Here is a 55,225-nt window from a genome sequence, read left to right as displayed (position 1 = left end):
AATCAGCGGAATGATAATCCAGGCAGCCCAAAACAAGAAAGAATTCAAAAAATTATTTATCACTGTCATACTGGAAACTCCCCACCTTCTGTTTGATGATCTGCGGTTTCGTAAAGACATAGAAATATATCATCACAGACAGCCCATAGAATACAAACCGGCCAATAAAAGTGTGTGCAATATGATACATATCAATTCCGCCGAAATAAATAATCATGGAAATTACTGTGATTCGCAAGGCGTTTGCCAGCACCATTGCTATGATGCCCAGAACTCCCACATATATCCGCTCATATACCGTATAGACCCGATAAAACATAAGAAGGGAAAGATATGCGATAATTTCAATAATACCGGAACACTCGAAATCTATTTTCAGTGAAATTGCTCCTGCCGCCGATTCTATAAAAATAACGCCATATTTGTAATGAGCGCTGTACATAGCCCCGATTTTCCCCGGAAGGCTTGCCAGAAGCGCTACAATCCGTGCCAGAGGCTGAGTCAGCACAGGCTGTAAATATGCCAGCATCAGGAGAAAGGCGCCTGTGCTTCCCACAAGAAAATACCAGAAATTCAGCTTACTCTTATTCAAAACGCGGAGAATAAACAGCCATATCATTAATCCCGCCAAACCTATCAGATACTTTATCATATGATTCCCCCGCTTCCTTTTCTTACTGATACAAACAGCTTCCTGTTTTTATAAATATATATCATTACTCTGCCTCTTTTTCAGCCTTCTGCAGCCGCTTTCTCCTATGCAGGGTAAATGCCGACAGCAGCGCAAGCCCTGCCAGGCTGACAAGGATTCCTTTCTTTTGATAGGGACGGGTAAATGTGATCACAGTCTTGCCTGATTTGATATAAGTCAGGTGATTTTTCTCATAAATCTCCCGGTTTGCCGCAAAGCTGTCATGATAAGCAAGCCCTGTATTGACATCATCCTTTTCGGCTGTAAGGATGATCTGATTCTTGGTATACTGAATGTGATAAGGCTCTATCTCACGTTCTGGCAGCTCATCCGGGCTTAAATCCATGGCGCGGCTCAAAAGCTTCCCCACCCCTTCGTCCTGTGTGAGGCTGTAATAGTAGGTCAGGTTCAGTCCAATCATCACAATGTTGTCATTTTTTATCGTCCCATAGAAAGGCAGTTCCTGTTTGGCATCTTTTACCTTACCCCAGACATCATCCAGACCGTTGAGATATACGGTACTCCATTCCCGATGTCCATTGGGGAACAAGTCAGTATCCAGAACTCCGTCAATCGTATCCAAATCCGGATACCCCTGGGAAAAAGTAACGGTATTGCAGACTGCGCCCAGAAAACTCTGATTTCGGCTGCCCATGTCATCCGGAATGCCGTCCGCCGCAATCACAATCCGAACGCCTGCTTCACTTAAATCTGTAATCAGTTGTTCTGCATCTGATTTATCTTCATAGGTAAATCCTGCCAGATAAATCAAATCATAGTCTTGTAAATCCTCAAAAGTAAAATCATTCAGATTGATGGTTTCGGTTTCCTCAACCATTGGAAACTGACGGGAAATGCCCGGCGCTGCAGATCCAATGCCTATGGCTCGGTATCTGGCTTTTGTTCCCCAATTTCCTTCTGCATACAGCTTATAAAAACGATAATTTTCATTAAAATCCATCAGTTCATATCCAACTCTCTGAGCTGCCTGATCCAGCTTAAGAATCGGATTTTCTATTGGATTGCTGATGTAATCCAGCTGAATCACAACCGTATCATTTCCCAATTCCATACACCGATCAAATAGATAGAGAAAATTACCCTCTTCCAAAGCTCGGTCAATCTGTTTAAAATTCGCTGTTGTTACTGCCGCTTTTTCGGCAGCCCCATAGGAGGTAGCTACAGGCTTTCCGTAACCTGTCACCAGATATGCGCTCATAGAACCAAGGCTGCTTTCATCCAGCAGCGCCAGCCGCTGCTCTGTCATCTCCTTAGCTTCGCCAATCAACGTAGCATCCGAATAATATGCCATCCGATTCTCCGGCGCCGCCCCGGAACGGTTTCCCAGAATCAACGGCAGAGAGGGCAGAACATCCAGAATCAGCAGCCCTGCAAAAAGCACAATCCACGTTCGTTTTAATGTATCCCAAATCAGAAAGCTGAATAATATCATACATAATCCAATGGATATAAAACGGAGCATCTGAAGATATTCTTTGCCTGGCAAAAGTTCCAACAACAGGTAGGATGTCTCCGAACTGAATATCAGAACCAGCAGGCCTGTCCAAAATCCAGCCATAGATTTCTTTTTGCTGAGAAAAACTCCAAAAACAGTCAGCAAAATGGCCGCCAGTCCGAAATAAGAATTCACACAGCCCAGGTGCATACGGGCGGCAGGATTAATTGACAAAAATATATTCTGAAAATAATCTGCCATGCTCTCAAGGCTGTTTACGGAGTTCATACCGCCGGCTGCAGCGGGGATCAGCCATGCTCCTGCCAGAAGATATCCCAAGATAAGAGCAGATATTATATGTGTCTGCTGCTGCCATTGATGATAAATCACCATAGTTACAATCAGATATACTGCAAAGCTTATCAGAATCATTCCGGCATAGTCAATGTGGCACAGCACAATCACCGCAAAGCAAAAAGAAATGTTCGGCAAAAGACGCCAGCGCCGGCTTTGCAGGTAGTCATATACCCAATACATCAAAAGAGGAAGGATTGCATTGCAGACAGATTTTGCCAAATCCCCTTCATAAAACAGGGTGCTCAGATTATTGGGCATAAAAAACCATAACATGCCTAAAAAAGCACCAAAATAAGGACGTCCTGCTTTACATCCTGCATAGAGCCATGATACTGATCCAAGAAAGCAAAGAATCGTAATAAAAATGAGGTAACCGTTCATGGAACTGCCGCCCAAGAACTGGCAGACAGCCAGCAGACAGACTGGAATCGGCGCACAATAACGCATCATTTCTATTCCATTGTACCAAAGTGAATGGTATGCAGGCCAGAGATTTCCGCTCCTGACTGCCTGATATAATACCTCTCCCTGGTAGAGGTGTCCCAGGGTATCCTTCCCGCTGGGATAGACGCCGCTGTTTCCTACAAGCTCCGCCGTTCCATATGCTATTAATGCATAAAGAATGGGCATTAATACAATCAGATAATATGACTTCTTTCTGTCTCTCAATGCCCATTCCTCCTAGTACCGATTTTGCATTTTCTATGATTTATTGCCAGAATTTTATTGTTTCCGGCAAGGAAGCTGCATAATCCATTGTCAGAATTTTATTGTTTCCAGCAAGGGAGCCGCTATGCAGCAGATGGTATTAATTCATTTTTTTTCCTTTTTCTGTACCAGAATACGATGCCGACGGAAGCGATGCAGATTGCCACTCCTGCAAGAGGGCCTGTGGAAGTGCCTGCAGTAAAAATCCATTCCTGCCCAATTCTTCCATACTGTGCGGCAATTTCTTTCAAATTTGCTGCATCCACGCCAAGCTTTTCTGCGATCATCGGCAGTTCCAGATAATATTCCATTTCATCCTTTCCGTCTTTTCCAATGGTCATAATCATTTTCCCGTAGATTTGATCCATATCATTCAGATCACTGATATTTTGAGACTGCCCCCAGGCGTCCAGGGAAACGATATGGTATTCATAGGTACCTTCCGGCAGCCCCGCACGTTTGGGATTCCAGTCGATAGTTCCGTTGGCGTCCACAGTTACGAATCTTGGATAAAATACCATACTTTGATCTACAGAACCGTTTCTCAGGCTCTCAGCGCTCTGATTAAATGCAATGGTAATTGCTTCTGTAAATTCCTGCCCTGCTTCCTGCAAATGCTGCGGCATATTAGTCACAACATGCCCATATAATTTTCCGTCACTGGAATACAGTGCGCCTTTGGCGTCAATCTGCGATTCCTGGGAACCTGCAGTGGCATACTGGATGGTACTGTGTCCGTAATCCTCCCAGTCTTTATACTGGCCGTCAAAGTGAATGCCATCAAAAAGGTTTTCCAGATTATTCCCACTGTCCGGCTGCAGGTTTACAATGCCGCTGAGAAAGGGTTCTCCCTGATAAAGTCCGAAAGAAAGGCTTTCTCTATATTTCGGAAGCTGATCTTTGGGAATTGCCACCTCCCATTCACTTCCCTTATAAGCAACCGCAGCTCCGTTTACTCCGCTGACTGTCGGCGCTGTAGATAACTGAATGTCTGTCTCGTATCCTAAATCAGAGGTAATGGCAAATTTACCATTGGAATGGGTTCCTGCGCCGGATGCATTGCTGCCCTTGCCGTCCTTGATATAAAGATAGAGCCAGTGGCCGTCAAACACTGCTGCAACCTGTGACAAACATTCGGTGTGGGCGCTGTTGGGACAGGAAGCGTCCGTTTTAGCCACTGCCTTCCAGTCAGAATAATTTCCGTCAATACTGATTCCAGCATAAACAGCTGGAAGATCTTCTGTGATAGAATCACCGTTTACCTGCTCAATATCGCTGGAAGCAATTGCAGTGCCTCCGAAGGTAAGCGTAAAGTCCATGCTGTGGAAAAAGCTGACGGGAACTGCAAGTTCTACAACGTAAAGTCCCGGGTTATTTCCGTGGGCTTCGTTGGTTACTGCAGCCTCTGCCCCCGCAACATTGCCGAAATAGGCATTCTTCACTTCTGCTTTACCCTGCCCTGCATGGACAGTAATTTGATTACTGATATCTGATATGCCGTCGGGATAAGCAAACTGAAATTTATTTTTTGTAAAATTATAATCCCACTCAGTGGTGGCATTTCCCGTAAAGCTGAAATACAATGTATTGCCGTCTGGAGAAAACGCAGCTTTCCAATAATCCACGTCGGAGCCGGAACGTTCCGTTACCCCTGCCCAGTCAGAAAGATTGCCGTCAATAGCAATGCTGCCGCTTACACTGGGATGGATTGCTGCCGCAATAGAATCTTCCCCCAAAGTCTCTTTCTCATCCTCTGCTTTGCCGTCGGTTTTATCAGACATGGAATCTTTAACTTCATTATCCTCGTTCTTCTCATCGTCTGTGTCAGAGTCTTCATTGTCATTGGAGTTTTGACGATCCTCTGTTTCCTCTGCCTGGTTCTGGGAACCTTCTGTTCCTGCTGACTGGCTGTCATCCGGATTGTTCTGTTCTCCTGTCTGGTTCTGGGAATCCTCTGATCCTTCCGACTGGCTGCCGGCTGGATTTGACTGTTCTCCGCCGGAATTCTGCTCTGATGTCTGAGTGCCGTCTGCTTCGGCGTCTTTCCCATCTTGAAGCGGTTCAGAGTCTTTTGGGGCAGATTCATTTCCATTTGCCGGATTCTGATCTGATGCCGCAACAGATTCTGTACTGTTTTCTGATCCGCCTGTTGTTTCCGCCTGCTGGTTCAAAGCGTCTGGATTTAGTTCTGCCGCTGTGACGGGCAACCCTGATAATAACAGAGATACGGACAGCAGCCCTGCCGCAGCGCTCCGGAAAATCTTATTGGCCTTCATTGAAATCCTCCCTTATAAGTTAATTCCGTATTAAAATGTTTCTTCTGTGATGGCGTAAATGCGCAAAGGCGTTTCACTTATTTCAAAACGGGCAAATTTCCAGTGCTGCTTCTCCAATGCATCCTTCACCTTTAAATAAAACACTTCGCCCAAATGCTCAATGCTGGTATTTCCCTCAAATTCAGGAAAATCATTGAGATATTGGTATTGGTAAGGACCAAACACCTGCTCTAAAACAGAATCCATACTGGCAAATTCCAAGAATTCTTCTGCCATATGTCTTGCCACAATCTCAATTTCAATTAAATGATGATGTCTGTGCTCCGCCTTTTTGTCAAAGCTGTGCTGCATGCATAAACGATACTTTAAACGATGGTATTTCATTTGCGCGAACCTGCCTATACTCATGACCATACCTGCTGTCATGTTTTGTGAAATTATTATAGCACACTCTTTTTTTCGCTTTCAATGCCAATACTCCGCATTTTTACTAAGATTTACCACATTTCACAGGTAATTTCCGGCATTTTGTCCAAATTATATAAATAGACCAACCATCCGAAGATGATTGGTCTTACCTGAAATCTTATAAAATTGTATTATATTGGAGAACTTCCCAGGGCTTAATCTGTTACATACGGCATCAGGGAAATATGTCTTGCCCTCTTGATTGCAACAGTAAGAGCTCTCTGGTGCTTTGCGCAGTTTCCGGTAATTCTTCTGGGAAGGATCTTTCCTCTCTCAGAGATATATCTCTTTAACTTATTGGAGTCTTTATAATCAATTACATTATCTTTGCCGCAGAAAACACAAACTTTTTTTCTTCTGCGCATTCCGCCTCTTCTCTTCATGGGAGAATCGCCTCTGTCTGTTTTATTATAAGCCATTTTATTTACCTCCTGTTCTAATTAAAGGGTAATTCCTCATCAATCCCATCTGGAATGTTCATAAAACCATCCCCGACTGCAGCGCTGGGCGCCGGTCTGCCAGCAGGCTGAAATCCTCCTGTCTGGCTGTCGCTTACCGCTTTACTCTCAGCAAATTCCTGTTCTTCCACAACAACATCCGTCGTGTAGACTTTCTGCCCTTCCTGATTGGTGTAGCTTCCGGTCTGGATTCTTCCGGTTATGGCAATCTTGATTCCTTTGTGAAAATACTTTTCCGCAAATTCTCCAGCTTTTCCAAAAGCAACGCAATTGATAAAATCTGCTGTCTGCTGGTCATTATCACGGCGGAATCTTCTGTCTACTGCCAATGTATATCTTGCAACCGCTGTTGCGGATTCTCCCTGTGAGTAACGCACTTCAGGATCTCTGGTTAATCTGCCCATCAGTATAACCTTATTCATCTAATCTCCTCTTTCTATTACGCCTCATCTTGTCTAACGCATAAGAACCGAAGCACATTGTCCATAATACGCACGCGCTTCTCTAATTCTGCCGGACAATCTGCCGGGGCATCGAACTGGATAAAGTAATAGAAACCTTCACGCATCTTTTGAATCTCATAAGCAAGTCTCTTCTTGCCCCATTCATCTACGTTGGTTATTGCGCCGCCGAAACGAGTGATATACTCTTTCGCTTTCTCTACCACTGCGGCTCTTTCTTCATCCTCGATTTTTGCATTAACAACAAGAGCTAATTCATATTTGTTCATGCTCATCGTACCTCCTTCTGGTCTCCGGCCCTCAATCGCTGTTGAGAGCAAGGATAAAATATTATATCACGAGTTATTATCTTAGCACAACCCGTCTGTATTTTCAAGGGTTTTATCCAAAAAATGTTATTCCACATGCAATTTTAAGAATTCAGCTATCCTGCGGTAATATGTATCTGGATCTTTCTCTTGTGCCTGTCCATGCCCGGCTCCTTCTACAATCAGAAGCTCCTTTTCACAAGATGCGGCTTCGTACAGGTCCCTGGACATCTGAACAGATATCATGGCATCTGAATCTCCGTGAATGAAAAGGGTAGGCGTACTGCTTTTTTTCACTGCTTCCAGGGCGGAAGCGTCTTTCAGGTTATATCCGCCTCTCAGCCGGAGCATCAGGCATGCCGAATCTATCAGGGGAAAGGCAGGAAGTCCAAACCATTCTTTGATTTTTTCTCCAAACATCGAATAGGCGTCGGTATAAGAGCAGTCAGAAATAACTGCCTGCACCTGCCTGGGAATTTCGTCGCCTGTCATCATCAGCGCCGTTGCCGCGCCCATGGATTGTCCGTGAATTACAATCTGGGCTTCTTCGTCCTGGGAAAGAATATAATCAATCCAGAGCATACAGTCAAAATGATCTGTCCAGCCCATTCCGATGAAATCGCCTTCGCTTTCCCCCTGACAGCGCAAATCCGGCACAAGGGCATGATAGCCCTGGTTGTGATACCAGTAGGCGAAGGGGTACATTTCCTCCTTCCAGCCAGTATAGCCATGCAGCAGAAGCACCCACTTATGATTGTTCCCGCTGACGCCTTCCTTATTGTCTGACGCTGTTTCGGCTTCCTCAGTGTCAGCTTCCTCTGTTTTGGTCTCTTCTGCATCAGCTTCCTTCGCCGGAAATTCTTCTGCAATCAGTGTATATCCGTCTTCTGTTTCTGCAGAAAGCTTTTTGTGTTCTGCGGTTTTCAGCCATTCTCTGGTTTCGTTCAAAGCCATCTGCCGATTACCCTTAATATCCGAGGTCTGCACCTGGGCCGCATAGCTTTCCTCTGTAATTCGTTCAAAAGCCTCTAATTTTTCCATAAAAGAGGGCACTAATGCCGCGCTTATCAGAAAATTCACCAGAATGATATAAAAAGCCAGCAGCAGGCACAAAAAGATACCTGCCGCTTTTATTATTTTTTTCTTATGTCTCTTTTCCTGCGCAATTTTCATATTTTTCGTCCTGTATGTCTTCTTTTTTCCGAATGCCCTTGGTATTCTTTTCCACCTGCTTTCTCGGAATCATAATCTGGCGTCCGCATCCTAAGCATTTCAGGCGGAAATCTGCCCCTACCCGAAGCACCTCCCACTCGTTACTGCCGCAGGGATGCTGCTTTTTCAGCCGTACAATATCTCCTATTTCAAATGGTATTGGCATACGCTTCCTCCTTTTATTTCACTATTGTATCTCAGCATACGCATCTATGCAGCCTGTATGCATTCCGAACATTTATAGAACCTCAGACTGCAATTTTCCCAAATAATTCGCCAATGCTTTCCTGCAGAACAAGATCTGCCATGCTGTCTCTGGGGGTTGGCGTTTTGTTAATCAATACCAGTTTCTTTCCCTGATAGTAGTCTACCAGCCCTGCAGCCGGATAAACGGCAAGGGAGGTTCCTCCGATAATCAGCATATCTGCCTGACTGATATACACAACCGCTTCCTGAATGATCTGGTTGTCCAGCCCTTCCTCATACAGCACCACATCCGGCTTCAAATCTCCGCCGCATGCTTCGCAATGGGGCACTCCTTTACTGTTCAGTACATATTCCGCATCATAGAACTGATGGCAGGATTCACAGTAGTTCCGGTGAACGCTTCCGTGAAGCTCCAGGACTTTTTTGCTTCCTGCAAGCTGATGAAGGCCGTCAATATTCTGAGTGATTACCGCTTTCACTTTTCCCGCAGCTTCCAGCTGCGCCAGCTTCTTGTGGGCCATATTGGGCTCTGCGTTAAGACATAGCATTTTATTCCGGTAGAACCGATAGAATTCTTCTGTGTTCCGTCTGTAAAAGGTATGGCTTAGTATGGTTTCCGGCGGATAATCATATTGCTGATTATAGAGCCCGTCTACGCTGCGAAAATCCGGAATTCCGCTTTCTGTGGACACTCCTGCGCCGCCGAAAAAAACAATATTGTCTGACCCTGCTACCATATCCAGAAATTTTGCAATTTTTGCTTCCCTGTCCTGACTTGCCATGCTGATTCCTCCCTGATTGATACGATTGAATATTTACCTGTTTGTCTTCTGTTTATGTTAACATATTCTCTTTGAAAAAGAAAGTTTTCCTGCATGACAAATTTACCCAAACCGCAAGGTATCGCCGTGACGCCGGATGAATCGCAGGATAGATTGGGCCATTTGACAAGAGCCTTTAATTTCTCCGCAGCGCCTCTATCGGGCTTAGCTTTGCCGCTTTTCTGGCAGGATAAATTCCAAAGAACACGCCGATGCCGCAGGAAAACAGCGTTGCCCCCAGAATGGTGCTGACTTTAATGCCTGGATGAATGGTGCTGCCCATGGAAGCGCTCATCAGGCCGCAGGCTCCTACCGCTCCCAGCAGCCCCAGAAGAATGCCGATAATTCCGCCTACAATCGTAAGAATTGCCGCCTCCGCCAGAAACTGCATCAGAATGGATGAAGTTTTAGCGCCCAGGGATTTGCGGATTCCAATTTCTCTGGTGCGCTCTGTCACAGACACCAGCATAATATTCATAACGCCGATCCCTCCTACAATCAGGGAAATGGCGGCCACACAGGAAATAAATGTGGTTACAATGGCAAGCATCGTATTCAATTCCGCCACCATATCCTGAAAGCTCTGAATCTGATAATAATCCTCTCCGGCGCACCGGTGCCTGGTTTCCAACAAATGAATGATGTCCTTTGCCACTTCTTCCCCGCTGGCCTTGTCATTTGCAAACACCGTGGCAGAGTAAAAGGAATCGCTTTCCCAGCCAAAATGCTCAAAGGAAGTATAAGGCACATCCAGCGTTACCGGCATCCCTTCGTAAGTATAACTGACAAAGCCGCCGTTCTCCTTCTGTTGGGTTACCCCCACAATCCGATAGCTGCCGGTAATCTCATTAATGGTTACTTCAATGTCCATGCCCACCACATCATCAGACCCAAAGAGACGTTTTGCATCATTGTCTGTAATGACGCAGACACGGTTTCCTTCTTCCGTATCTGCGGATGTAAAATAAGAGCCCCTTTTCATATTATAATTCATGGATTTCTGCATATCTTCCGTTCCGCCGTTTAGCTGCACCACAAATTCTCCTTTGCCGGTTAAGGTGCTTCCTGAACTGCTGTCATTGGGCGTTACTCCGTCCACTCCCTCTAACTGTTCCTTGATTGCGGTCAAATCCTCCGATGTAATCCATGCCTCTTCTGTCATTGCATCATCGCTGCAATACACGCTGATCTGGCCGGTGCCAAGGTCTGCCACTTCCGAATTCATGGCGTTGGCAGTTCCTTCACCTACTGACATTACCATGATAACAGAAGAAATTCCGATAATAATGCCCAGCATAGTGAGGAAGGATCGGCCCTTATTTGCAGTTATATTCTTAAATGCCATTTTGACATATTCTGCCATATTTCCCATTTCAATACCTCATATTTGATGTGAATTTTCTGCTGCATTACTTGATAGATTCCTATGGTTTCGTTGTGTCATTCCTGTTCTTTCAGCTGTTCCTGTTCCGTCACCGTAATCATATCGCCTTCTTCATGGTTTCCAGGATCTGCAATCACCTGCTCGCCTTCCTCAATTCCTTCCGTAATTTCCGCACATTCATCGGAGGTTACGCCTGTTGTAATGGCGCGCTTTGCCAAAATTCCATCTTCATTGATCCAACAGAAGGTTCCGTCTTTTCCGATATTAACTGCTTCAATGGGAAGAATTACCACATCCTTTGCCTCTGCCGCCAGAATCTTTACTTTCGCATCCACTCCCAGGAAAATATTATCATCGGGATGATCCAAATGCACCGTAGCCTGAATTCCAGCTGCAGCCACAGCCGCCTGATTGGTTCCTGCCATCCCGTTTTCTGCAATCCTGCTGATCCTGCTGACGGTTCCTTCATAGGTATTCCCTGCAAAGGTAATTTCTGCTTTCTGTCCTTCCTTTACTTTATCATAAACATTTTTGGACAGCGTAATTTCTACATTCACATTGTCAATGCTCTGCAGTGTAAATAGCTGCATTCCCTGTGAAACAGTAGCGCCTTCCACCACCTGTTTATCTGAAATAACGCCGTTGAATTCTGCAGAGATTCCCTGCTGTCCCTGCAAAATCAGCTCCTCCAAAGATTTGCTTTCCAGCTCTGCCAGGTTATTATTGGTCTGCATCTGGGCCCTTGCCGCGCTGCTTAAGGTTCCTGCATCTGCTTCGGCAAGGGATTTCTGCCCCTCCAGCTTTGCCTGCAGCTCTGCCAGTTCTGCCTGGGCTGCTTCCAGCTTTTGCTGCAGTTCTGTTGTGCCAGCTACGGCTCCCAGGGTCAAATCCGCCGATTGCGGCTGTAATGCGGCTGCCTGGGTATTGAGATTATTTACAAGCTCCTGGGCTGCCTCATAAGCTGCTTTTGTCTCTGCCAGCTTTTCATTTGCTCCGTTCAATGCTTCCCGTGCCGCCTCTAATCCTTCCTCATTTCCAGAAGCCGCTGCCGCATCAAAATTCACCTGTGCAGTCTGCTGTTCCATTACTGCTTTGTCATAGGCAGCTTTGGATTTCTCTAAAGCCTTCTCTGCTTTTTTTAATTCTTTCTGAAGTTCCTTCTGTTGAGCTTTCAGCTCTTCCTGCTCTTGCTTTGTTGCTTCTTCCTGGGCTTTTGCTTCACCGGAAATAGCTGCGGTCAAATCCGCAATTTCCTGATTTTTTGCATCCACCTGACCCTGAAGGGAATTCACCTGAGCCTGAGCCTGGGCCTGTCTTACTGCCGCTTCATTGGACTTGTTTACGGTATCCTGATATCCAAGCTGATTTGCTTTTACGGTAAGTTCCGCTTTTTGATTTTGATCTTCCAGATCCTTTAAGTCAAAGGTTACCAGCTTCTGGCCTTCCTTCACCAGATCCCCTGTCTGAAAATCGGCTGTCTCCACTTCTGCATTGACTGGGGAAAATATCGTCTTCTGTTCGCCGCTGACAACGGTTCCATTGGTTTCCACTGTTTCTGATACATTTCCTTTTTCTACGGTTATGCTTTCTACCTTCATGGCGTTTGTTATGACTTCCTGAGCGTTTCTGGCAGTGTTAATTCCCATAATGCAGATAATGACTGCTACGACGGCCACTGGTATCACGATTTTCCAGATTTTTTTCCTTTTCTTCATGCTTTTTCCCTCCTGTGTTTTTCTCAGCTTAAAACCATTAATTTTCATTATAATAATCCTCCACAATTCTGCCGTCCAAAATCCGGACCACCCGCTTGGCTTGTTTGGCAATATCGTTGTCATGGGTAATCAGAATGACGCTTCTGCCTGCCTGGTGCAGTTCTTTTAAAATCTCCATAATTTCCCGGGTGGAAGCAGAGTCCAGATTGCCGGTGGGTTCGTCTGCCAGAATCACCGGCGGTTCTGCAGCAATGGCTCTTGCAATGGCCACTCTCTGCTGCTGCCCTCCCGACATCTCAGAGGGTCTGTGATCCATACGTTTTTCCAGCCCTACCTTCAGAAGCGCTTCCTTTGCCATTCTGTGCCGCTCTCCTTTTCCAATTCCACGGTAAATCAGAGGCAGTTCTACATTTTCCATGGCGTTCAGGTTTGCAATCAGATTAAATCCCTGAAAAATAAATCCAATTTCCTGATTTCTGATTTCGGATAATTGATTGTCCTTCATGGCTGACACATCTTTTCCATTGAGATAATAAGTTCCTGAGGTGGGCACGTCCAGACATCCCAGCATATTCATCAACGTAGATTTTCCGGAGCCGGAATGTCCGATAATCGCCACAAATTCCCCTCTGTTAATTTCCAGATCCACGTGATCCAGCGCGCGGACTTCATTTTCACCGGGATTGTAGACTTTACACATATCCTGAACTCTGATTAACTTTTCCAACCTGCTTCCTCCCTTTCCTGAATTGCTTTTTTGTTATTTTATCAGTTATTTCTTAAAATAAATATAATTTTATCTTACACTTATCTTACTTTTAGTTTATAAAATCTCTGTCTTGTATGTCTCTTGAAGGCTTTCGGCGGCACCTGCATATAAATTCGTATCCATGTCTTTCTATTATTATGAAACGAATGCAGGACAAAAAAAGATTCAAATCTCGCTCAAGGAAATCCAATAATTTCCAATATCGACAAATTATTACTTTCCGCTCAGGGTTGCGCATGTTATAATTAACCTGTGTAAAAGCCCTTGTTTAAACCTATGGAGGCGACCTTATGAAAATTATAGATATGCACTGCGACACTATTTCCCGGATTTATGGGGAACGAAAACGCGGAAAACATGCCCGGCTGCGCAGCAACTCGTTTCAGCTGGATTTGGAAAAAATGAAACGTTCCGGTTATCTGCTCCAGAATTTTGCCATGTTTCTCGACACCGGAGAAACTGCTTCTCCTTATAAAGACTGTAAGGAGCAAATACATATTTTTCAGGAGGAAATGAAGGAAAATCAAGATATGATTGCGCCGGTAACATCCTATGAAGAAATTCTTGAAAATGAATCTCAGGGAAAAATGTCTGCGCTTATGACATTGGAAGAGGGAGAAGCCTGTGAGGGCAGCCTGGAGAAACTGGAAGAATTCTATCAGCTTGGCGTCCGCATGATGACATTTACCTGGAATTATCCCAACAGCCTTGGATTTCCCGGGGAACCCGTTGCCAGTCGCCTGGCCCAGTCTCAGGGATTGACCCATCTGGGAAGGGAATTCCTGGAGCGGATGGAGGAGCTTGGCGTTATTCCTGATGTCTCCCATCTATCGGATGCAGGAATCAGGGATCTCTGCCAGTTTGCCAAAAAACCATTTTGCGCCAGTCATTCCAATGCCCGTTCTCTCTGCCATCGGGGGCGGAATTTGCCAGATGAACTGATCCGCGGCATTGCAGAACGCGGCGGCGTAGTGGGCGTCAATTATTATGGGCCGTTTCTGACCGCTACTACGGATGTATTGGGCCGTTTCTATGGGTATGTCAGCGACATTGCCGCACATATCCGTCATATTGCGGATGTAGGAGGCATAGAATGTATCGGGCTTGGTTCTGATTTTGACGGTATTGACAATAATTTGGAACTGAAAAACTGCGGTTCTCTTGGACGATTGGAACGGGAACTGAAACAGGCCGGATTTCACGAAGGTGAAATAGATAAAATATTTTACCAGAATGTATTGGCCTTTTATAAGGAATTATTGTAAGTGTTTTTGATTTTCAAAAGATAGATATACCTGTAAGCCACATGATTTGTCAGCAAATTCCCATTATTTCAGGAAGAACTGCTAAGTATTTGGCAAATAAGTGGACTCTTAAGCATAACCGTATGTTTGGCCGAATATTTTGGAAAGAAAAGAGGAGATTATGCATACAGTCATTGTTACCCTTCCAAATGCATTTCTTTATGAAACTCCATCTGCCGAAACGGTCTCCGATGAGGTTTTGTCTGGATGGATGGTAACTGTACAGAAACGGCAGGGGGATTTTTTAGAAATCACCACAGATTATGGTTACAAAGGATGGATGGAAGCTTCGGCTGTCCGCAGCATTGGGCCGGAAGAATGCCGCTGCCAAAATTATGATAAATTCTCAGAGAATCCTATGGGTCTGTCTGTTTTATGCCGGGGAATGACAGATGTTTTGAAAGAGCCGGAAGTGCAGTCTGCCGTATTATCTACTCTTTTTATGGGAAGCCATGTATTTGCTTTGGGCAGACCCCGGGACGGATGGCAGAAAATAAAAACAGCAGAGAAAATCTGCGGGTATGTCCCCGCGGTTTCTCTGCTTTATTCTGACATGCGGTCTGCGCCCTGTTCTGAGATCCGCCAGAGCATCTTGCATTACGCCAAATCCTATCTGGGAGTCCAATACCGCTGGGGCGGCAAAACCCACGCAGGAATTGACTGCTCTGGACTGGCATTTATGAGTTATTACATGTGCGGAATCATCATTTACCGGGACGCTGTGATGATGGAAGGCTATCCCGTCCGGAAAATCCCCCTTTCCCAGCTGCAGCCGGCCGATCTGCTCTATTTTCCCGGACATGTGGCGCTTTATCTCGGACATGGCGATTATATCCATTCCACCGGAAATCTCTCTGCCTTTGGCTGTACCATAAACAGCCTGAATCCCTATAGTCCTGTTTACCGTAAGGATCTGGCAGAAAATCTCACTGCTGTGGGAAGTGTGTTCTGTACATCTGAAAAATAATTTCATCTGCTGTAAGGAAGCCTGGGGACTTTTGACAAATAAATGCGGACTGCTTTGGCAATTATCTAACTATATTTCCAATGGCTTCCTCAATGGCAGCCTTTAAACCTTATCTTTTTTACTCAATGCTCATTTACTCAAACAAAGGCGTAGAAAAATACCGCTCCGCCGTATCCGGCAGAATTGTAACCACCGTCTTGCCTTTTCCTAATTTTTTTGCCAGTTTTAATGCGGCGGCCACATTGGTTCCGCTGGAAATCCCGCACATAATCCCTTCTTCTGCCGCCAGCCGTTTTGAGGTGGAAAGGGCTTCCTCATCCGTAATAATACAAACTTCATTATAGATCTGCTGATTCAGGATTTCCGGAATCAGGCCGTCTCCAATTCCCATTTGCAGATGCGTCCCAATGGAACCGCCGGACAAAATGGCCGCATGCTCCGGCTCCACTGCCCAGATTTCCATATCAGGATTCTTCTCACGAATCGTCTCTCCTACTCCGGTAATGGTGCCCCCGGTGCCGATCCCAGAACAGAACCCATGAATGGGCCCATTTACCTGCTCTAAAATCTCAATGCCGGTCTGGGAACGGTGCACGGCAGGATTCGCAGGATTTTCAAACTGCTGGGGCACAAATACCCGGGAATCCTGCTTTGCCATGGAAAGGGCTGTCTGCAGGCATTCTTCAATACATGCGCCAATATTTCCATCATCATGAATCAGAATTACTTCTGCCCCATAGTGCTCCACCAGCTTGCGGCGCTCTTCACTGACAGAATCCGGCATAATGATTTTTGTCTGATAGCCCCGTACAGCGCCTACCAGCGCAAGGCCGATGCCCTGATTGCCGCTGGTGGGTTCCACAATAATGGTATCTTCCCCAATCAGTCCCTTTTCTTCTGCATCTTTTATCATATTATAGGCCGTTCTTGTCTTAATGGAACCGCCTACGTTCAGCCCTTCGAATTTCACTAGTACCTGGGCGCTCTCCGGTTCAGGCATGTGGTTTAAGCGGATTAAAGGGGTGCCTCCCATTGCTTCTAATATATTGTCATAAATCATCATCTCAAATCCTTTCTATGTCCCTGCAGGAAGGGAAATATCTATAAAATTATAATATGTATTCTTTGGAAATACAACAGACATTTCTTTCTGTTTTATCATATATTTCATTTTGTAAATATTCTAAAATAGCCATCCTCATATCCACTCGTTCACTTTCTTAATATTCTTCCGCTTGTTTGTAATAATAGAAAAGACATTATCACCGGATTCTCATATCCCTTGATAATGTCTTCTTGAAAAAATTGCGGGGGCAGGATTTGAACCTGCGACCTTCGGGTTATGAGCCCGACGAGCTTCCAGACTGCTCCACCCCGCGTTGACATTTTCTATTATATTCCAAAAATATAAAAATGTCAAATCTTTTCTGATACTTTTTTCCCAACTGCATTTTGTCAATAGTTATGCAACAACTTTTTGAAAAAATTTAGGCCAGTTTCTTGATTTCCTCTTCAAAGAGTTGGGCGGAAGTCTTAAACCCCAAAATCCCCCTGGGATAGTTGTTTATCCAGGTTTCTATATACTCTATGTCCTTATCCTGCTTTTCCTCGAAGTCCTCCCCTTTTGGTATATGGCGGCGGATAAGGCGGTTACTATTCTCGTTTGTGCCCCTCTCCCAACTGCTATATGGATGACAATAGAAAAGAAAGGTCCGCTTTTCCCCATCACGCAAAACAGACCGCTCTAACCCCTCATAGTCCGCAAACTCCACCCCATTGTCCACGGTGATGCTTCTAAAGACTTTAGGGAACATATCGCCCCATTTCCTTTCCAACCGGTCCAGGGCTTCCACTACGCTTGCCGCCTTTTGGTCTGGCATCTTAATGATGATTTCATCCCTGGTTTTACGTTCTGTTAATACAAGCATACATGACTTTGTAATGCCCTGCTTTCCCTTTACCGTGTCCATTTCCCAATGTCCAAAGGTTTCCCGGTCCTTTACTTCCTCCGGGCGGTTCTCTATGCTCTCCCCGGCGGATGCCCTTTTCTGCACCTTTACTTTCTTATTATGCTTTTTCCTCTTCCCTTTTATCGGTAGGTCCTTATTGGTTAATTTTAAGAAAATACCATTGTCTATATATCTATATAAAGTCCTCACACTGATAGAGGTCTTAAACTCAATCCCACTTTGGGTTACTGCTGCCAATGCGGCTTCCGGGCTATACTTATCGTTTACAATCTTATCCTCTATGTATTCAGCTAAAGGCATATCATTCCCTATTTTAAGACTGCGCCCCTTTCCCTGGGCGTTCCAATCATGGTTCTTTTGCCCCAAATCGCTACTATACCTCACTTCCTCGGTATAGTCACTATTTCTATGGGTATATTCTCCCCTTTTTATTTCCCGGTATATGGTGCTTCTATGAACGTGCAAGTACGCCGCAACCTCCGTTACCTTATGGCCGGAATTAAGCATTGTTTCCATCTTTATCCTATCATTTTTAGTTAAATGCTTCCCCATGAAATCATCCCTCCAAAAGAAACGGACACGGAAAGAATCCGTGCCGCCCAGTGTCCTATTTTTTTACATCCTCTTTAATCTCTTCCCGGTAAGTGATTTCAATGGTGATGCAAAACGCATCTTCTAACGAATCATAAAAATATTTGTCCCTGCCGCTGTCATACCGTACTATTTTATAATTTCCGCCGGAAACCTCCGCTTCAATCTTCTGGATACTTCCGCTTTCTATCAACTTTTTAACCTTTGCCCTGCTGCCTTTCTTTATTTCTCCAATACATACATCACCCATAAAGGCTTGAATAGGTTCTACCCCCCCCCCGAACAAAAGTTCTATTTTTCCAGACAATTCATATTCATAGATTTTTTCATCTTCCAGGCCGCTTTCTATGATTTCCTTTTTGGAAAGTTTATAGTCCTCGTTTTCCTCCACAAGTTCCATAATCTCTTCCATGTGGGCTTCCACATTATCCAGTTTATGCCGCTGTGTCTTGATTATCCCTTTTGGCCTTTTGGGTTCTTCCTGGGGCTGTGGTGTCGGTGTTGGCTCTTCCTGCTTTTTAGAGAATAGATTTTTCAAAATTCCCATGTTAAGTTCCTCCCTTTGTATGAATCTGTGATTTTGCATACCGCAAGCGGCCATCCGTCCGTATCACGCCCTACGGCTTTATAGGATGACAGCTTGCAATATACCGGGTGTTATCGTACAACCTTTTAAACGCCGGATAACTTCACCGGGGCGTGGCATGGTTTTCTAGTTCCCGGCCTACCTGGGAAGAATAGGCGTGTACGCTTCCCTGGTAGGTACTTTTTGCACCAGTGCAACCCATCAACAGTTTGTAGGGGCTTTGGACCCTCACGCCGCCCATGGTCAGCATGGCCGTTTTAGTTGCCCCCCGGCGGCTGTCCTGCTGCCGGGGCGGCATCTTAATCCAGGCCCATCCTTGCATCAATAGCCTGGTTTATATATTCGCTTACGCTTTGCCCTGCTGCCGCTGCGGCTTCCTTTACAATCGCCTTTTTCCCTTTTGGCATATTGACTTCCACCCTATCATAGTTGGCCTTGTTAAACTCATTTTGGTATTTAATCTGGTTGAAATCCTCTTTTTTCGGTCTTGCCATTTTCCCACTATCCTTTTATAATATTTTTAACGGATTGGGCGGTTTTGGCAAGTCCGCCGCCCTCTCTGTTTCCCCTATTTCTTACGCTTCAATGTCTTTTTGCGTATCTTCTTTTAATTCCCTTACCAACTCCAACGCCTTTTCGCTGTCTTTATCTTCCAAGGCTTTTTCTATATTGTTGATGGTTCTTAAAAGTTTCCTGCAATATGCTACGAATTCTCTCATATCTTCCATGCCATTCTCCTTTCTATGCTTGCCCATGTATTTGTTAAGAATCTCTCTTAACTGTCTTTATTATATTACATATTCCGGGATATGTCAATACATATCCCGGAATATTTTTATTTTTCTAAAAGAAAAGGGAACACGCCCATTTTGACGTGTTCCCTATCCCGTGACATATCATTATTCCTTGCTTTGGCCTGGTTTTTCTCCAAAAGGCGGTTGTTTTACAGATTATTTCAATAACCCGTTTACCTTGTCCTGGACGGCCTGGTAACTATACCCGGCAGCTTCCAGGCGTTTCTTTCTCTCCGTTCCATTTCCCCATTTCCCGGCAATCACTTCCTTGGCAACTTCCGCCACGCTCTTTGTGGGTTTTTCATTCCCTTTCAGTAAAGCGTTTACCTTGTCCTGGACGGCCTGGTAACTATACCCGGCAGCTTCCAGGCGTTCCTTGCGTTCTTCACCGTTGCCCCATGCTCCGGCAATCACTTCCTTTGCAACGGCGGCCATGGTCTTTGCTCCGCTTCCGGCGGCATCCGCTCCGCTTTCCTCTGTATACCTTGGAACGCCATACCCCCTTATGTAGCGGCCATCCACGGCCAGGACACGGCGGCCAACTGCATTGTTTTTATTGCCCTCAATGACGGTAATCTTTCCGCCCTCCACGCTCTCAACAATTCCCACATGGTCCGGCCATCCCGTGCAATCCCCGGCCCCGGAATCGTCCCAATCATAGAAAATCACATCCCCAGGGGACGGCGTTCTGCTATCACTTTCCTGCCACTCTCCCTTGGCACGGAATAATTCTATCATCTGGCCGCATCCGCACTCGGTTGGGATAATTTCCGTCAAGCCGCATTTTATAGCAACGGCAGAAACAAAGGTCGCACACCAGGCATCCGTATACTTTACCCTGTAGCCCCTGGCAAGCGGCGTGTGGCCGTTGTATACGTCTATGATTCCCTTGTGGGTCCCGTCCGCTTCATTCCGGCCAATCCATTCCCTTGCCTGGGCCAGTGCGGCACTTGCTGTCTTTGCCATTCCCATTTCCCCTTTCACGTCATATTGCCTTAAATCATACTGCGAAACAATCCTCATGGTATTTTCCACATACTTGCCGCTTGTGGCGTACCCGTCCGCCTTGATTGTTTCCAGATATGCCGCCGGGTCCGTGATGCCTTTAAGGTTATGGTATCTTTCCAGTTGGATGAAATCAAAATACCCTTTCACGCCCTCTTCCATGCTGCCATATACCCGGAAATTGTCCTTAATCTGCGTAAGGGTTCCCGGCGTGTACTCTTCCATGGTTTTAAGGTTTACGCTTTTCCCGGTCCACCTTGTCCCACATTTCAGCCCAAAATAATTATGGTACACCGCCGCCAGGCGGCTTTCCCCCCATCCGCTTTCCAGGACTGCCTGGGCTATAATGGGGCTGTGTACGGCAATCCCGTGGGCGGCGGCGTATTTCTGCACATACCCGGCAATCTTTTTGATGAAATCCTGCTTTTCCATTCCTTACACTTCCTTTTCCGCATCCTCGATTTCCACGCCTACTTCAATCCCGGCGTTGGCCGAATCTGTCAAGCCCTCGCCAATGATATAGGCCACAACGGATGCCCCGGCCATGATAAGTGCCGTTACCTGGGCGGCGGTGTTTTCCGTCCCTCCCGTGGCAACAATCATCATAGAAACAAAGGAAGCTGCCGCCGTCCACAACTTACGGCTTGTAAGTTTCCTTACCCAATTTACATTTTTCATTGTCTGTTTCTCCTTTCGCTTTTCTTTTATTTCCAAACCCTTTTTGGGTGTGGATTCCTTTTAATAAATCCCCCGGATGCCCTGCTCCGTTAAGAAGTCCTTTTGTTCATGCTTTATTTCCCTGGCATACTGCAAGGCGGCTTCCGTTTCCCCGTTTGCGTGCCCGTTCTTTAGGGCCGTGGCGGTTGCTTCCCCCAGTGAGATTGATGCCATCACGCTTTTAATGATTAAGACTTCGCTTTTCTCCCGGATTTTTTCTTTTTCCTCCGTTTCTTTCTGCTGCTTCTTGATTTTCTCTTCAATGAGCCAAAAGCAGAAACCAGTTACCGCACTCGGAATACTCATTACAAGAATCAGTGTTTGTAAATCCATTTTCTTACCCTCCATAAATAGCTTTATCCGTATCATACCGCCCATGGCGTTCAAATTCTGACCCACTTATGCCGGAACCAAAAGGCCGCTTTCCCTCTGCTCCCACTCCCAAAACAGCAATTCATATTCTATGGCCTTTGTAACGTGGTAGGTGTCGGCGTGCCCCATGTGTCCCAGGCGGCTTTTATATTTCCGCTCAAAGGCTTCACGGTCCAGTTCCCCGGCTTCCAGGTGCTTCACGTCATTTTTCAGCCGCCGGACGGATGCTTTTCTGACTTTCCTATATTCCGGGTGGTGGATATAGCCGCAAAAGTCAATCCCATTTCCGGCATACAGAATGGTGCTTTTGGGATTCAAGTGCAATTTCATTTCCTCTTCCAAAAACTCTTCAATCCGTTTCACCCATTCCTTTAGCTGTGCCAGGTCCGGGGAAAGGATGATAAAGTCATCCATGTATCGGATGTAATACTTGATATGCAAGGTATGTTTCACGAACTTGTCCAGGCGGTTCCCGTACACATTGGCAAATAATTGTGATGTAAGATTTCCCACCGGGATGCCCACGCCGTCCGGCAATATCCCGTTCTTGTCAATGATATTGTCCATAAGATAAAGGGCTTTCCTGTCCCCTATGTACCGCCTATTTTCCGTTTTCAATTCTTCATGCGGAATGGATGCAAAGTATTTGCTTATGTCCCCTTTATAGCCGTATAGCCGCAATCCCTGGGCCGTCATCAATTCATACATCCATTTATACAGTTGGTTGCTTGCGGCGTGCATCCCTTTCCCCTCACGGCACGCATAGGAATGGGTATAAAACCTTTGTTCAAATACCGGCCCTATGGCATTTACAATCATGTGCTGCACCACTCTGTCATAGAACGGCAACGCCATGATAAGCCGTTCCTTTGGCTCCCACACCTTGAAAACGGTATATTCCCCCTGCTTATAGGTGAGGTTCTCCAATTCCTCACACGCCCTAAATAGTTCATCCTCCTTTGACATGGAAAATGCCAATACCTCTTCATGGAACCGCTTGTTTGCTGCGGCTTTCTTGAATGATGTATTGGCATTGTCAAAGGTATACATTTTTTCATGTAACCCCTTAACTGTTTTCATTTTGCCCTACCAATTTTCAAATATTCTTCTACTCAAAAGGCGGTGCCTTTTCTATTTTGTCCGGACAGAACGCCGGAACGGGAAAACCGTCTGACTTATCAGAATGATTGATAAATCTTGCTAGTAGCCCATAGGCCCCTAAGTCTGCAAAGTTGATTAGTCACACACGCACCACACGCCAATGTTCGTGTTCACGTTCCACGGAACATTGTTGCAATTGACGGCCCGTGAACCGCAATGCACGCCGTTGTTCCAATTGCCGCCGCCAATGAGGGCGTGCAAGCCCGGCCGGGTGCGAATTAACAGTTTCCCCAAAATTCATTCCTTATTTCCATTTTCCGTCTTTCACGGCCCCGATAATGCCGCCCAATATCTTCCCTACCTCTGCCAGTTTCCGGCTTGCCACTTCGTATCGGTGTTTGTTCACCGCCGAATATTTCAAGTCAAACGCAAGCCGAATCAGCACCCGTATAAATTCCAGTTCCACGTCCGCCGCATATATATGGCTTTTCGTTCCCGTCTTTCTGAACCGTATTATGTCCTTTACCAGTTCAAAAAGTGACTGCTTTATGTATAGCTGCAATGCGAACTTTTCAAACTTCGGAAGCTGTCCTAAGATTGGAAAGATATAAACCAGGAAATCATAAACTTTTTGGAATAGTTTCATGCTTTCCATGAAACCGTTTGTTTGCTTGTTTTCTGTTTCTTTTTCTTGGGCCATTTCTCCATCCCTTTACAAGTCGGGGTTGGGCTTTCGCCCACCCCAACAGATTTACAGACTGTCACACACGCACCACACGCCAACGCCCGTGTACACGCCCCACGGAACATTGCCGCAATAGACGGCCCGTGAACCGCAACGCACGCCGTCGTACCAAAGGCCGCCGCCAATGAGGGCGCGCAAGCCCGTACTGTTCGCCATATACGCCTGGCCGTAACCGTTGCCTAACACATTATGCCACGCCCAGGATGTCCCCGTTGGGTCATGTAACAGTTCAACCAACCATTTCCACACGTTCCCCACCAGGTCACATATATTTAAGGCACTCACGGCGTTTGCAATGTTCCCAACGGCGGTTCTTGCCTTGTTGGCGGTTGCCGTCCACCCGTTTGTGTTGGAATCATCCAACCCCTGGGGGCTTCCGTCTGCTGCCACGGTAAATTCCATGTAATCCGGCAGACGCTTCCCCACACGCCTTGCCCTTTCCCCTGCAATATACCAGTTAAGGCCCTCCGTACCCGTGATAGGCGTGCCGCAATAGACAGACTGTAATCCATTGGCTCCGTCATCACTGGAAAGGTAGATGTCACCCCATAAAGCGTTCCCCAGGTATACCATGCCGGACGGGTCACATTTAGGGCGGTGCTTCGTGGTCCATACGGAATTTGGGATAATATCCACACGGGTATTCCCCTCCCATCCGGCACCCCTTACCGCCCCGGATGTATTGATTGGCCTGCCGTATTCGTCCGTATTCCTCACACGGCCATAATGGAATCCGCCAATCTTCCGGGTGTTGGTATCGTCCCATCCCTCGCCGTCCGGGAACGTGGAATTTAACGAAATCAAATACTGTTCGTCCTGGTCATCCGTTCCCGGGTCACAAATATAGATATAATAATCATTGCCATGTGCAAAATCGCTTCCCTGGTCCAGATTTTCCTTTGTAAGTATGGTTTCCGCCGTCTTGAACACGGACGTTTCACCCACCGCAATCACGCATCCGCCAATGACTGTGATTTCTCCCCGTCCGCTGTACTGGATGTACGCCTTGTCCGGGGCCACAATATCAGAAATGGCCGCCATCTTTGCAACGGTAATCTTCGCCCGTTCATCCAACATATTTTCATCATACACAAATAATCTGCTCACGCTTCCAATTCTCCTTTCATTTCCTCTACTTCCTCCCTGGAAATCCCCAGGCGGTCATAGAACGTCACCGCCGCCGGGATGCCGATTTCCATTGTGCCGATATTCACGGCTTTGGAAAGGTTCAGTATAGTGTGGGTTGTGGTATTCTGCTGCCCTGCTGCCGCCTGGCCGCTTCCCGTGCCCTCCCTTGCCGCTTCCTGGCCCTCTGTGGCGGCGTTTTCCGTGTCGGTGGTATGTTTATCCACCTCCACCGTTTCAACGCTCTGTATGGTCGGATAAACCGCCCCGTTTTTGACCCTCTGCCCTGCTGCCGCTTCGGCACAAAACATGATTGTGACCGCCTTTCTGTCCTCTGACAGATTGATGACCGGGCACATAATCCAGTTCTGATTTTCCAGTTTCGCCACGGCTTCCAACCAATCCGACTTTTTAAGGCTCCCTTTCTTCGCCATCTTGAACGTGTTTACCAGGTCCGACTTTGTTTTGATTACTTTAGGAAATCCTTTCATCCTCTTACCTCACTTTCTTTTTAACTTAATATATGGGTTCCAATATAGTTGCCTATATAGGCCATATTGGCACACTCACGCAACGAAACGGTCATTGTATACCCTGGCGGCATATGGTCCACGTTTCCAACAGAAAACGTCCTTGGTATGGGCATCACGGCTTCCATGTTCGTTTCCACGATATAGTCCCCGGCTTCCTGGATATGGAAGCCAACGCCGCTTTCTGAAACCGCCGCCGTCTGCACCCTCCCCGTTGTGGTGTTGGTAAGCGTGAGGGTAACGGCTTCCTGGATGCTCTCCAACAGATAGGCTATATAAAGCCTTACTGTCTGCCTTTGTATGTAGGCACCCATATAGTTGCCGATATAGCCCCTATCTGCCCCGTCACGCAAGGAAACGGTCATTGTGTGCATCAGGTCCACATTGTCAACAGAAAATCTGTTAGGCGTTGCCACAACGCCCCCTTTGTTGGTTCTCACGGTATAGTCCCCGGCTTCCGTGATGTAGAATCCAATTCCGCTTTCCGTGAAATCCGCCGTCTGGATGCTCCCCGTTGTGGTGTTGGTAAGCGTGAGGGTAACGGCTCCCTGGATGCTTTCCAGACGGTAGGCAATCCATAGCTTGAACGCCATGTTATGGACTTTCTTTCTAAGGCCGTCAATCTGCAACTGCAATTTCCCGGCCACGTCCCCGGCAAGTTCATCCTGCTTTCCCTGGAACCACTTTTCCCATTCCGCCGCCTGGGTTTCCATGAAATCCTTTGTCATCCCGGCGTATTCCTCCATAAAGGAAAGACGGTCTTTTTCCATTGCCTTTTTCTCTTTGGCAAGCCAGGCGTTGAACTGCTCCAAATCAGCTTCCCGGCCATCCATGAAATCCCGGATAAGTTCGGTATACTCTTTCACAAAAGCGGCGTGGTCTTTTTCCATTGCCTTTTTTACCTCTGCGAACCAGGCGTTGAACTGTGAAAGGAATTGTGAGAAATCCAGTTCCTTGAACTGTGAAGCCACGAACCCACACACGGAATCGTCCGCCCTTTCGTCCGTTATGTCCGCCTGGGTAATCGCCACCGCCCCGGCCCTCACATAGACACGGGCCAGGCTCTTTTCCTGGATTACGTCATTGTTTATCAGCCCTGGCGGCTGCGGCTTGCTTGAAAACGCCCCCTCCCGGATGAATATGCTCGGCCTGCGCTCCGTTTCGTCATTCCTCACAATCACCCGGTCAATCCTTGGAAGTGTTCCGCTTGCCTGGCTCACGGTAAGCGGCAGGACGGCGGTATTGTGTATGGTGTGAAGATTGATATATGCGTACCCTCTGCGGCTTCCGCCGTCCACCCTTACTTCCATCCCGTCCCCTGCCGTGACTTGCAAATGGCCGTATACAACGCCCTCTTTGTAGAAAGGTGCCTTATCTTCGTTCATGTCCTGGCCGTTGTATCTGCGCTCCTTATCGTTCAAATCCGTGGCGTTGTAGAAGAAACCCCTTACTGCCATTGTCTTTTCCTCCTTTCCCCTAATCGTCCCATTTTATTGCCGTGGGCAGGGCATCCCCAAACGTGGGGACAACGTACATCCCCCCGTATTCGTAAACCTCGCAAAGTTCCGTTATCCGTAGATTCTGTGACGTGCCCCATTTTTTCTTCTTGACGGTCACAACGTCCCCCAGGTCATAATCCTTTTGGTAGGTGAAATTCACGTCCGCTTCGGCTTCAGCTTCAAAGTTTTCAAATACCTTGTTTTCGTTTAGGTATTCCTGCCCCCTGGTCCGCAATGCGGCCAGGTATGCCGCTTCCGTCAGTTCATCCTTGTTTATGTCCTTTGCATCCAGAAAAACCTCCCGTAAATCAAAACCGCTTCCGCCGCCCACGGTCACATAGACACGGTTCAACCCCTCCCCTGCCCCTCCCACAATTACTTTGGTTTTCATGCTTTCGTCACTGTAATTATGCTTTGCCTGGTTCAGATTATCGTAACTTTCCGAAAAGATGACCCTGGGATTTTTCCCTTGTGCCTGGGTTCTGTCTATGCCCTTATAGGTTTCAAAGGTCATGGTCTTTTTCTTGAAATCCGGCACCACACGGAACCCGATTTCCGCATACCTCGCCAGTTTGGTGAGGTATTCCAGGACGTTCTTGTAAGTGGCCTGGAACTGTATTTTTGTCTTGTCCCCGGTCCCCTCCGCAATCTGCAATAGGGGAACTGCTGCCATCCTGCCCAACATAAAACGCATGGCATCTTCCACGGTTCCGCTGTAATTGAAAAGCGGCCCGGTCAGACGGTCCCCCAGGTACACGGGAAGAAACTTTCCATTCCTGGTAATCTCATTTACAAGCGTGCTTTCCTCTTCCGTCTGGTCCCCCCGTATCACGGCAGCTTCCAGTTTGTTGTCCCCTTTGGCAATGACGTTCCCAGGCTTCAAAAGCCTAAGATTTTCCGCCGTCACCGGGCAGTGAAGTTCAAATGTCCCACATTCATAATATTTTCTGTGCCACTGTAGGGACGTGTGGTTCTCAATGTGCCCCAACCGTCTAAGGTTTCTGTCATAGACGTGTATTTCCATTCCTACACCCCCAAATATGAAATTCTGTAATATACAGATATGGAAAGATAGTTCACGCCCTCATCCGCCGAATAGGCAAGGGTGTTGGTCCCATCCTGCAACTGTATAAAGTCCCCATCTTCATCCAGGTATTCATTTATCACGGTTCCGTACCGTTCAATCACGGCATCCCAATCAATCACCCCATAATTGTTTTTATGGTTCTCAATCTCCGCCTGGGTCACGCCGTCCAAAAGGTATATGTTCTTTTTCCCGGTATAAGTGTTTATGATGACGTACTGGCCGGATGCCATGGTGAAATTGTTCTCCGTATATCCAACCTTTGTAAATTCTCCGCTTTCGGCATGGTATATGGCCGGGTTCTTCACGGCACCGTCCGCATGGAAGATTACCACAATGCCGATATTGTCGGCTCCGCTGTCATTTTCAATTTCCTTTACCAATTCAGCTTCCCGGTGCCCAAATATAACGCCCTCTTCCGGGAAGCACGCCGGGAAAAAGAAATCACTCACCCATGATGCCATCACCACTTCAATGTCTGCCAGGTCCTTGAAATACGGGTCCGTGCATTTTAGGGAAATGGTATAGTCACGCACCACGCCCGTTGTGGCTCCCGGCAGGATGTTTTCAACCTCATAATCAATAGTCTTGGCTTCCCCGTCCTCTATATACTGCATGGTCCCGGTCCGTTTTATGGGGAACGTGCGGTATAAAAGGTTTCGGTTCTCCTTATAGTCCCCATCCATTTCCACGGTCAGCACAATGTTTCTTTCCTTTGCCGTGGCTCCCTGGTAGGTGCTGCCGTCCGTGGTGGTGTTCTCGCTTGTTACCACGTTGCTTTCTATCCCGTATATGCCCTCTATGTCTACCAGGTGGAACGGGGTAAACCCGTCCCAGGTAAAGGTCAATGCCACGTTCTTATCGCTTGTGCATATCACTTTAATGTCCGACACTGGATTTACCCCCTTTGCATCCTTAAAATCATGGCCCTGGTCTGTAGCCTGGTCTGTCTGCCCACCTCATAAGGACTTAACGCCTTTGGGCTTGTTATATTCACATTCTGTACATATCCACCGCCGCCTTTTCCGGCGTTCTCCATGGCGTGGTTCCTTGCTGTCCCAGTAAGCGGCGTTACAACCGCCTTTCCGTTTACCATGCTCAAAAGTTCCGGGCCGGCTTCCGCCACCATGGCCTGGCCCTCCCTCAATACGCCGCCCTTTGCTAGTCTTGGCAATGACAAGGTGCTTATCTTCCCCAGGGAAACGCCCGGTATCTCATTGATTACATCAATCACACCGTTAATCATGCCTATGAATTTATTTACCACGCCCTCTATGGTGGAAAGGCAGCTATTGATTGCCGATTTAAAGGCATCCCCAACGGCGGAACCGATTTTCACGCCCACGTCCACAAAACAGCCCTTGATTTTCTCCCATAGGCCAGAAAAGAACGAAACCACGTTTGAAAATGCGTTTACCACGCCCTGGTATGCGTTTTGGAATGTGGTTGAAAACCAGGATGCCACGTTTGCAAGGGCGGACTTTATTTCCGTCCATCTGGCACCGAACCAGGAACCGATTGCCGCAAATACACGGGTTACGTTGTTGTAGGCATTGGTGAACATGGTAAGGAACCACGTTGCCACTTGGGCCAGGGCGTTCTTTATATCGTTCCACCTGGCACCGAACCAGGAACCGATTGCCGCAAATACACGGGTCACGTTGTTGTAGGCATTGGTGAACATGGTAAGGAACCACGTTGCCACTTGGGCCAGGGCGTTCTTTATATCGTTCCACCTGGCACCGAACCAGGAACCGATTGCCGCAAATACACGGGTCACGTTGTTGTAGGCATTGGTGAACATGGTAAGGAACCACGTTGCCACTTGGGCCAGGGCGTTCTTTATATCGTTCCACCTGGCACCGAACCAGGAACCGATTGCCGCAAATACACGGGTCACGCCTTTATACGCTTCCGTGAACCGGTCCGTGAACCACTTGCCCACGCCCTGGAAAATGGAAACCAGGCCATCCCACAAATTTTGAAAAAATTGTTTGATGTTCGCCACCAGATTGTCTATAAATTCCCGGAACGCCCCGCAATTATCGTAAAGAAGTTTAAAGGCTCCGGCAAACGGATTGACTATCAGCAGCAAAAGCCCCTGCCAGTTCGATTTTATGAAATTCACCACGGCCTTAAAGGCGTTTGGTATTGTGACGGTGAAAAAGTCCGCAATGGAACCGAAAACGTCCGCCGCCACTTCCTTTACTTTGTTCCATATGGCAATTACTTTGTTTCGGAAATCCTCATTCGTTGCAAACAAGGTAACAAGTGCCGCCACAAGCGTTCCTATTATCGTTACCACAATGCCGATAGGATTGGCGTTCATTGCCGTGTTCAAAAGTTTCTGTGCAATCGTCACGCCCTCGGTGGTTGTTTTCCATACCTTAAAGGCAGAAATCAGCCCTTGAATCATTGTTACCACGTTCCATGCAAGCATCCCGGCGGCAATCCCGGCAATAATGGAAATAATCTGTGACCCATGCTTTGACACAAAAGAAATAAATTCCTTTACCTTGTCGATAACCGCAAGCACAATGGTTTTTACTTGCGGTATCTTGCTTTTGACTTCTTTTATTACATCACTGATTACTGGCTGTAGTTCTTCGCCTATGGGCTTTATCAAATCAACTTTGATGTTCCGCCCTAACTCTTCAAACTGGTTCCCCAGGTCATTGTATTTATTCTCATTTATCTTTTCCAGGGCATCATTGGCGTTGGAAATCTCACCCTGGGTATTCACCAGGGAACGCACTGCATCTTCTCCCAAATCCTCCCATTTGGTCCCGTAAAGGGTAACGCCCAAAATATTGCGCTGCACCTTATCATCACAAGAAAAAAGGGCATTGTTCACTATATCAAAGGCTTCCCTTGCACCTTCGCCGCCCTCTGCGAACTTCTTTTTCAAATCCTCCGCATTAAGCCCCAATTCCTTAAAGGCATCATCCGCCGTTCCGTCCTTTACCCTTATGCCAAACTCTTTCACGGCATCATTCAGATAATCAATCTGGAACGTGCCGTTCTTGGCACCATTCGCCATCATGTTAAATGCTTCCTCTGCGGAAATCCCCAGGTCATTGTAATACACGGAATATTCTGCCAACTGGTCCGCAAGGTCCCCGTTCTGGTTCAGCCCCTTTTGTGCCCCCTGTGCCAAAAGGTTGTATGCTTCCTCGGAAGAAATACCAAACTGCTTCATCATGGCATTAACGCCCCGGATGCCCTCGTTTACGTCTATATCAAAGGTATCACGCATCAGAATGGCGGTTTCCGTGGTGTTTTTCAGTTCTTCATCTGCAAGGCCCGTCTGCTGCTTGACTGCCGCCATGGCCGTTGCTATGTCGTTTATGTCCTCGCCAAAATTATCCTTGTATATGCTTAAAAGGGTTTCTTCCAACCCCTCCACTTCACTGTCTGCTGCCCCCGTCTGTGTGATGACTGTGTTTAATGCCTTGTCACAATCCGTTTCAAACTTTGTGGCATATGTAGCGGCGGCAACGAATCCGGCCCCCAATGCTTTTGCCGCACCCTCCGCCGCTTCTCCTAGCTTCCCTAACTTTTCCTTGAAAGTCCCGGCCTTTTCCTCTGCCTTTTTCAATTCTTCGCCGGAAAGAGCGGATGACTTCCCCAATTCTTCCACGGCCTTGTCCGTCTGCCTTGCCGCTTCCTCCAAATCCTCCAATTCCAGGCTTGTCTTTTCAATTTCCCTTTTCAATGCCCGGTATTGCTCTTCCGAAACCTCTCCCCTTTGGAACTGTTCTTGCACTTGCCTTTCCGCCGTTTTCAGAATATCCAGTTTTTCCTTGGTTTCCTCAATGGCATCACTTAAAAGCGTTTGTTTCTGTGCCAGGACTTCCGTGTTCTTGGGGTCCATTTTAAGAAGTTTGTTTACTTCCCTTAGTTCTGCCTGGGTATTCCTCACTTTCCCATTCACGCCGGAAAGTGCCTTTTCAAGTTTGGTGGTATCTCCGCCAATCTCAATAGTGATTCCCTTTATCCCCTTGTTTGCCACGGTATCAGCCCCCTTTCTTCTTGAAATTTCTTCGTAGCCCCTCACGGTCCGGCTTCGTCTGCTCCATCCGCCAACAGTTTTTCAGATATTCCCGGCCCTCTTCGGTCTGTGAATTTTCATAAATCATTGCTTCACGCATAAAAAACAGATAAACGTCAATCTCCATTTCCTGCACTTCGTAAATGTCTATATGGCAATAGTCCATCACCAGTTTTTCCGGGCGTGTAAGCAACGTGTACGGTATATCTTCCCCTTTATCCTGGCGTGGATAAAAGGGAATGGTTAGTTTGGGTTCGTTTTCAGTTCGTCCACAAACGCCATGTATGCTTCCAGGATTGCCGTACACTCTTCTATGTCATAATCCTCCAGGTCCTTTTCCGTGACCCTTACACGGGCCATATTATTGTTCAGAACCGCCGCCAACAGTCTGTAAATGGCTTCCGTGTCCTCCACCGTGGCGTTTTCCTCTTCCATTCCCTGGATTTCCTTAATGGCTTCAAAGACTTGTTTCTGCGGCATCCTCACAATGATTTTCCTGCCCTTTTCCACCACGTTCCCGTCCCCGTCCACCTTGTCTTTCAACGTGAACGGCCAGAACGTCCTTTTCAGCTTGTTGCAATTAAATTCCTTTACTGCCATGCCCTCATTCTCCTTTCATGGAATAAGCGGCCTGGGGGCTTCTCCCTGGCCGCTCTTACAGTCTTACACTTCGCCGCCGGGTTCCTCTTCTGCGCTTTGTCCCCCTCCGCTTTCGGGTCCTGCCACTTCCTCTGTAACGTCCATATCCTCTTCATACAGAATAAGCGTGCCCTCCTTGTCCATGGGCTGTGCCTTAAACTCCGCATCAATGACGGTTTCGCTGTCCTTGGCAAAGGCAATGGTAAATCCGGCCTGGTTGTTTCCAACGATTGTTACCCTTACGTCCCCGTCCACCGTGTCTTTATGTACAAAATGGAGAACATACCTCTTTCCGTCCGCATTGCCGATTCCTCCAATCTTCACAATGCGTTTCTTCTTTGCTTTGTCCTCCGTGACCCTTGCCGTCTGGCATAACTTCTGTAAGGTGGTTCCGCACCAGGTCATAATCCCGGATTTAAGGGTTGCTTCCTCTTCCGTGATGATGACTTTGGAAACCTTGCCCATATCGTCCTTGGCTTCATAGAAAGAGGGCGCATACTCGATTTCTGCGCCGCCCTTGATATGCCCCAGGCGGTTTTCCTCTTTTTCCAGTTCCTCATTTGTCGGCAGTTCCTTGTCTGCCCCCATGAACTCCGTACAATACAAATCGCCGGAACCCAAAACAATGCTTTCTTTGTTCATGCTCTCTTCGCTCCTTTCGTCTTGGTAAGCAATCCCTTTACCTCATAGGCCGTCTGGAAACATTCTTCATCCGGGATAGGGGCAAGATACATTTCATATTCCACATCCTGGAAAATCTCCGCTTCCATCTTTCCGGCCAGGTCCTCCCGTTCTTCATCATCCGCCACGGTATACAATTCCAGGTCAAAATCCCTTGCCTTTAAATTGTTTAGGTTGTCCGCTCCCCTGCCCGTGTCATGCGGAAGCATATAAACCATATAGGGAAGCGGCGGCACCGGGTCATCAACGGTTCCCTCAAATTGGTTCTTTGCAAGTGGTATTCCGTATTTTACGGAAAACGCCTTTGCCCTCTGCACCAGTTCTTCAACCCCCACGCTATCCCCTCACTTTCTGCGTTATCTTCTGTACGGCCAATTCCCCCAGGGTGTCATTTACGGGGCCGATATGTTCAAACGCCCTTACCCTGCCTCCGTTCCTTGCCTGGTGTCCTTTTTCCAGTAAATGGGTCAGTTGGTAATGTTTTTGGTTATATACGGAATATCCGTTCAATCCAGTAATGGCGGATGCCCTGCTGCCCCTTACATCATGTGTCCAGTCCTTTGTATATTTCCCGGTCCTCTCCGTGTACGGTCCGCCCTGCTTCAATGCCCTTTCCGCTGCGGCGGCTGTTTCTTTCAATCCCTCGTTTACGGCTTGTTTCAATTCCCCGTTGGTCCATTCCTCCAACTGTGACATTATGGAATCCCCCAGGCCGTCAATGGATGTCCTCAATTCTTACCAACCCTTTCCCCGGCGTAAAGTTCAATCTTCCCGTCACTCCTGGGGCCGTATGTCCGATAGACTGCCAATTTCCTGCCGTCCACCATGATTTCCGTCTGCCCCTCATATTCAAATCCCCAAACCTCAACCATCATGGATGCCTTGAAACTCTTCTGTCCTGCTGCCGTAAATTCATCACGGCCCACCGGGTGTATGGTTCCGTAGGCTTCCTTTTCCAGGTATTCCTTTTGGTTCTTCTTAACCAACAGCTTCACTATTGCTTCGATTGTAGCCACCGCCCTTTATTTTCGTGCAAATCATGTTATAGGATTCCATCAGTTCCTTGTGGTTGGCCGGGTGCCCAAAGTTGGCATCCGCATAAAGTAAAGCGGCTTCCACAATCAACGGGTCCTTTATATCCTCCGGGTCTAAGTATGACGGATGCACCCCTATCCGCTTTAGGTCTGCAAGGGCAACCTCTACCAGTTGCCCCACGTCCCCGTCCAAGGCATCCTTTGACATTTTGCGAATCCGCAATTTTGCCCTGGAAATCAGTTCTTCCTTTGTCATGCCCTGCCGCCTTTCCTGCTCCCTAATTTGCCGCCGGGTTCTTTACACGGATGAATCCATTCTTGGCAACCACGTTTCCGCCCATGAACACATCCGCCCGGTAAGCAACCTGGCCCTGCTTGAATTTGTAATGTTCGGATTTCTTTGCATCAATATCACTGAAAATCGCCACTTCATAATTGGATAACGGCCCGTATGCCATGGCGTATGTCCCGGCGGTGCCGCCAACCTCTCCGCAAGCGGAATTGATGATATAGGGCACTTCGTCAATGGTCCCCGTGTTGCCATGGTTCTTGATTGTGTATACCTTTCTTCCCTGCTTGTCACGCAATTTAGCGAACCTTTTAAGGTCCTTTTTATTGAGGATAAGCACGGCAATGTCCTCCACATCTTCATCACCGCCATAGGAATAGATGATTTCATCCAGGGTTCCGTCATCAATGGCCGTAATCGTGGTAATGTCCGTGGTCGGGTCAATCACCTGTTCTTTTTTCTCGGTTGGGTTATAGAAGATGCCACGGAACTTTCCAGTGCCGCCCGGCCCCACTAAAATCTGTCTGGAAGCGTAACGCTTGATTGCACGGGTCACGCTGTCCTCCACCACGGCATCATAATCCGCATCCGGCAGCTTAATCATTTCTTCCGGCTCTTCGGCATAGGCCGTTATCTTCTCCCGTACAATCTCCGCATAGTTAAATTCCGGCTCTGAAGCGTTGTAGTCCGCTCCCTCTGCGGTGCTTCCTGCCCCGTCCCCGTAGGAAACCACATAAGGCCGCTTGTAGCTTTCGCCGCCCGGAAGCGGAACGGTATGCACCCGGTCAATGAGGGAAGATACATTGTTGAACGTGGGGGAAATATCCGGGCTGTCATGCTGCGGCATCACAATCCCGTTGGCGGTGGAAAGTGCGTTCCTGGGGCTTGCCAACACCTTTGCCTTAAATGTGACTTTCTTCCCGTCCTTTAACGCCCTGCCGCTCTTCGCCCTGGCCTGGTTTTTCGGTTCCTGGCTCCCCTCTCCGGCTCCCGGTTCCTCTGCCCCCTCTTCCGGGTCCGCCGTCCCTGCCGCCGTGGCCGCCGCCATCAACTCTTCCCTTACCTTGATTTCATCCAGGATTTCACCAATCAAACGGGCTTCGTCCATGGCATCCGTCAATTCCTGGCCGGAAAGTGCCTGGGCTTTCTTCCCCAGGTCCGCCACACGGTTTTTAAGTTCCTTTTTGGAAAGTTTCATCAACTCTTCTCTTGTCATTGCTCTATTCTCCTTTCTTACTCCCTCACTTTGTCATGTACTCCATGGCAAGTGAAACAATCTCTTTCCGCCTTTCCTGCTCCCCGGTGTCCTGCTGCCCTGCTGCTCCCTCCGGCTCCAATATCTCCTTTGGTGCATTATGGCAATACAGTTTCGTGTAATCCTGCACCGCTGCGGCAATGGTGTTTTCCTCCCCCACCTTTACCCGGAAATATTCCGCCGCCTGGCTCCCGTTCAGCCACGTTTCCGCTTCCATCAGCCCTTTCACCGTTTCAATGTCCACGCCCTCCGCCAGGTGTTCGGCGTAAATGCTCCAAATGCCGCTTTCCACGGCATCCAGGGTTTCCGCCATCTTCCTAAGTTCCGTGGCGTTCCCCTCGCATCCTGCCCATGGCTTGTGAATCATCAGATAGGCGTTTGACGGTATGGTTGGCATATCGCTGTCCGCAAATGCAATGACGGAAGCAATGGACCCGGCCAGGGCATCCACATGGACGGTTTTCTTTCCCTGGTATCTTTTCAGCATATTGTAAATGGCAATCCCGGCGAATACCGAACCGCCGCCGGAATTGATGTATATGTTTAAATCCTTTCCCCCTGCTTCCGCCAGGAAATTCTTTATCGCTTCCGGGTACTGGTCCTCTTCCTGCCAGGCTCCCCACCAGTCCGAAACAATGTCCCCGTAGAAATACAGGTCCACGGTGGTTTCCGTTTCGTTCTTGAACTCATAGAACCTTTCCACGGTTGCGTGTGCCCCGTCCCGGCACGCCATAAATCTTTTCTTTGTCCCCGGCATCCTCCTAACCCCCTTTCATGGCCGTAAAATAAGCACGGGCCGCCGCTTCCATTGCCCGGCGTTGTCTGTCCTGCTGCCCCGGCGGCGGTTCCCCATCTCCGCCCTGCTGCCCGTCCTGCCCCACCTGGTAAAGGCTCTGGTCCCCGGCTTTTACATAGTTCAGCGAAACCATACGCACGTCCCCGTCCTCTACCGGCCCGTAATACATAAGTGCCCGGTATTCGTTTATTGTCATGGCTCCACGGTCAAACATATTTCCGCCTATGGTGTCCCTGGTCTGCAATGTTGCATACTGCAAAAGGTTGGCGGTAAACTCTATCTTGTTTCCATACCCTATTTCCCTTGGCGTAAGAAGTTTAAATGTGAACTCATAACCCAATTGGATTGCTATAGGCTCAATCACATTTTCATAAAATGAAATCCATTCCTGGTCTGAAAGGGTGGAAGTCAGCACCTTTTCATTCACGCCGTAATAGCGGTATACGTTATCACGCAAGAAAGTTATTTGTGCTGTAGGCACGTTTGGGGTCCTCTGCGTTATCTCTTTAAATTCCACGGTGCTGTCAATCGCCGCAATCCCCCCGGCGTTCTCTTTGTTCATATAGGCATCCTGGAAATCCCTGGCAATCTTTTTCAGTTCTTCATCATCCGCCAGGTTGCTATATTTCAGATACCCGGCAAGCGAATTGGAACGGCTTACCATGTTTTTTATGATTTCCCCGGATGTTTCCACAAGGTCCAGGCTCCGCTTTAACTCAATATCCGGGGACGTTCCCAGGAACCGCTTTTTGTTATACCTCGCCTTTATGTGGATGACGTTCTGGTAAGGCACCGTGTACGTTTCCCCGTCATAATCCCAACGGAAGCGGAATAGGACGTTGTGGCGGTCATCCTCAAAAATGCGGTAACTCTTCGTTGTAATCGTCTGTATGCTCGTTACCCTTGTGAAATCCTCGTTGTAGAAAATCACGGAAAAGGAATTGGAAGTATAAACCAAATCGGATGCTATGCGGTAAAGGAAATCATAGGTTGACATTTCCGGGCATGGCCGCAAGGTCAAAAGCCTTGCCAGATAGTCATTTTTCACCGTCAGCCCTTTTTCATCCTTTCGGATTACCTGGGGCTGTAGCTTGCCCACGTTCTTTGCTATGGCATCCGCTATGGCTCCCACAATGTCATTGTCCCGTAACGTCCCCGTTGGCACATATTCCCCACGGCTCAATAAAAGCGGTCTGTACTTCGCCCTAAAGGCTCCAAACACGTTTGCAATGATTCCCGTACTATTACCCCCTTTCCTCAAAAATAGGCCCATGGAACACGCCCATGGACCCATTGTAAATATATTCGTGTTGAAATTCTGACCCACTTTAAAATCCTGCTGCCGGATGCCCCCTATGCCGCTTCGTTCATTAGCTTTTTTCCTATCTCGCTATGGTATTTTGAAACCATTGTCATTGCATCAAAGACAGAAACCGCCCCGTCTATCCTTAACCGTTTTTCAATCTTTACGGGCTTCATGCGGCTGTCATTCACATTGATTTCCACGGCCACGTTCAAAAGATGGGATGCCAAAAGGGTATTGTCCCCCAGGTTGTACTTGCCATCCTTTAAATCCCCCTCAAATTGATGTAGGATAGGGGTTAGGTTGGTGCCCTGGTAAACGTCATCCGTCTGAAACCCGGCCATTTTAAGTTCATCTATCAGATACCCGGCCATGTATCGGTCATAACCGATTTTCAACGGACGGATTTTATAAACCTTTACCAGTTCTATGAACCATTTATACACGTCCTTGTAATCCACCTGGTTTTCCCCGGATATTTCCAGGAACCCCCGTTCCCGGTGCAAGTTATAAGGCACATTATCTTCATTCACGGCCACTTCATACCGTTTCTTTGGCATATAGAATTTTGTAATGACGTTCCATTTCCCGTTCTTCCAGATAACGATTGATGCCGCCGTAAGGTCCGTTGTCCGTGAAAGGTCTATTCCGCCCACGCAATAACAGCCCCGGAACTGCTCCAAAGTAAGGTGTATGTCCTCGTTTACGGCTTTCATCACGTCCCAATAGTCAAGCCATGCCACACTGGAATTTTGCTTGATATTGCAATACTTGGTAAGGAACTCCACTTTCTTTGAAAGGGATGCCCTTGCAATCTCTATCTGCTCAATGTAAAATTCCTCTGTTACGGAAACGCCCAGGTTCGGGTTGCTCTTTTTCAGTTCTTCCAGGCTGTCCCATTTCTCTATATCGTCAATCATGTAAAGGAAAGGCAGAATCCGGCTTTCCTTGGAATTGCCCTTTAAGAATGACGTTGCACGCCGCATCAGTTCATCATATACCCCGTCATTTATGTACCCTGCCGTTGATATAGACAATATAAGCGGCTGCTTCCTGGCCCCCAGGGCGGAAGTCATTACTTCATACTGTTTCAAGCCCTGGTCCCCCGGCCAGGCTTCCATTTCATCATTGACAACCATCTGCGGATTGAAACCGTCTGATTTTTTGGAATTAAAGGCAATCTTTTTGATGCTTGTGTTAAATTCCTTGATATAAATATCGCTCCGGCGTTTCTTCGTGATGCTTTCCAGTTCGTCATCTGCCTGGACAATCTGGTAAAACGCATCATACACAAGGTCCGCCTGGTCCAGTTTTGGGGCAAGGAAATAAACCTTTGCCCCATACTCCCCGTCTATGTATGCCATATACGCCGCTATGGCGGCGGCGAACAATGTTTTCCCGTTCTTACGGGCAACAACAATGAAAACCTCCCTAAACTGCCTATACCCGGTCCTTTTGTCCATGATGCCGAATATGGCACTTACAATGGCTTTCTGCCACAATTCTAATTTCAGTAAATCGTTCCGGCCCTCGGAATGGTGGCAAAAGTTTTCTATGAAAGTTATGGCCTTGTCTGCCTTGTTTCCGTCAAAATCCCACTTGCCACCTTTAAGGCCATCCACAAGGATTCTGTAAATGGTCCTTATCCACTCGCCTACTGTTACGGTGCCGCTCTGTATGGCATCCCAATACTGAAAAATATAATTATTGCCCATTCCTCAACGCCGCCAATCTGCTTATGTTCTTTTTTTCCTTTTGCGGCAAGTATTCTATAAGCGTATGGATTATGGCCGTATACTGGCGTGAATATTTTTCGTATATCGTGGCGGACGGGTGGGCTTTTACAAACTTTTGGGAAGCGTTCACCGTTTCCGTTGTAAGCCCCTCTTTCTTCAATTCCTCCTTTGCCTGGAAGCACGCCACTTTCAGAAAAGCCGCTTCCTCTATCAGCGAATTTACCAGGTTTTTCTTGTCCCCGTCATCTATCCCGTCAAACATTGGCTTTAAAAAATCTATCTCTTTCTTTATCCGGGCCGGTGTGATTTTGTTTGCTCTTCTCTTTGGTTTCGTGTCGGATTTCTTTTTATTTTCATCCAGTTTTTCCGCCTTTTTTGGCGTGTCGGTTTTCTCCGACTTACTTAAAGAAGATTTTTTCTTTTCCTCCATGTTCATCCCCCCTCATATGCGTGCGACCCTGCGGAGTTTTTTTGAGGTATCTCCCTCGGTTCTTCCGTCCCCTCCAAAATTCTGCCCACCGGGGGGCGTACCCTCTCCTTTTCTCCTGGCGGCGGCAGCAGGTTCCCGTTTCCGTCAAATCGGTAACGTGCGGCGTGCTTCGCCTTATGCTCTTTGTTGTGGCAATCCTCACAAACCAATTCCAGATTGTCCAGGGCAAGCGTTACCCTGGCATCATGGATATTGCCAGGCGTTATATACTTCTTGTGGTGGACAATCACACCGGGAACGAAACGCCCGGCGGCTCTGCACCGCTCGCACAATCCGTTTGCACGCTTGATTGCTGTCTGCCTTGCTTTCTTCCAGGCATCCGACTGATAGAAACTCTTTGCATATTCTTTCAACTGCTGCCACCATCCTTTCTCTGTACATGATTAAGGGCCTACAGATATTCCCATCCATAAGCCCATGTTAATATAAATCATCCCTATATTCTGACCCGTTTACTGTATGCCCTGCTGCCGCCTGGCTACTTTGTGACAACCGGGACAAACTGAAAGGTCCATGCTTCATCCCGGATAGATACAATGTTCCCATCCTCATTGATTGCCAGGACTTCAAGCCATATAGGCTTTTCTACAATCTCACGGTTGCTTGCATCCATTCCATCACGCATCTTTATGGCTTTCAGTGCAAGCGCATTTAAGACAATCCCTCCGTGTATCACCTTGAATCCGTTTAAACTAATTCCGTTCATTTCTATCTTCCATTCCTTTCCCACCCGGCAACATATCCATTGCCTGGGCAATCCGTGTTATAAATTCCGTCCGATACTCATAGAACTGGCGGCGGCCACACAAGGCATCCGCTATGTATTCATAGGGCGTATTATATACAATGCTCTCATAAATCCTTTTCTGCATCTGCCGCCTGGCCTGGATGCTCTCAATATTCTGGCAAGAAGAACACAAGGCATCTTCCACAACGGCGGCGGCCATAATGTCAAAGGCACTGGCCTTTCCGGCTTTTATTCTCTTTTTCCGCTTTTCGTTGCCTTGTATGATACTTCTGGCTACTGCCTTAATATCGGCATCCATCCTTTCCAACCTCTGCCCCCCCCTATTCCTCATAGGTCTTTTTCTGCACTTCGGAACGCTCCACCTTTATGCTTTCCTTTGCCATCTTGGAAACCCTTGCCTTTATGCCCTGCCCTACGTCAATCGTGATGCCTTTCATGGCCTTTTCCTCTATGGCATCCACGGCCCGGAACATGATATTTACAACGCTCTGGTCAATGGGCTTTTCCGCCGTGCTGCTGAATAGTTCTTCAATACGGTTCTTTGCTTTCTGCACCCGTTCCTTACTTTCTGCATACTTTTTGGCTTCCTCACACTGGCACCTACACGTCACGGCTTCGTTTACTTCATCCCGGCCCCATCCCATCATTGTATGGACAACGCCGCCCTGGCCGCAAAAGCGGCAATATCCCGTCTGGCTCTCCACGCCCTCCGGCATTTCCCGGCCCTCTTCCTGCTCCATTTCCCTTAAATCCTCTTCTGGTATCGCATGGCCGCCGTCTGTCTTTTTTCTCATGCCTTATCCTCCCCTTTCTTTGCCTGGTTATAGGCATCCATGGCAACGGTAAGCACCGCCGCCGACTGCTCCACGCTCAACTGTGTACCCGTCACCAGAAATGCCAGGTTCTTGTTTATGGTTTCCAACGTATCTTCCAACGTCATGTTCTTTAGCGGCTTCCCGGCGGAAAGGTCTGCAATGGTCTTTATTATCGGCACCTTGAAATATTCGTCTACTGCTGCCATGTTGGCGTTTATGGTGCTTTCTGCCCGTGTCGGCGTGTGCCTTTCACACTTGCGGCAATGCTCCCGGCAGAACATACGCCCCATTGGAACGCCGTCACACTTCCCGTCAATCCACGGGGCGTTTAGGCACTTTGCAAGCGGCATCTTCCCAGGTTCCTGCAAATAGTCCAGGATTTCCGCCTTTGCTTCCTCCGCCCCATGGCATACCGCTGTCTTATAGCCCTGCTGCCGCAACCCTGCCATAAATGCTTCCTGCTCCGGCGTTGCTTTGTTCCGGCCATACTTCATTTCCAGATAAAGGCCGTGGAAATTATGGCTTGCCACGGGCAGACACACATCCGGCACGCCGCTTTTCAGCCCCATGGCCTTTAATACCGCCCCGTTTGTCCTCTTCCCCTCGTTTGGGACGTGGTACATAAGGGAAAGGCACGGCAAGACGTGTGTATTGTTCCCGGCCCACACGAAAAGGGCCATCTGCTCCGTGGTTTCCCCTTTCTTCATGTTCTGCATCCTCATTTTCCAAACCTCCTATTCTTCCTCAATGGCATATTCCCGTTTACGCCGCTTTAGGTCCTCCAACATCCTTTCCAGGATGCCCGTTTCCTCTTCATTCAGCCAGGTATAATATTTTTCAATCATCTTTACGGCATGAAGTTTCCGGGCGTTTTCCTTTTCCTCTTTGGTTGTGTCGGTATCTGACACATTGGCTTCCCTGGTTTCCTCTTCCTTGGTCTTGCGGTGTTTTTTCTCTTCGGCCATGGCCTTTATTTCCTCCGCCCCCATGCCGCCTTTGTCCTCGGAAGCCTTTGCAATCTCTTTTTGGGTTCCCTCGTCTGCCCTGGATGCTTCCATGGCCGCCGTGATGCCCATATTGCCTTTCTGGAACTGTTCTTTCACTTCCGGCGTGGCGTTCTGGTCTATGGTGTTAAGGGTCCTTATCTTTGGCACGCTCTCCCCCATCACCGCCGCCACATAATCCCGGATCCTCTCCCCTGCTTCCAGGACAAGCAAGCCTTCTTTCCGTGCCTGGGTCAATACCTCTTTCCAGTCCGCTGCCTGGGTCATAAGGTCATAATCCGACATTTTGCGGTTGAACGTGTTGCCGATTAAAAGCGCAATCCGAAATTCTATTTCCGTCATATCCTTGTAGCGGCAAGGGACGGTTTCAAACTCTTCTTTCCCCTCTGCCACAAGGATTTTTATACCTCCCAGGCGGCGGTGGCCGGAAACAAGCCAGTATTCCCCATTTACACGCCCCAATACAAGGGGCTGCTGCAACCCGTCCATTTCAATTCCCGTGGCTATTTCCTGCAATTCGTCCATGCTGTATTTATTATGCTCCGTCACAACAATGTCCCGGTAGTCCAGGTTGATTTCCCGGTAATCCTTGTTTTCCCCTACTTCCGCCCTGGTTGCGGCGTTCACGACATCCAGAATATTAAATCCCATCCCTTAACCCCTTTCCCCTGCTGCCAGGTTCCCAAATTTCTGCACATACTCCGCCACAAAGGCTTTATAATCCTGGGCGGCTCCGCTGCGTACACTGTAGCGTGTCGGTGTCTGGTGGTAGAACGTGGCATCCTTGGCCTTTGTGGAATGTCTGATTTTCTGTGAGAAAACAGGGCATCCGCTCTTTGCCCTCAACCAACTTTCCGCCGCTTCGCTTGTATCCGACTTCTCATAGTCCGTAATAAGCACCCCGGCAATCCTAGCCTTTCGGTTCAACGCCTTAACCTGGTTTATCTGCTCCACCAGTTCTTCCAGGCCGTCCAACGAATAGGCATCCAGGCACACGGGAATGATGATTTCATGGGTTGCCACCATGGCGTTTATGACGTTCATTCCCAGGTCCGGCGGATTGTCTATGATGCAATAGTCATATTCCCCGGCAACTTCCCCCAGGGCGGTTTTATAACGGTCATGCTGTGCATGGTCCTGGTCTGCCTTTACGGCAAGTTCCGCCAACTCCATGAAATAGTTGCAAGGTATTACATCCAGTTTTTCATCCTCCGCAATCCCGGAAACCCTCCGAATACTGTTTTCCCCCATGTGGCCGGTCCGCATAATCCGGCACGCTTCCGCCTCCTGGTCCCGGTTGTATACCTCAAACATACGGGAAGCGTTCCCCTGCTTGTCATTGTCAAACAACAATACCCTGCTGCCAGGCCGCTTTCTTTTCTTGTCCCCCTCTGCCAACAGTTCCGCCATGGAAACGGCTGTGGTGGTCTTGGCACACCCACCTTTTAAATTGATTACTGAAACAATCTTCATTTCTTGTTAGGCTCCTTTCGCTTAATCTTCACCATACGGGCGTATATGTAGAACGCCGCATTGATTCCGTTGTACTTAACCTCTGCATCCAGAAATTCAAATCCAGGGTATGCTTTTTCCATCTGGCTTTTCAGTTCTTCATGGTCCCTTGCCATCCGCTCCACATTGCCCTTTTTAAACTTTGAATAGCTTCTTGTCGGCTTGTCCGGCTTTTTAAGGTTCTTTGACGGGCACCATCTTTTTGTCCCGTGTGGGTTCTGTGATATGTATGTGGCAAGCCCGGTTATAAGGAAATCATCATCCGGCTTTATCCTCCTGGTGTTCGGTCTGTCACATTTCCCCCATAGTTCTTCCAGTTCGTCCCGGTCCATCCCGTCCCCGGATAACAGAATATGGAAGTGTGGGCGTTTGTACCCGTCAAAGGCAAGGATATAAATATATTTTGCATTGTCCAACCCGTCTTTTTTCCGGCGGCGGTTTATCCGCTTTATGAAATTGGTTATATCTTTCCTGGCCCTCTCTTCATCACCAGGCAGACAATCATCATTCCATCCAAATGTGGCCCAAATATCACCCTTGCCGAAATTGATATTTGCCAGGCGTATTAGATAACGTCTTGCGTTCTTATCGTTTAGGTTCCGCTGTGACGGCCTGGTTTCCCTCTTCTTTGCCGTTACTGGCATATCCTTTTTATCCTTAAAGGCCGGGTATACCTGGCTTTCCAGTAATACCGTTCCGTTCTGGATGTTCTCCGCCTTGGTGGTGGTAGTCCGATAAAGGCACCCCACCTTTCCATCCTTTAACAGCTTTTCCAACTCCCACTCTTCCAGGGTGTCACACTGCTTTTGGTATGCTTCCTCATAATCGTAATCATCATACAGTTTTTTCATGTTCCCCACCTTTATATGTCAAGCCCCTACCCTCTTTCCTGCTCCTGGGCATCACTTCCCTTTTCCTCCCCTCCCTCCCCTCTTCTTATCACCATCAACCACCTATGCCTTTATATCTTTCTATAAATCCCCAGGGTGTCCGATATGCTAATACCCATTACAAGGACGGGCAAGGGGCACCGCCCATTTTAAAAATCAGTCCAGAAATCCATCAAACGCTTTCTTTATCAGTGCAAAACCGAACAAGGCCAGGCCGGATATAATCAGCATTGCCGCCGCTACTGCCGCCATAATTATGTAAATCTCCATGTTTTCCGCCTTTCTTTCTATATATGGAAGAAAACCCTTTCTTTCCTCCATATCTTGTGCTATACTGTCCTTGTTAAGTTCCAACCCGGTTGCTTTTGGTGTTCCCCACCTTGCAACCGGGTTTCGCTTTCCCCGTTCATGCTTCCGGCAACTCTCCGAACATACTTTCGTATGTTTCCGTTGCGTAACGCATCAAAAGGGCTTTTGCTTCCTCTTCCTCTATCGCTTCACCATACGTCCTTCGGAAATCTTCCTCATGGGTCAACAGCCAGTTCCCTTTTTCAGATTTCCATAACTCGCAATCATACGTTTTTCCTACTTCTTGCCCCTGGAATACCGCACGCATTAAAGGGCTGTCATTTTTATACCATTTCCTTACTGCTGCCACCCGTTCCATCTTGTCCGTGTCATACTTCATTCCGCCAATCACAAACCGCATCCGGCACCCCAGGATTCCAAACCACGGATGGTTTCATATTTTGTATACAGAATATTTATAAGGTCCTGCTTGTGCCCCGGCGTGATGCACCCGGCGGCTTCCTTTTCATAGATTCTTCCGGCCACATACCCGGCCCGGAAATCCAGTTCCGCCAGGCTCTTGTAATTTTCCAGTTCCCGGTCAATGACCGCCATCATTGCCTTTACTTCCCTAACCTCTGCCAGTTCCGGGCGGATGCCCCGGTGGTTCCTGCTTCCAGTGAAGAGGAACGGCACCGCCTTTTCCCGTTCCACGGCTCCCAATATTACCGCAAGTGCGTTTCCCATGTTAAGTTCCTCGCTTTCTGATTCCTATTTGCCAATATCGTGATATTTCCGGCGGAATTTCTTATATGGCGTTCCCTCTTTCCGGCTACGGCAATAGCCATTCCATTTGTAGCAATCCCTGCATCCCGTCCGGCAATAGTTCAGATATTCCTTTTCAAAACGGCGTTGCCAGTTATGCAAGCGGTCCAATGGTTCTTCCAGGAAAATTCCATACAGCGCACCAATCACACGTTTAATCATCCCGTCCCATTCCTCCCTACTGCTGCAACTTATATTCTTCCACTATGTCCACAACCCGGTCCATGATGCTTTCCAGGGCTTCAATAGGCATTGCCTTATCGTCTATGTAGAAATCCGCATAAACTTTTCTCGTGTCATTCCCCCCATCTGTCCATCTGCTCCGGCAATGGCTCATTCACTGCATCAAAGATAATGCCCTGCTCTGTACACCATTCCACGGCATCTTTCAAATCCTTTCCGGCTCTGCTTGTCCAGAGGATGATTTTATGGCCGTTGGCTTTCAGCATCTTCACCGCCGCCACAACCTTTGCCTTTGGTCCCACGATTTCCGGGAACCTGGTAACGGCCAGTGTATTGTCAAAATCAACTGCATAAATCGCCATAGTCTTTTCCCTCGCTTTCTGCCTGGCCGTCTGCATCCGCCTGGCTCATTTCATATTTCAACAGCATGGCCGCCACCTGGACCATTTCACAAGCGGCATCCACGGCCTGGCGGTATATTGCCATTGGCTTTGCATCTTCCACCAGGAAACAAGCTATCTTTTTCCCTCTTACGCCGTCCCATAACACGGCAAGGGAAGATTCCGCATTGTCCAGGGCTTCCTTGGCTTCCTCCATCTTCCCCAGGGTCACGGCGTAACCCTCATGGCGGCTATTGAATAAAGGGAACCTTTCGTTTGCCCGGTTCAGTTCTGCCTGGGCGGCGGCTTCAACCTCTGCCCTTAACTCATTCATTGCCATGGCTTCCATCCTCCCTTTCCCCGTCCGTGTCCTGGTCCTGCTGCCCGGCATCCATAGGCGTGTATCTGCTCCCGTCCTCGCACCCTCCGCAGATAGGAAGTTTCTTTCCCTTTCTGTAGTGGAAGCACGTTTCACAACTCCATGTTTCCGGCACCCTCTTTTCCCCGGCGGCTTCCCTGGCCTTTAACTTTTCCGCATTGTCCAGGATGATTTCATTAAGCCGTTCCCGTTCTGCCAGTTCCACGATATTTTTTAAGGTTTCCACGCCCTTTTCCAACCGCTCTTCATCCGGCAGCATACGCAAGAAACGCCTGGCGGAAGTAATCATGCTCTCAATCTCATAGTCCGGGTGTACTTCTGTTTCCGGCAGAATCTCCGGGGCTTCCATCTTCCCGGTAAGCATTTCCCGGATATACTCATGGGGCACGTTGCACCTGGCCGCATTTTCCATTAACTCCGCCTTTGCCGCTTCCCTCATAAGTTTGTAAAATTCCATGTACTTCATGTCCACGGTGCCGTCACCTGTGAATCCATCTAATAATCCCATGCCCTTATCCTCTCTTTCTATCTGTGAATCCTGGATGCAAAACAATATAAAGGCTCTGCATCAATTTCCAGTTCTTCCCGGTTCTTATAAATCAGCAGGGAGAACCACTCTTCCCCCTCTTCCTCCGTGAAACGCTTTGCCAGTTTCTCAAACCCAAAACGGGAATTAAGCCTTGCCCCGGCCACCATGTTTGACAGCTTCGCAATCTCACGGCTGCCCAACGTCACGCCCTCTTTGTGGTACTGCTGCCACTTTCGGAATGTTTCTTTGAGATATTCCAGAAAATCCGGCTCCACCACTCCATTGATAGGCGTATAGCTTTTATAATTTGCTTCCGCCGCCTTTAATCTGTCCATCCTCTTTTCCTCGCTTTCCTGGCCCTCTGGCCGTTTATCCAGGCACGCCGCTGCATAACCTTTTTTATCCTGGCAATCTTTTCCTTGAACTCCGGCCAGTCGGTTATTTCCACCTTTACTTTCATTTCCGCCATCTTTCATTCCTCCTAAATGATGATTTTGTAATATAGGGTCATCTGCAAATCAGAAAAGCGGAAATCCGGCGTTTTCTCCGGCTCCATTGGCGGCATCAGTCCCCGGTCTTTCCATTCCTTATGCCGGATTTCCGGGGATGCCCTAAACCGTTTCACCTGGGCATCCAGAATGGCATCCGCTACGGGGTCATGTGTCAGCAATGCCTTATACCCTTTGTATATGGTTTCCTGCCCTGCTTCGCTTTCCGCATCCCGTACAATCATCAGATTGTCCGAATTGCATATCAATTCCAGGAACTCCCGTACCACCATGGTTTCCACCCTCGCTTTCCGCTTTGATTATGCCGATAAATACACGCTCTGCACACGGGACCGCAATACTGTTTCCCAGGGCCATGTAACGGGCATTGTCTGACATTTCCCTGCCGGATGCCCCGTACCTTGTCCAATAGTCCGGGAACCCGTCCAGGCGTTCACATTCAAGCGGCGTAAGGCGGCGAACCCGGTACTTTACCGCTGCGGCAATCCGCTCAATTATCACGGCAAGGGTTTCACTTCCTCCCCCTGCTGCCCCACGGCTCTTTTTTATGGTCCCCACGCCCTCCTTGAACTCCGCATAACCGCTTTGTGTATAGGCTACGGCGTGCCGGTCCGTGCTTGTAAGCGTTGGGGCAACGTCCTGGTTTATCCCTAATTGGTTTCCGCCGTGCTTTGCATCCCGGCCAATGACGTTTCCGGCTATGGTATAGACGGGAAGCGAGTAAAGGCCAGTCTTTCCACCTCCGCCCCCTGCCCTCCCCATAAGGGTTACGCTCTTCTTGGCGTTTATGTAAATCCTATCCGCCGTCCTGCCGAAATCCAGTTTCATTTGTCCGCCTGGTTCCTCTGCCAGTCCTCCGCTATCCTCTCCAATAGGGCTATCTTTAGGATTGTCGGAACTTCCTTTTCCCTCTTCTCGGCCCGTGACAGAATACCCCAACACGCTTTCGCACTCAAAAAGTATTTGTCCGGCACGTCCATTTCTAAAATCTGTGACAAGGTAGATTCTTTTTCTACGTTGGGGAACTCCCCAAAACTGTGCGTCAAGCTGCCGCCATGCGACTGTCCGCAAATCCCCCCCTGGTTCCTCAATTCCAACCAATCCGGCGGATGCCCATTTCCCACTTGTAGGCATTGGAATACTGGCTTCTGTGATTTCTTCCAGGATCCGGCGGAAATCCTCTCCCTTATTGCTTGAAAAAGCCCCGGCCACATTTTCCCATATGATATACTTTGGATATTCTCCATCTGTCTTTTCCCTCATTTCCCGTATAATCCGCACGGCTTCCATGAATAGGCCGGAACGGGAACCGTCAAGCCCCGTCTGCTTCCCGGCCACGCTTAAATCCTGGCAAGGGCTTCCGAAACTGATAATATCCACCACGGGGATTTCTCCGCCTTTTATCCCGGTAATGTCCCCCAGGTTCACGGCATCCGGGAAATGCCGCCCTGCTATGTCTATACAGTTCGGCTCTATCTCGCTTGTCCATACGGTCTTGATGCCGTGCCGCCCTGCTGCCAGGGGAAACCCGGCTATCCCGTCAAAAAGGCTTCCCAATGTCAACCCGGCGTTCATTTCAACGCCCCCGGCCTGGACGGTTCGTAGACAATCATCACCGTGTAAGAAGTCCTATAGTCTGCAATCTCCTTTCCACGGATGACGGGCAAGGTTTCCGTTCCATGCTCAATTCCCATGATTTCCGCCCCATCTGCTTCCAGGGCGGCCAGGTTTTCATTTACCTTTGTTTCAAGGTCTTTCAAATCGGTGTCACTTTTTAACATGATTTTCATGCCTAAATCCTCGCTTTCTGTTATTTGCCCAGGGAAACGGCTATTCTATCACGTTAAGGCTGTCGTCTATCTTGAAAAGCCTTTTTCCGCAATCTGTACAGACGGCATATTTTCCAGTGTTCCTATATGTCAATCCGCTATGTAGTTCCGTGCTTTCAATCTCTCCCGTTGCCATGTCCACATAATATTCCCCGTTGCCGCTTATCCTCTGCCTTACCGTGAACATGGTGCCGCCGCATCTTGGGCACTTCTTTATTGGAAAATTATATTTTCTGTCCATCTGCTCGCCCTTTCATGGAAACCGCTATTCCTCCGCCGCTTCAAAGAAGAAATCACATAATCCCTGCTCTTTCCCCGTATCATCCAGGAAATAAAATTCTGCCATATCTCCGAAACCCTCAACCTTGTAAATGTCATACACTTTGCCCCTTGTTATGTTCTCCACCTGGCTGTGTTTAGGGCTTCCGTTGAAATATCCGTCAAGAAACGGCTTTTCTGATATTTTGGCTTTGAAAGAAACTTTCCTTTCCCCAACAAACGGGTGACTGTCTAAATCGTTATAATAATCAAATTGTGACATACTTTTCCCTTTCTTCTGTTTCGCATACCGCAAGCGGCCATCCGTCCGTATCACGCCCTACGGCTTTATAGGATGACAGCTTGCAATATACCGGGTGTTATCGTACAACCTTTAAACGCCGGATAACTTCACCGGGGCGTGGCATGGTTTTCTAGTTCCCGGCCTACCTGGGAAGAATAGGCGTGTACGCTTCCCTGGTAGGTACTTTTTGCACCAGTGCAACCCATCAACAGTTTGTAGGGGCTTTGGACCCTCACGCCGCCCATGGTCAGCATGGCCGTTTTAGTTGCCGGGCGGTATGGATACCGCCCTGGGTGGTGCTTATTCCATAAAATCTAAAATTGTCATCTGCTCCGGCTCCGGGAAGTATTCATCTTCCCATTCCACCCCTATGTAGTCCAGTACACGGCCCCATCCGAACTTCCCCCCCGTCTTAGGGTCTGTGCAACATCTATACATCCAGAAATCCCACTCTTTGGGATTCCGTGCCCTTAGCAAGTCAAATCTATGTGGCCGTTTTTCCATATGTACCCCAAATCCGCACATACTGCACCCGGTACGTTGTGCCTTTGTTGTGTAAAGGGTTCCATCTGGCTTTCTTTCAATACTTCCGTATATTTCCGGCACTGGTACTTTCAAGTCAATGGCAAGCTGTAAAAGGTCTTGCCTTAAAAATGGGGCGAATGGTGCGGAACGGATGACATTTTTTCCAAAATAATTACATCCATGCTCCACAAGTGCATCCTCACGTTGTCCGCCCTCTGATGCCATAAGTCCCAGGAATGGCTTGCTATTGTGTTCCTTGGCCCATTTATCACAAGGCTGTTCTTTCATGTAAAGGCAGCATTTATTTGATACAAGAAACGGGGCAATCTTATAGTTTACGTCCTCATTTTCATTCTCATATCCTGCAAATAATTCAAGCCACTTTTGAGGTAATTTCATACGGCTGTTCTTTGCGAAATGTCCTTGTGCCCCACATTCCCCGGTTATTATTGCATGGCGTACCGTTTTATTTTTCTCCGTTGGATGCTGCAATGTTTCAATCTTCCCGGCTATCCTTTTACTGATTACAGGAAATCCAAACTCATTAAGAATCTGTGTTTTGCTTTTCCCTGGACTTAACGAAATGACCCCTATTTCCTTATGGATTTTTTGGATGCTCTTATCTTCCAGGCTCGAAATGGATATGGCCGGAACATTTATACCGATTGACCGTAAAAAATATAAAAGTGTAATACTGTCTAGGCCGCCAACTGACACATGGGCTTCCAATCCCATGCCGTCCAAAGTTGAAATAAATTCATGTGCCCGGATTTCCGCACGCCTAACCTTTATGTTGTAGGGTAAATTCTGCATGGCCGTCATCTGTGCCTTTTTCAGCTTCTTTTTTTTCTTTAAATTCCTCGAACTCTCTTTCCCGTTCTGCTTCGTTCATTCTATTAAGTTCCTCGCTTTCTGTCCTGCTGCCGCATGGCCTATAATGCTTTCTGTGCTACCTCTGCCCGGTAAGGTTCCCCACCACGTTTCAATTCATTGTAGATAGTTGCCCTATGCACTCCCACTTCATCCGCAATAGCAGAAACCTTTACCCCTGCTGCGTGCATCCTCTCAATGGTCTGGCGGTCCGTGAAGTTCAGCCGTCTATTTCCTTTCCTCATGCCCTTTTATCTCCTTTCTGCTTTTGGTGAAATAAAAAAAGAGTGCCCACAAGAGTTTTTTAATTCTCTTGTAGCACTCTCTTATTTTCTGTTAAAAATAAGATGCTTTAGAGTATATTTCCCTTGTCGCATCTTATTTTACAATGAACCTACTTTTTTCCCAACCTACTGAATCTGATGATTTTTAAAGCTCCGGTAACTCCAGACAGCCAATCCCGCCGTCAGGAAAAGATACACAACCGGAACCCACTGGAAAAAGTAAAAATAGTGATTTCCGACAGAAAGGAGCTGATGGGCGGCTACGCTTCTGGGATAATACATGGCCGTAGGAAGACTGCATACCAGCATATACAAAAACCTGAACTCGCCTACCATATTAACCAAAAAAATTGGGGCAAATATAAAAACAAAGCATACAATAATCACGCCAAAGGCTGTTTTCATCTTAGCGGAACAAAACATCACAATCATAGCTGTCATGCAGGTGGCCGAAAGACAGCAGCCTGCAGTGATTCCCAGAAATTCCAGCAGATTCACCGGAAGATTCAGATAAAATCCTGCTGCAGTTACCTGTATGGGAAGGTTCCAGCCGCTCAGCCCGTAAACTGTCTGCATTTCCAATAAGCATATTATAGAAAATCCCAAAGCAGCAAACACGGCAAAGGATATTCCTGTCAGAAGCTTTGCCCAGATCAGCTTGTTTTTCCCATACCGAGAAGACAGCACCAGCGCATCCATATGGGAAGTGCGTTCTCCTGCAAACATAGGGGCAAGGATGATTGCCACCGCAAAGGCCAGAAAAATAAAGTTCGGCGTCTGCATCTGGAAATAATTGTCGAATCCCAGCATATTTCCATAAGCATAGGGTGTGTTTATCTTTTCATTTTCTTTTTCATGAAATGCAATTTCTTCTTCCGAAAGTTTTTCTCCCTGAAAAATATTTTCCATCATTCTGCTGCGGTATTCATAAAAATTTGTGCCGTCCACCCCTTCGATATCTATGTTATGGTTTCCCATCATAATCAAAAGCGTATCCAGATTACAGTACGGAGCATATGCCTTATAGTATTTTTTCCAATATTCCGCCTTATTTTCCGTATTCTCCCAGTTGTAACGCAGCTCTTCCTGATTCTTGGAAAATTCCGCCAAATCTTCCTGCCCTTTTTGAAAAAATTCCTGATTCAGTTCTTTTACTTCCAGATGCTCTAAAGCCTCTATCTCCTGTTTTATCATATGATAATGGCTGTCTGCCTTTTCTTCATCAATATAATAGTCCCCTATCATGCCGCTGACGCCGGAAAACAAAACCCATAGAAGAACCACGGCTAACGCGATCCAGGTGGATTTTTTCTGGAAAATTTTTTTATATTCATATCCTGTTAAATTCAGTAATTCTTTCATTTGCCCACCTTTCCTTCCTGACCCGCATCCTGCTCTGCTTCATTAAAATAGTAAAGATATAAATCTTCCAGCGCAGCTTCCACAGAAGCAGCCGATTCCACAGGCTTTTTCCCACACACCAGACGCAGGAACGTTCCCTTTTTTTCTTCCCGGATATTTAAAACCGGATACTGGGCAGCCAGGCGTTCCGCTGTCTCGTGATTCACAGTGCACTCCCATACCTTTCCGTTGATGGCCTGTATGATTTCTTCCAGACTGCCTTGATGGATGATCACGCCGCCTTTCATCACCAGAATCACATCGGCAATATGCTCCACATCCGACACAATATGGGTGGAAAGCAGCACAATCCGATCGCTGCCCAGCTTGGAAATCAAATTGCGGAACCTGACGCGCTCCTTGGGATCTAATCCGGCGGTAGGCTCATCCAGCACCAGAACTTTCGGGTTATTCAGCAAAGACTGAGCAATGCCCAACCGCTGTTTCATTCCGCCGGAAAATGTTTTGATTTTCTTCTTTGCCACGGGGGATAAATCGGTCAGTTCCAGTAATTTCAGGGATTTTTCCCTGGCCTGCTTTTTGGGAATCCCTTTTAAGGAGGCCAGATACATCAGAAAATCCATGGCAGAGAAATCTGGGTAATATCCAAATTCCTGGGGCAGATACCCCAGTATGTCCCGGTAAGATTCCTCTTCCACTTTCATGCCGTCGTAGAGGATTTCCCCGCTGTCCGGCTGTAACACCCCGCACATCATACGCATTAATGTGGTTTTTCCCGCTCCATTAGCTCCCAGCAGCCCATAAACCCCTTTTTTCAGGGAAAGTGATACCCGATCTACTGCAAGCTTATTCTTATATTGTTTTGTTACCCTGTCAAAAATTAATTCCATTTCAATTCCTCCATTCCGCTGTCAGAATCAGATACAGATCTTAATTCTAATCTTTCATCTGGCCAGATACAGATTGCGATTCCACTTTTCCGCTTGATGGCAGATTTGCCAGATCTGATTTGCCAGAACTGCCGAAAATACGAAAAACACAATCAGCCATAAATAAAATGCTTCATTCCCATAAACTGTTTCCTGAAAATTTTCGGTTCCCAGGCTGATTCCGCTAAAGAACAGCCCAAGAGCGCAGCAATACCAGATGCTGTCCCTGCCTTTTGCATATTTTTCAATTTGAAATGCAATCACGCAGGTGCAAAGCCAGGGCGCCATCAGATAAACAGCTCCCCGGAATATGCTTATTTGCTCTTTTTCCACAAGAAAGGGAAGGGCTGCCATAATCAGAAGAAAATCCACTCCTCCTATGGCTCCCATCCGTATCAGCAATATTTGCTGTAGATTGTGTTTGGCGGCCATTTCCAGTTCTGCCATTCCATAAGCGCTGGAACGGAACGTTTCTGTTACCGCCAGCGCGGCCAGCAGGGGCGTGACTGCTGAGACGCACCAGAGCATTCCGTAATCCTCAGCCTGCTGCCAGTAACTGTTCCCAAACGCCAGAGCGGAGGTTATCAGCAGCAGTGACAGAATCCAGACAAATTTGCGGATATAACCAATCTGAACCGCTATAGTTTCCAACGGACTGGACTGGGGATAAGAAAGTTCTCTTAGAAATTGCTCTTTTCTCTGGGGCGCAGGAGCGGGATACAGCAGCCGCATTTCTTTTTTTATCTGAGATTTTGATAATTTTGACATTTTCAATTCCTCCTTGCAATGATGGGTAGTGTCAAATCTACCACTATATTTTTTGTTGCAAACCTTATAATTCCAAGGA

71 protein-coding genes and 1 tRNA gene (1 of these 72 cut by a window edge) are annotated in these 55,225 nt (G+C 47.7%); 2 read left to right on the top strand and 70 right to left on the bottom strand.

Annotated features, from left to right (window positions below; genetic code table 11):
- The 14 genes from E5329_RS13930 to E5329_RS13865 form a co-directional block, all read right to left on the bottom strand.
- Nucleotides 1-69, bottom strand: the 5' end (the start) of a protein-coding gene (locus E5329_RS13930; protein WP_135990119.1) for a TIGR03111 family XrtG-associated glycosyltransferase. The gene continues 1,302 nt to the left of window position 1, outside the view; 69 of the gene's 1,371 nt are visible here — the first part of the coding sequence; its start codon is at nt 67-69; its stop codon lies beyond the left edge, outside the window.
- Nucleotides 53-652 carry an exosortase family protein XrtG gene (gene xrtG, locus E5329_RS13925; protein ID WP_275443272.1) on the bottom strand — a complete coding sequence of 200 codons (600 nt, stop codon included), beginning with the start codon at nt 650-652 and terminating at the stop codon, nt 53-55. Before xrtG ends, E5329_RS13930 begins: the two co-directional genes overlap by 17 nt.
- A gap of 64 nt (nt 653-716) precedes the next feature.
- The gene (locus tag E5329_RS13920; protein WP_135990118.1) at nt 717-3,173 is read right to left on the bottom strand and encodes a 6-pyruvoyl-tetrahydropterin synthase-related protein; all 2,457 of its coding nucleotides are present in this window, start codon (nt 3,171-3,173) and stop codon (nt 717-719) included.
- A gap of 122 nt (nt 3,174-3,295) precedes the next feature.
- Nucleotides 3,296-5,488: a Firmicu-CTERM sorting domain-containing protein gene (locus tag E5329_RS13915; RefSeq protein ID WP_135990117.1), complete on the bottom strand. Its 2,193-nt coding sequence runs from the start codon at nt 5,486-5,488 to the stop codon at nt 3,296-3,298.
- 30 nt (nt 5,489-5,518) lie between these two features.
- Nucleotides 5,519-5,896 carry a 6-carboxytetrahydropterin synthase gene (locus tag E5329_RS13910; protein ID WP_168356628.1) on the bottom strand — a complete coding sequence of 126 codons (378 nt, stop codon included), beginning with the start codon at nt 5,894-5,896 and terminating at the stop codon, nt 5,519-5,521.
- 215 nt (nt 5,897-6,111) lie between these two features.
- Entirely contained in the window at nt 6,112-6,375 is a 264-nt protein-coding gene (gene rpsR, locus E5329_RS13905) for a 30S ribosomal protein S18 (RefSeq protein WP_135990115.1), read from the bottom strand.
- Between the two features lie 17 nt (nt 6,376-6,392).
- Nucleotides 6,393-6,836 (bottom strand): single-stranded DNA-binding protein, encoded by a 444-nt coding sequence (locus E5329_RS13900; protein ID WP_135990114.1) that lies wholly within the window; start codon nt 6,834-6,836, stop codon nt 6,393-6,395.
- A 17-nt stretch (nt 6,837-6,853) separates the two neighbouring features.
- Complete coding sequence (gene rpsF / locus E5329_RS13895; RefSeq protein WP_135990143.1) at nt 6,854-7,144, bottom strand: 30S ribosomal protein S6; 291 nt, start codon at nt 7,142-7,144, stop codon at nt 6,854-6,856.
- Nucleotides 7,145-7,270: 126 nt separating this feature from the next.
- Entirely contained in the window at nt 7,271-8,356 is a 1,086-nt protein-coding gene (locus E5329_RS13890; RefSeq protein ID WP_135990113.1) for an alpha/beta hydrolase, read from the bottom strand.
- Complete coding sequence (locus E5329_RS13885) at nt 8,328-8,561, bottom strand: DUF951 domain-containing protein (protein ID WP_135990112.1); 234 nt, start codon at nt 8,559-8,561, stop codon at nt 8,328-8,330. Before E5329_RS13885 ends, E5329_RS13890 begins: the two co-directional genes overlap by 29 nt.
- A gap of 82 nt (nt 8,562-8,643) precedes the next feature.
- Entirely contained in the window at nt 8,644-9,384 is a 741-nt protein-coding gene (locus tag E5329_RS13880) for an NAD-dependent protein deacylase (RefSeq protein WP_135990111.1), read from the bottom strand.
- 175 nt (nt 9,385-9,559) lie between these two features.
- Complete coding sequence (locus tag E5329_RS13875) at nt 9,560-10,795, bottom strand: ABC transporter permease (RefSeq protein ID WP_135990110.1); 1,236 nt, start codon at nt 10,793-10,795, stop codon at nt 9,560-9,562.
- Nucleotides 10,796-10,863: 68 nt separating this feature from the next.
- Nucleotides 10,864-12,522 carry an efflux RND transporter periplasmic adaptor subunit gene (locus tag E5329_RS13870; protein ID WP_168356627.1) on the bottom strand — a complete coding sequence of 553 codons (1,659 nt, stop codon included), beginning with the start codon at nt 12,520-12,522 and terminating at the stop codon, nt 10,864-10,866.
- 37 nt (nt 12,523-12,559) lie between these two features.
- Entirely contained in the window at nt 12,560-13,222 is a 663-nt protein-coding gene (locus E5329_RS13865; RefSeq protein ID WP_135990142.1) for an ABC transporter ATP-binding protein, read from the bottom strand.
- Nucleotides 13,223-13,581: 359 nt separating this feature from the next.
- Here E5329_RS13865 and E5329_RS13860 point away from each other — a divergent pair, with 359 nt between their 5' ends.
- Nucleotides 13,582-14,556, top strand: a complete 975-nt coding sequence (locus tag E5329_RS13860; RefSeq protein WP_135990108.1) for a dipeptidase — start codon at nt 13,582-13,584, stop codon at nt 14,554-14,556.
- A 160-nt stretch (nt 14,557-14,716) separates the two neighbouring features.
- A complete protein-coding gene (locus tag E5329_RS13855; RefSeq protein ID WP_135990107.1) occupies nt 14,717-15,562 on the top strand; it encodes an SH3 domain-containing C40 family peptidase in 846 nt (281 codons plus the stop codon).
- A 133-nt stretch (nt 15,563-15,695) separates the two neighbouring features.
- Here E5329_RS13855 and cysK read toward each other — a convergent pair whose 3' ends face one another.
- From cysK to E5329_RS13585, 56 genes are all read right to left on the bottom strand, one after another.
- Nucleotides 15,696-16,625 (bottom strand): cysteine synthase A, encoded by a 930-nt coding sequence (cysK, locus tag E5329_RS13850; protein ID WP_330572174.1) that lies wholly within the window; start codon nt 16,623-16,625, stop codon nt 15,696-15,698.
- Between the two features lie 242 nt (nt 16,626-16,867).
- A tRNA-Met gene (locus E5329_RS13845) sits at nt 16,868-16,941 on the bottom strand.
- Between the two features lie 108 nt (nt 16,942-17,049).
- Nucleotides 17,050-18,084 carry an IS30 family transposase gene (locus E5329_RS13840; RefSeq protein WP_135990106.1) on the bottom strand — a complete coding sequence of 345 codons (1,035 nt, stop codon included), beginning with the start codon at nt 18,082-18,084 and terminating at the stop codon, nt 17,050-17,052.
- 55 nt (nt 18,085-18,139) lie between these two features.
- A complete protein-coding gene (locus E5329_RS13835; protein ID WP_135990105.1) occupies nt 18,140-18,670 on the bottom strand; it encodes a hypothetical protein in 531 nt (176 codons plus the stop codon).
- A 142-nt stretch (nt 18,671-18,812) separates the two neighbouring features.
- The gene (locus E5329_RS13830) at nt 18,813-19,031 is read right to left on the bottom strand and encodes a hypothetical protein (protein WP_135990104.1); all 219 of its coding nucleotides are present in this window, start codon (nt 19,029-19,031) and stop codon (nt 18,813-18,815) included.
- Nucleotides 19,009-19,203: a hypothetical protein gene (locus tag E5329_RS13825; RefSeq protein WP_135990103.1), complete on the bottom strand. Its 195-nt coding sequence runs from the start codon at nt 19,201-19,203 to the stop codon at nt 19,009-19,011. Before E5329_RS13825 ends, E5329_RS13830 begins: the two co-directional genes overlap by 23 nt.
- A gap of 81 nt (nt 19,204-19,284) precedes the next feature.
- On the bottom strand, nt 19,285-19,437 hold the full coding sequence (locus E5329_RS29770; protein WP_168356626.1) for a hypothetical protein: 153 nt from the start codon (nt 19,435-19,437) through the stop codon (nt 19,285-19,287).
- Between the two features lie 222 nt (nt 19,438-19,659).
- Nucleotides 19,660-20,940 carry a glucosaminidase domain-containing protein gene (locus E5329_RS13820; protein ID WP_135990102.1) on the bottom strand — a complete coding sequence of 427 codons (1,281 nt, stop codon included), beginning with the start codon at nt 20,938-20,940 and terminating at the stop codon, nt 19,660-19,662.
- A gap of 3 nt (nt 20,941-20,943) precedes the next feature.
- A complete protein-coding gene (locus E5329_RS13815) occupies nt 20,944-21,186 on the bottom strand; it encodes a hypothetical protein (RefSeq protein ID WP_135990101.1) in 243 nt (80 codons plus the stop codon).
- Nucleotides 21,187-21,246: 60 nt separating this feature from the next.
- Complete coding sequence (locus E5329_RS13810; RefSeq protein WP_135990100.1) at nt 21,247-21,558, bottom strand: serine/threonine protein kinase; 312 nt, start codon at nt 21,556-21,558, stop codon at nt 21,247-21,249.
- A gap of 66 nt (nt 21,559-21,624) precedes the next feature.
- The gene (locus E5329_RS13805) at nt 21,625-22,677 is read right to left on the bottom strand and encodes a reverse transcriptase/maturase family protein (protein WP_135990099.1); all 1,053 of its coding nucleotides are present in this window, start codon (nt 22,675-22,677) and stop codon (nt 21,625-21,627) included.
- A gap of 325 nt (nt 22,678-23,002) precedes the next feature.
- Nucleotides 23,003-23,398, bottom strand: a complete 396-nt coding sequence (gene avd / locus E5329_RS13800; RefSeq protein ID WP_135990098.1) for a diversity-generating retroelement protein Avd — start codon at nt 23,396-23,398, stop codon at nt 23,003-23,005.
- Nucleotides 23,399-23,449: 51 nt separating this feature from the next.
- On the bottom strand, nt 23,450-24,550 hold the full coding sequence (locus tag E5329_RS13795; RefSeq protein WP_135990097.1) for a phage major tropism determinant: 1,101 nt from the start codon (nt 24,548-24,550) through the stop codon (nt 23,450-23,452).
- Entirely contained in the window at nt 24,547-25,059 is a 513-nt protein-coding gene (locus tag E5329_RS13790) for a hypothetical protein (protein ID WP_135990096.1), read from the bottom strand. Before E5329_RS13790 ends, E5329_RS13795 begins: the two co-directional genes overlap by 4 nt.
- 20 nt (nt 25,060-25,079) lie before the next feature.
- Nucleotides 25,080-26,555: a hypothetical protein gene (locus tag E5329_RS30710; RefSeq protein ID WP_275443270.1), complete on the bottom strand. Its 1,476-nt coding sequence runs from the start codon at nt 26,553-26,555 to the stop codon at nt 25,080-25,082.
- 19 nt (nt 26,556-26,574) lie between these two features.
- On the bottom strand, nt 26,575-27,621 hold the full coding sequence (locus E5329_RS13780) for a siphovirus ReqiPepy6 Gp37-like family protein (RefSeq protein ID WP_135990095.1): 1,047 nt from the start codon (nt 27,619-27,621) through the stop codon (nt 26,575-26,577).
- A 2-nt stretch (nt 27,622-27,623) separates the two neighbouring features.
- Nucleotides 27,624-28,574 carry a phage tail family protein gene (locus E5329_RS13775; protein WP_135990094.1) on the bottom strand — a complete coding sequence of 317 codons (951 nt, stop codon included), beginning with the start codon at nt 28,572-28,574 and terminating at the stop codon, nt 27,624-27,626.
- A 5-nt stretch (nt 28,575-28,579) separates the two neighbouring features.
- Complete coding sequence (locus E5329_RS13770; protein WP_135990093.1) at nt 28,580-31,693, bottom strand: phage tail tape measure protein; 3,114 nt, start codon at nt 31,691-31,693, stop codon at nt 28,580-28,582.
- 4 nt (nt 31,694-31,697) lie between these two features.
- Complete coding sequence (locus tag E5329_RS13765) at nt 31,698-31,898, bottom strand: hypothetical protein (protein WP_275443269.1); 201 nt, start codon at nt 31,896-31,898, stop codon at nt 31,698-31,700.
- 77 nt (nt 31,899-31,975) lie between these two features.
- Nucleotides 31,976-32,332, bottom strand: a complete 357-nt coding sequence (locus tag E5329_RS13760) for a hypothetical protein (protein ID WP_135990092.1) — start codon at nt 32,330-32,332, stop codon at nt 31,976-31,978.
- Nucleotides 32,333-32,395: 63 nt separating this feature from the next.
- A complete protein-coding gene (locus E5329_RS13755; protein ID WP_275443268.1) occupies nt 32,396-33,013 on the bottom strand; it encodes a hypothetical protein in 618 nt (205 codons plus the stop codon).
- Entirely contained in the window at nt 33,010-33,387 is a 378-nt protein-coding gene (locus E5329_RS13750; RefSeq protein ID WP_135990091.1) for a hypothetical protein, read from the bottom strand. Before E5329_RS13750 ends, E5329_RS13755 begins: the two co-directional genes overlap by 4 nt.
- A 1-nt stretch (nt 33,388) precedes the next feature.
- Nucleotides 33,389-33,748, bottom strand: a complete 360-nt coding sequence (locus E5329_RS13745; protein WP_275443267.1) for a hypothetical protein — start codon at nt 33,746-33,748, stop codon at nt 33,389-33,391.
- A 32-nt stretch (nt 33,749-33,780) separates the two neighbouring features.
- Nucleotides 33,781-34,047 (bottom strand): hypothetical protein, encoded by a 267-nt coding sequence (locus tag E5329_RS13740; RefSeq protein ID WP_275443266.1) that lies wholly within the window; start codon nt 34,045-34,047, stop codon nt 33,781-33,783.
- Nucleotides 34,031-34,342: a hypothetical protein gene (locus E5329_RS13735; RefSeq protein ID WP_135990089.1), complete on the bottom strand. Its 312-nt coding sequence runs from the start codon at nt 34,340-34,342 to the stop codon at nt 34,031-34,033. Before E5329_RS13735 ends, E5329_RS13740 begins: the two co-directional genes overlap by 17 nt.
- A gap of 22 nt (nt 34,343-34,364) precedes the next feature.
- On the bottom strand, nt 34,365-35,591 hold the full coding sequence (locus E5329_RS13730) for a phage major capsid protein (protein WP_135990088.1): 1,227 nt from the start codon (nt 35,589-35,591) through the stop codon (nt 34,365-34,367).
- A 25-nt stretch (nt 35,592-35,616) separates the two neighbouring features.
- Entirely contained in the window at nt 35,617-36,387 is a 771-nt protein-coding gene (locus E5329_RS13725; RefSeq protein WP_135990087.1) for a head maturation protease, ClpP-related, read from the bottom strand.
- Nucleotides 36,388-36,391: 4 nt separating this feature from the next.
- Nucleotides 36,392-37,687: a phage portal protein gene (locus tag E5329_RS13720; protein WP_275443265.1), complete on the bottom strand. Its 1,296-nt coding sequence runs from the start codon at nt 37,685-37,687 to the stop codon at nt 36,392-36,394.
- A 92-nt stretch (nt 37,688-37,779) separates the two neighbouring features.
- On the bottom strand, nt 37,780-39,444 hold the full coding sequence (locus E5329_RS13715) for a terminase large subunit (protein ID WP_135990086.1): 1,665 nt from the start codon (nt 39,442-39,444) through the stop codon (nt 37,780-37,782).
- Nucleotides 39,434-39,895 (bottom strand): hypothetical protein, encoded by a 462-nt coding sequence (locus E5329_RS13710; RefSeq protein WP_275443264.1) that lies wholly within the window; start codon nt 39,893-39,895, stop codon nt 39,434-39,436. Before E5329_RS13710 ends, E5329_RS13715 begins: the two co-directional genes overlap by 11 nt.
- 2 nt (nt 39,896-39,897) lie before the next feature.
- Entirely contained in the window at nt 39,898-40,308 is a 411-nt protein-coding gene (locus tag E5329_RS13705; protein ID WP_135990085.1) for an HNH endonuclease, read from the bottom strand.
- 125 nt (nt 40,309-40,433) lie between these two features.
- Nucleotides 40,434-40,661, bottom strand: a complete 228-nt coding sequence (locus E5329_RS13700; RefSeq protein WP_135990084.1) for a hypothetical protein — start codon at nt 40,659-40,661, stop codon at nt 40,434-40,436.
- Complete coding sequence (locus E5329_RS13695) at nt 40,648-41,001, bottom strand: hypothetical protein (protein ID WP_275443277.1); 354 nt, start codon at nt 40,999-41,001, stop codon at nt 40,648-40,650. The genes E5329_RS13700 and E5329_RS13695 overlap by 14 nt, the downstream gene beginning before the upstream one ends.
- A 22-nt stretch (nt 41,002-41,023) precedes the next feature.
- Nucleotides 41,024-41,497 carry a hypothetical protein gene (locus E5329_RS13690; RefSeq protein ID WP_275443262.1) on the bottom strand — a complete coding sequence of 158 codons (474 nt, stop codon included), beginning with the start codon at nt 41,495-41,497 and terminating at the stop codon, nt 41,024-41,026.
- Nucleotides 41,494-42,240 carry a VRR-NUC domain-containing protein gene (locus E5329_RS13685; RefSeq protein WP_135990082.1) on the bottom strand — a complete coding sequence of 249 codons (747 nt, stop codon included), beginning with the start codon at nt 42,238-42,240 and terminating at the stop codon, nt 41,494-41,496. The genes E5329_RS13690 and E5329_RS13685 overlap by 4 nt, the downstream gene beginning before the upstream one ends.
- A gap of 12 nt (nt 42,241-42,252) precedes the next feature.
- Nucleotides 42,253-43,173 (bottom strand): ParB/RepB/Spo0J family partition protein, encoded by a 921-nt coding sequence (locus E5329_RS13680; protein ID WP_135990081.1) that lies wholly within the window; start codon nt 43,171-43,173, stop codon nt 42,253-42,255.
- A 3-nt stretch (nt 43,174-43,176) separates the two neighbouring features.
- Complete coding sequence (locus E5329_RS13675; RefSeq protein ID WP_135990080.1) at nt 43,177-43,995, bottom strand: ParA family protein; 819 nt, start codon at nt 43,993-43,995, stop codon at nt 43,177-43,179.
- Entirely contained in the window at nt 43,992-44,885 is an 894-nt protein-coding gene (locus E5329_RS13670) for a hypothetical protein (RefSeq protein ID WP_135990079.1), read from the bottom strand. The genes E5329_RS13675 and E5329_RS13670 overlap by 4 nt, the downstream gene beginning before the upstream one ends.
- Nucleotides 44,886-45,330: 445 nt before the next feature.
- Nucleotides 45,331-45,633: a hypothetical protein gene (locus E5329_RS13665; protein WP_135990078.1), complete on the bottom strand. Its 303-nt coding sequence runs from the start codon at nt 45,631-45,633 to the stop codon at nt 45,331-45,333.
- Nucleotides 45,621-45,959, bottom strand: coding sequence for a hypothetical protein (locus E5329_RS13660; protein ID WP_135990077.1), 339 nt, complete (start codon nt 45,957-45,959; stop codon nt 45,621-45,623). The genes E5329_RS13665 and E5329_RS13660 overlap by 13 nt, the downstream gene beginning before the upstream one ends.
- A 24-nt stretch (nt 45,960-45,983) precedes the next feature.
- Nucleotides 45,984-46,199, bottom strand: coding sequence for a hypothetical protein (locus tag E5329_RS13655; protein WP_135990076.1), 216 nt, complete (start codon nt 46,197-46,199; stop codon nt 45,984-45,986).
- 134 nt (nt 46,200-46,333) lie between these two features.
- Nucleotides 46,334-46,582 carry a hypothetical protein gene (locus E5329_RS13650; protein WP_251210289.1) on the bottom strand — a complete coding sequence of 83 codons (249 nt, stop codon included), beginning with the start codon at nt 46,580-46,582 and terminating at the stop codon, nt 46,334-46,336.
- Nucleotides 46,563-46,940: a hypothetical protein gene (locus tag E5329_RS13645; protein WP_251210290.1), complete on the bottom strand. Its 378-nt coding sequence runs from the start codon at nt 46,938-46,940 to the stop codon at nt 46,563-46,565. The genes E5329_RS13650 and E5329_RS13645 overlap by 20 nt, the downstream gene beginning before the upstream one ends.
- A complete protein-coding gene (locus E5329_RS13640; protein WP_135990075.1) occupies nt 46,927-47,487 on the bottom strand; it encodes a hypothetical protein in 561 nt (186 codons plus the stop codon). Before E5329_RS13640 ends, E5329_RS13645 begins: the two co-directional genes overlap by 14 nt.
- Nucleotides 47,488-47,504: 17 nt before the next feature.
- Nucleotides 47,505-47,843 (bottom strand): hypothetical protein, encoded by a 339-nt coding sequence (locus E5329_RS13635; protein WP_168356625.1) that lies wholly within the window; start codon nt 47,841-47,843, stop codon nt 47,505-47,507.
- Entirely contained in the window at nt 47,831-47,977 is a 147-nt protein-coding gene (locus tag E5329_RS29765; RefSeq protein ID WP_168356624.1) for a hypothetical protein, read from the bottom strand. Before E5329_RS29765 ends, E5329_RS13635 begins: the two co-directional genes overlap by 13 nt.
- A gap of 12 nt (nt 47,978-47,989) precedes the next feature.
- Entirely contained in the window at nt 47,990-48,241 is a 252-nt protein-coding gene (locus E5329_RS13630) for a hypothetical protein (RefSeq protein ID WP_135990073.1), read from the bottom strand.
- A complete protein-coding gene (gene dcm, locus E5329_RS13625; protein ID WP_135990072.1) occupies nt 48,183-49,592 on the bottom strand; it encodes a DNA (cytosine-5-)-methyltransferase in 1,410 nt (469 codons plus the stop codon). Before dcm ends, E5329_RS13630 begins: the two co-directional genes overlap by 59 nt.
- Nucleotides 49,589-49,807, bottom strand: coding sequence for a hypothetical protein (locus E5329_RS13620; protein WP_135990071.1), 219 nt, complete (start codon nt 49,805-49,807; stop codon nt 49,589-49,591). Before E5329_RS13620 ends, dcm begins: the two co-directional genes overlap by 4 nt.
- A 40-nt stretch (nt 49,808-49,847) precedes the next feature.
- The gene (locus tag E5329_RS13615) at nt 49,848-50,087 is read right to left on the bottom strand and encodes a hypothetical protein (protein WP_135990070.1); all 240 of its coding nucleotides are present in this window, start codon (nt 50,085-50,087) and stop codon (nt 49,848-49,850) included.
- 24 nt (nt 50,088-50,111) lie between these two features.
- A complete protein-coding gene (locus E5329_RS13610; RefSeq protein ID WP_135990069.1) occupies nt 50,112-50,387 on the bottom strand; it encodes a hypothetical protein in 276 nt (91 codons plus the stop codon).
- A gap of 321 nt (nt 50,388-50,708) precedes the next feature.
- Nucleotides 50,709-51,746 carry a hypothetical protein gene (locus E5329_RS13605; protein WP_275443256.1) on the bottom strand — a complete coding sequence of 346 codons (1,038 nt, stop codon included), beginning with the start codon at nt 51,744-51,746 and terminating at the stop codon, nt 50,709-50,711.
- A 119-nt stretch (nt 51,747-51,865) separates the two neighbouring features.
- The gene (locus tag E5329_RS13600) at nt 51,866-52,048 is read right to left on the bottom strand and encodes a helix-turn-helix domain-containing protein (protein WP_135990067.1); all 183 of its coding nucleotides are present in this window, start codon (nt 52,046-52,048) and stop codon (nt 51,866-51,868) included.
- 165 nt (nt 52,049-52,213) lie between these two features.
- On the bottom strand, nt 52,214-53,449 hold the full coding sequence (locus tag E5329_RS13595) for an ABC transporter permease subunit (RefSeq protein WP_135990066.1): 1,236 nt from the start codon (nt 53,447-53,449) through the stop codon (nt 52,214-52,216).
- Nucleotides 53,446-54,339 (bottom strand): ABC transporter ATP-binding protein, encoded by an 894-nt coding sequence (locus E5329_RS13590; protein ID WP_135990065.1) that lies wholly within the window; start codon nt 54,337-54,339, stop codon nt 53,446-53,448. Before E5329_RS13590 ends, E5329_RS13595 begins: the two co-directional genes overlap by 4 nt.
- A gap of 54 nt (nt 54,340-54,393) precedes the next feature.
- Nucleotides 54,394-55,146, bottom strand: a complete 753-nt coding sequence (locus tag E5329_RS13585) for a hypothetical protein (protein ID WP_135990064.1) — start codon at nt 55,144-55,146, stop codon at nt 54,394-54,396.
- Nucleotides 55,147-55,225: the final 79 nt, after the last annotated feature.

This window comes from Petralouisia muris (genome assembly GCF_004793545.1).
In the GTDB taxonomy this organism is placed as follows: Bacteria; Bacillota; Clostridia; order Lachnospirales; family Lachnospiraceae; genus Petralouisia; species Petralouisia muris.
The sequence above is the reverse complement of the archived record's forward strand: the minus strand, read 5'-3'. Positions and strand labels throughout refer to the sequence as shown.

Bases quoted from the DNA above. Each gene is read 5' to 3' on its own strand.
- E5329_RS13780 (WP_135990095.1), bottom strand. From the start codon at position 27,621: ATGGAAATACACGTCTATGACAGAAACCTTAGACGGTTGGGGCACATT.
- E5329_RS13725 (WP_135990087.1), bottom strand. From the start codon at position 36,387: ATGCCGGGGACAAAGAAAAGATTTATGGCGTGCCGGGACGGGGCACAC.
- E5329_RS13675 (WP_135990080.1), bottom strand. From the start codon at position 43,995: ATGAAGATTGTTTCAGTAATCAATTTAAAAGGTGGGTGTGCCAAGACC.
- E5329_RS13670 (WP_135990079.1), bottom strand. From the start codon at position 44,885: ATGAAAAAACTGTATGATGATTACGATTATGAGGAAGCATACCAAAAG.
- E5329_RS13825 (WP_135990103.1), bottom strand. From the start codon at position 19,203: ATGGCAAGACCGAAAAAAGAGGATTTCAACCAGATTAAATACCAAAAT.
- E5329_RS13635 (WP_168356625.1), bottom strand. From the start codon at position 47,843: ATGGACAGATTAAAGGCGGCGGAAGCAAATTATAAAAGCTATACGCCT.
- avd (WP_135990098.1), bottom strand. From the start codon at position 23,398: ATGGCCCAAGAAAAAGAAACAGAAAACAAGCAAACAAACGGTTTCATG.
- E5329_RS13835 (WP_135990105.1), bottom strand. From the start codon at position 18,670: ATGGGAATTTTGAAAAATCTATTCTCTAAAAAGCAGGAAGAGCCAACA.
- E5329_RS13745 (WP_275443267.1), bottom strand. From the start codon at position 33,748: ATGTCACAGTTGGAGGAATGGACCAACGGGGAATTGAAACAAGCCGTA.
- E5329_RS13640 (WP_135990075.1), bottom strand. From the start codon at position 47,487: ATGGGATTATTAGATGGATTCACAGGTGACGGCACCGTGGACATGAAG.
- E5329_RS13900 (WP_135990114.1), bottom strand. From the start codon at position 6,836: ATGAATAAGGTTATACTGATGGGCAGATTAACCAGAGATCCTGAAGTG.
- E5329_RS13880 (WP_135990111.1), bottom strand. From the start codon at position 9,384: ATGGCAAGTCAGGACAGGGAAGCAAAAATTGCAAAATTTCTGGATATG.
- E5329_RS13840 (WP_135990106.1), bottom strand. From the start codon at position 18,084: ATGGGGAAGCATTTAACTAAAAATGATAGGATAAAGATGGAAACAATG.
- E5329_RS13855 (WP_135990107.1), top strand. From the start codon at position 14,717: ATGCATACAGTCATTGTTACCCTTCCAAATGCATTTCTTTATGAAACT.
- E5329_RS13890 (WP_135990113.1), bottom strand. From the start codon at position 8,356: ATGAAAATTGCGCAGGAAAAGAGACATAAGAAAAAAATAATAAAAGCG.
- E5329_RS13885 (WP_135990112.1), bottom strand. From the start codon at position 8,561: ATGCCAATACCATTTGAAATAGGAGATATTGTACGGCTGAAAAAGCAG.
- E5329_RS30710 (WP_275443270.1), bottom strand. From the start codon at position 26,555: ATGGCAGTAAGGGGTTTCTTCTACAACGCCACGGATTTGAACGATAAG.
- E5329_RS13830 (WP_135990104.1), bottom strand. From the start codon at position 19,031: ATGCAAGGATGGGCCTGGATTAAGATGCCGCCCCGGCAGCAGGACAGC.
- E5329_RS13790 (WP_135990096.1), bottom strand. From the start codon at position 25,059: ATGAAAGGATTTCCTAAAGTAATCAAAACAAAGTCGGACCTGGTAAAC.
- E5329_RS13865 (WP_135990142.1), bottom strand. From the start codon at position 13,222: ATGTGTAAAGTCTACAATCCCGGTGAAAATGAAGTCCGCGCGCTGGAT.
- E5329_RS13820 (WP_135990102.1), bottom strand. From the start codon at position 20,940: ATGGAAAAGCAGGATTTCATCAAAAAGATTGCCGGGTATGTGCAGAAA.
- E5329_RS13585 (WP_135990064.1), bottom strand. From the start codon at position 55,146: ATGTCAAAATTATCAAAATCTCAGATAAAAAAAGAAATGCGGCTGCTG.
- E5329_RS13815 (WP_135990101.1), bottom strand. From the start codon at position 21,186: ATGAAAAATGTAAATTGGGTAAGGAAACTTACAAGCCGTAAGTTGTGG.
- E5329_RS13690 (WP_275443262.1), bottom strand. From the start codon at position 41,497: ATGAGAAAAAAGACAGACGGCGGCCATGCGATACCAGAAGAGGATTTA.
- rpsF (WP_135990143.1), bottom strand. From the start codon at position 7,144: ATGAACAAATATGAATTAGCTCTTGTTGTTAATGCAAAAATCGAGGAT.
- xrtG (WP_275443272.1), bottom strand. From the start codon at position 652: ATGATAAAGTATCTGATAGGTTTGGCGGGATTAATGATATGGCTGTTT.
- cysK (WP_330572174.1), bottom strand. From the start codon at position 16,625: ATGATGATTTATGACAATATATTAGAAGCAATGGGAGGCACCCCTTTA.
- E5329_RS13760 (WP_135990092.1), bottom strand. From the start codon at position 32,332: ATGGCAGTAAAGGAATTTAATTGCAACAAGCTGAAAAGGACGTTCTGG.
- E5329_RS13655 (WP_135990076.1), bottom strand. From the start codon at position 46,199: ATGATTAAACGTGTGATTGGTGCGCTGTATGGAATTTTCCTGGAAGAA.
- E5329_RS13600 (WP_135990067.1), bottom strand. From the start codon at position 52,048: ATGAGGAAAGGAAATAGACGGCTGAACTTCACGGACCGCCAGACCATT.
- E5329_RS13610 (WP_135990069.1), bottom strand. From the start codon at position 50,387: ATGTCACAATTTGATTATTATAACGATTTAGACAGTCACCCGTTTGTT.
- E5329_RS29765 (WP_168356624.1), bottom strand. From the start codon at position 47,977: ATGGCGGAAATGAAAGTAAAGGTGGAAATAACCGACTGGCCGGAGTTC.
- rpsR (WP_135990115.1), bottom strand. From the start codon at position 6,375: ATGGCTTATAATAAAACAGACAGAGGCGATTCTCCCATGAAGAGAAGA.
- E5329_RS13665 (WP_135990078.1), bottom strand. From the start codon at position 45,633: ATGCGGTTTGTGATTGGCGGAATGAAGTATGACACGGACAAGATGGAA.
- E5329_RS13595 (WP_135990066.1), bottom strand. From the start codon at position 53,449: ATGAAAGAATTACTGAATTTAACAGGATATGAATATAAAAAAATTTTC.
- dcm (WP_135990072.1), bottom strand. From the start codon at position 49,592: ATGAACGCCGGGTTGACATTGGGAAGCCTTTTTGACGGGATAGCCGGG.
- E5329_RS13605 (WP_275443256.1), bottom strand. From the start codon at position 51,746: ATGCAGAATTTACCCTACAACATAAAGGTTAGGCGTGCGGAAATCCGG.
- E5329_RS13630 (WP_135990073.1), bottom strand. From the start codon at position 48,241: ATGATTGTACGGGATGCGGAAAGCGAAGCAGGGCAGGAAACCATATAC.
- E5329_RS13755 (WP_275443268.1), bottom strand. From the start codon at position 33,013: ATGAACAAAGAAAGCATTGTTTTGGGTTCCGGCGATTTGTATTGTACG.
- E5329_RS13700 (WP_135990084.1), bottom strand. From the start codon at position 40,661: ATGAACGGAATTAGTTTAAACGGATTCAAGGTGATACACGGAGGGATT.
- E5329_RS29770 (WP_168356626.1), bottom strand. From the start codon at position 19,437: ATGGAAGATATGAGAGAATTCGTAGCATATTGCAGGAAACTTTTAAGA.
- E5329_RS13860 (WP_135990108.1), top strand. From the start codon at position 13,582: ATGAAAATTATAGATATGCACTGCGACACTATTTCCCGGATTTATGGG.
- E5329_RS13680 (WP_135990081.1), bottom strand. From the start codon at position 43,173: ATGGGATTTAATATTCTGGATGTCGTGAACGCCGCAACCAGGGCGGAA.
- E5329_RS13650 (WP_251210289.1), bottom strand. From the start codon at position 46,582: ATGGCGATTTATGCAGTTGATTTTGACAATACACTGGCCGTTACCAGG.
- E5329_RS13810 (WP_135990100.1), bottom strand. From the start codon at position 21,558: ATGGATTTACAAACACTGATTCTTGTAATGAGTATTCCGAGTGCGGTA.
- E5329_RS13915 (WP_135990117.1), bottom strand. From the start codon at position 5,488: ATGAAGGCCAATAAGATTTTCCGGAGCGCTGCGGCAGGGCTGCTGTCC.
- E5329_RS13685 (WP_135990082.1), bottom strand. From the start codon at position 42,240: ATGAGGATGCAGAACATGAAGAAAGGGGAAACCACGGAGCAGATGGCC.
- E5329_RS13870 (WP_168356627.1), bottom strand. From the start codon at position 12,522: ATGAAGAAAAGGAAAAAAATCTGGAAAATCGTGATACCAGTGGCCGTC.
- E5329_RS13645 (WP_251210290.1), bottom strand. From the start codon at position 46,940: ATGGCAATGAATGAGTTAAGGGCAGAGGTTGAAGCCGCCGCCCAGGCA.
- E5329_RS13590 (WP_135990065.1), bottom strand. From the start codon at position 54,339: ATGGAATTAATTTTTGACAGGGTAACAAAACAATATAAGAATAAGCTT.
- E5329_RS13875 (WP_135990110.1), bottom strand. From the start codon at position 10,795: ATGGGAAATATGGCAGAATATGTCAAAATGGCATTTAAGAATATAACT.
- E5329_RS13910 (WP_168356628.1), bottom strand. From the start codon at position 5,896: ATGAGTATAGGCAGGTTCGCGCAAATGAAATACCATCGTTTAAAGTAT.
- E5329_RS13620 (WP_135990071.1), bottom strand. From the start codon at position 49,807: ATGAAAATCATGTTAAAAAGTGACACCGATTTGAAAGACCTTGAAACA.
- E5329_RS13730 (WP_135990088.1), bottom strand. From the start codon at position 35,591: ATGACAAGAGAAGAGTTGATGAAACTTTCCAAAAAGGAACTTAAAAAC.
- E5329_RS13695 (WP_275443277.1), bottom strand. From the start codon at position 41,001: ATGGATGCCGATATTAAGGCAGTAGCCAGAAGTATCATACAAGGCAAC.
- E5329_RS13660 (WP_135990077.1), bottom strand. From the start codon at position 45,959: ATGGGAAACGCACTTGCGGTAATATTGGGAGCCGTGGAACGGGAAAAG.
- E5329_RS13735 (WP_135990089.1), bottom strand. From the start codon at position 34,342: ATGACAAAGGAAGAACTGATTTCCAGGGCAAAATTGCGGATTCGCAAA.
- E5329_RS13715 (WP_135990086.1), bottom strand. From the start codon at position 39,444: ATGGGCAATAATTATATTTTTCAGTATTGGGATGCCATACAGAGCGGC.
- E5329_RS13710 (WP_275443264.1), bottom strand. From the start codon at position 39,895: ATGGAGGAAAAGAAAAAATCTTCTTTAAGTAAGTCGGAGAAAACCGAC.
- E5329_RS13805 (WP_135990099.1), bottom strand. From the start codon at position 22,677: ATGAAAACAGTTAAGGGGTTACATGAAAAAATGTATACCTTTGACAAT.
- E5329_RS13765 (WP_275443269.1), bottom strand. From the start codon at position 31,898: ATGGACTATTGCCATATAGACATTTACGAAGTGCAGGAAATGGAGATT.
- E5329_RS13615 (WP_135990070.1), bottom strand. From the start codon at position 50,087: ATGGACAGAAAATATAATTTTCCAATAAAGAAGTGCCCAAGATGCGGC.